At 62.2% G+C, this 46,126-nt stretch carries 40 protein-coding genes (1 of these 40 cut by a window edge); 15 read left to right on the top strand and 25 right to left on the bottom strand.

Annotated elements, in window-relative coordinates; genetic code table 11:
* Positions 1-119 precede the first annotated feature (119 nt).
* Genes ispE through Q0K06_RS02310 form a run of 5 tightly spaced genes read right to left on the bottom strand, consistent with a single transcriptional unit; the run spans position 120 to position 4,663 of the window.
* The gene (gene ispE / locus Q0K06_RS02330) at positions 120-980 is read right to left on the bottom strand and encodes a 4-(cytidine 5'-diphospho)-2-C-methyl-D-erythritol kinase (protein ID WP_294548039.1); all 861 of its coding nucleotides are present in this window, start codon (positions 978-980) and stop codon (positions 120-122) included.
* A 56-nt stretch (positions 981-1,036) separates the two neighbouring features.
* Positions 1,037-2,317: a DUF1015 domain-containing protein gene (locus Q0K06_RS02325; RefSeq protein WP_294548037.1), complete on the bottom strand. Its 1,281-nt coding sequence runs from the start codon at positions 2,315-2,317 to the stop codon at positions 1,037-1,039.
* Positions 2,318-2,352: 35 nt separating this feature from the next.
* Entirely contained in the window at positions 2,353-2,955 is a 603-nt protein-coding gene (gene thrH, locus Q0K06_RS02320; RefSeq protein WP_294548035.1) for a bifunctional phosphoserine phosphatase/homoserine phosphotransferase ThrH, read from the bottom strand.
* Between the two features lie 38 nt (positions 2,956-2,993).
* Positions 2,994-4,187 (bottom strand): aminotransferase class I/II-fold pyridoxal phosphate-dependent enzyme, encoded by a 1,194-nt coding sequence (locus Q0K06_RS02315; RefSeq protein WP_294548033.1) that lies wholly within the window; start codon positions 4,185-4,187, stop codon positions 2,994-2,996.
* Entirely contained in the window at positions 4,184-4,663 is a 480-nt protein-coding gene (locus tag Q0K06_RS02310; RefSeq protein ID WP_294518202.1) for an Lrp/AsnC family transcriptional regulator, read from the bottom strand. The genes Q0K06_RS02315 and Q0K06_RS02310 overlap by 4 nt, the downstream gene beginning before the upstream one ends.
* Before the next feature lie 462 nt (positions 4,664-5,125).
* Between Q0K06_RS02310 and Q0K06_RS02305 the strand changes: the two genes are divergently transcribed.
* The 9 genes from Q0K06_RS02305 (at position 5,126) to Q0K06_RS02265 (ending at position 14,156) form a co-directional block, all read left to right on the top strand.
* Entirely contained in the window at positions 5,126-5,455 is a 330-nt protein-coding gene (locus Q0K06_RS02305) for a hypothetical protein (RefSeq protein WP_294548031.1), read from the top strand.
* Between the two features lie 48 nt (positions 5,456-5,503).
* Positions 5,504-6,559 carry a V-type ATPase subunit gene (locus tag Q0K06_RS02300; protein WP_294548029.1) on the top strand — a complete coding sequence of 352 codons (1,056 nt, stop codon included), beginning with the start codon at positions 5,504-5,506 and terminating at the stop codon, positions 6,557-6,559.
* A gap of 33 nt (positions 6,560-6,592) precedes the next feature.
* Positions 6,593-8,560 (top strand): V-type ATPase 116kDa subunit family protein, encoded by a 1,968-nt coding sequence (locus Q0K06_RS02295; RefSeq protein ID WP_294548026.1) that lies wholly within the window; start codon positions 6,593-6,595, stop codon positions 8,558-8,560.
* Positions 8,561-8,645: 85 nt separating this feature from the next.
* Complete coding sequence (locus Q0K06_RS02290) at positions 8,646-9,077, top strand: ATP synthase subunit C (RefSeq protein WP_294548022.1); 432 nt, start codon at positions 8,646-8,648, stop codon at positions 9,075-9,077.
* Between the two features lie 197 nt (positions 9,078-9,274).
* Positions 9,275-9,583 carry a V-type ATP synthase subunit F gene (locus tag Q0K06_RS02285; protein ID WP_294548013.1) on the top strand — a complete coding sequence of 103 codons (309 nt, stop codon included), beginning with the start codon at positions 9,275-9,277 and terminating at the stop codon, positions 9,581-9,583.
* Between the two features lie 40 nt (positions 9,584-9,623).
* Positions 9,624-10,244 carry a hypothetical protein gene (locus Q0K06_RS02280; RefSeq protein WP_294548010.1) on the top strand — a complete coding sequence of 207 codons (621 nt, stop codon included), beginning with the start codon at positions 9,624-9,626 and terminating at the stop codon, positions 10,242-10,244.
* 48 nt (positions 10,245-10,292) lie between these two features.
* Positions 10,293-12,056, top strand: coding sequence for a V-type ATP synthase subunit A (locus tag Q0K06_RS02275; protein ID WP_294548007.1), 1,764 nt, complete (start codon positions 10,293-10,295; stop codon positions 12,054-12,056).
* 23 nt (positions 12,057-12,079) lie between these two features.
* Positions 12,080-13,507 carry a V-type ATP synthase subunit B gene (locus tag Q0K06_RS02270; RefSeq protein ID WP_294548005.1) on the top strand — a complete coding sequence of 476 codons (1,428 nt, stop codon included), beginning with the start codon at positions 12,080-12,082 and terminating at the stop codon, positions 13,505-13,507.
* A gap of 19 nt (positions 13,508-13,526) precedes the next feature.
* Positions 13,527-14,156 (top strand): V-type ATP synthase subunit D, encoded by a 630-nt coding sequence (locus tag Q0K06_RS02265; protein WP_294548002.1) that lies wholly within the window; start codon positions 13,527-13,529, stop codon positions 14,154-14,156.
* Positions 14,157-14,209: 53 nt separating this feature from the next.
* On the opposite strand, the gene Q0K06_RS02260 is transcribed toward Q0K06_RS02265, so the two are convergent.
* From Q0K06_RS02260 to metF, 6 genes are all read right to left on the bottom strand, one after another.
* Positions 14,210-14,386 carry a hypothetical protein gene (locus tag Q0K06_RS02260; protein WP_294547999.1) on the bottom strand — a complete coding sequence of 59 codons (177 nt, stop codon included), beginning with the start codon at positions 14,384-14,386 and terminating at the stop codon, positions 14,210-14,212.
* 35 nt (positions 14,387-14,421) lie between these two features.
* Positions 14,422-15,162, bottom strand: a complete 741-nt coding sequence (locus Q0K06_RS02255) for a hypothetical protein (RefSeq protein ID WP_294547996.1) — start codon at positions 15,160-15,162, stop codon at positions 14,422-14,424.
* A 168-nt stretch (positions 15,163-15,330) separates the two neighbouring features.
* Positions 15,331-15,897 carry a uracil-DNA glycosylase gene (locus Q0K06_RS02250; RefSeq protein WP_294547993.1) on the bottom strand — a complete coding sequence of 189 codons (567 nt, stop codon included), beginning with the start codon at positions 15,895-15,897 and terminating at the stop codon, positions 15,331-15,333.
* Positions 15,894-18,302, bottom strand: coding sequence for a homocysteine S-methyltransferase family protein (locus tag Q0K06_RS02245; RefSeq protein ID WP_294547990.1), 2,409 nt, complete (start codon positions 18,300-18,302; stop codon positions 15,894-15,896). The genes Q0K06_RS02250 and Q0K06_RS02245 overlap by 4 nt, the downstream gene beginning before the upstream one ends.
* A gap of 12 nt (positions 18,303-18,314) precedes the next feature.
* Entirely contained in the window at positions 18,315-18,965 is a 651-nt protein-coding gene (locus Q0K06_RS02240) for a vitamin B12 dependent-methionine synthase activation domain-containing protein (protein WP_294547988.1), read from the bottom strand.
* A complete protein-coding gene (gene metF, locus Q0K06_RS02235) occupies positions 18,962-19,822 on the bottom strand; it encodes a methylenetetrahydrofolate reductase [NAD(P)H] (RefSeq protein WP_294547984.1) in 861 nt (286 codons plus the stop codon). Before metF ends, Q0K06_RS02240 begins: the two co-directional genes overlap by 4 nt.
* Positions 19,823-20,325: 503 nt before the next feature.
* Here metF and aspS point away from each other — a divergent pair.
* From aspS to gatB, 4 genes are all read left to right on the top strand, one after another.
* The gene (gene aspS, locus Q0K06_RS02230) at positions 20,326-21,648 is read left to right on the top strand and encodes an aspartate--tRNA(Asn) ligase (protein ID WP_294547982.1); all 1,323 of its coding nucleotides are present in this window, start codon (positions 20,326-20,328) and stop codon (positions 21,646-21,648) included.
* 148 nt (positions 21,649-21,796) lie between these two features.
* A complete protein-coding gene (gene gatC / locus Q0K06_RS02225) occupies positions 21,797-22,084 on the top strand; it encodes an Asp-tRNA(Asn)/Glu-tRNA(Gln) amidotransferase subunit GatC (RefSeq protein WP_294547980.1) in 288 nt (95 codons plus the stop codon).
* A gap of 12 nt (positions 22,085-22,096) precedes the next feature.
* The gene (gene gatA, locus Q0K06_RS02220; RefSeq protein WP_294547978.1) at positions 22,097-23,563 is read left to right on the top strand and encodes an Asp-tRNA(Asn)/Glu-tRNA(Gln) amidotransferase subunit GatA; all 1,467 of its coding nucleotides are present in this window, start codon (positions 22,097-22,099) and stop codon (positions 23,561-23,563) included.
* Between the two features lies 1 nt (position 23,564).
* Positions 23,565-24,989 (top strand): Asp-tRNA(Asn)/Glu-tRNA(Gln) amidotransferase subunit GatB, encoded by a 1,425-nt coding sequence (gatB, locus tag Q0K06_RS02215; protein WP_294547976.1) that lies wholly within the window; start codon positions 23,565-23,567, stop codon positions 24,987-24,989.
* A gap of 51 nt (positions 24,990-25,040) precedes the next feature.
* Here the strand turns inward: gatB and Q0K06_RS02210 are convergent, their stop codons facing one another.
* Positions 25,041-26,525 (bottom strand): N-acetylmuramoyl-L-alanine amidase, encoded by a 1,485-nt coding sequence (locus tag Q0K06_RS02210; RefSeq protein WP_294547973.1) that lies wholly within the window; start codon positions 26,523-26,525, stop codon positions 25,041-25,043.
* A 318-nt stretch (positions 26,526-26,843) separates the two neighbouring features.
* On the opposite strand from Q0K06_RS02210, the gene Q0K06_RS02205 reads away from it, so the two are divergent.
* Positions 26,844-29,093, top strand: coding sequence for a hydratase (locus Q0K06_RS02205; protein WP_294547970.1), 2,250 nt, complete (start codon positions 26,844-26,846; stop codon positions 29,091-29,093).
* A 289-nt stretch (positions 29,094-29,382) separates the two neighbouring features.
* Here the strand turns inward: Q0K06_RS02205 and Q0K06_RS02200 are convergent, their stop codons facing one another.
* The 13 genes from Q0K06_RS02200 to Q0K06_RS02140 form a co-directional block, all read right to left on the bottom strand.
* Positions 29,383-30,666, bottom strand: a complete 1,284-nt coding sequence (locus Q0K06_RS02200) for an O-acetylhomoserine aminocarboxypropyltransferase/cysteine synthase family protein (protein ID WP_294547967.1) — start codon at positions 30,664-30,666, stop codon at positions 29,383-29,385.
* Between the two features lie 123 nt (positions 30,667-30,789).
* Complete coding sequence (locus Q0K06_RS02195) at positions 30,790-31,734, bottom strand: GerMN domain-containing protein (protein WP_294547964.1); 945 nt, start codon at positions 31,732-31,734, stop codon at positions 30,790-30,792.
* Positions 31,731-33,221 carry a HAMP domain-containing sensor histidine kinase gene (locus Q0K06_RS02190; RefSeq protein ID WP_294547961.1) on the bottom strand — a complete coding sequence of 497 codons (1,491 nt, stop codon included), beginning with the start codon at positions 33,219-33,221 and terminating at the stop codon, positions 31,731-31,733. The genes Q0K06_RS02195 and Q0K06_RS02190 overlap by 4 nt, the downstream gene beginning before the upstream one ends.
* 33 nt (positions 33,222-33,254) lie before the next feature.
* Positions 33,255-34,103, bottom strand: coding sequence for a metal ABC transporter permease (locus tag Q0K06_RS02185; protein WP_294547958.1), 849 nt, complete (start codon positions 34,101-34,103; stop codon positions 33,255-33,257).
* On the bottom strand, positions 34,103-34,873 hold the full coding sequence (locus Q0K06_RS02180; protein ID WP_294547955.1) for a metal ABC transporter ATP-binding protein: 771 nt from the start codon (positions 34,871-34,873) through the stop codon (positions 34,103-34,105). The genes Q0K06_RS02185 and Q0K06_RS02180 overlap by 1 nt, the downstream gene beginning before the upstream one ends.
* Positions 34,870-35,817, bottom strand: a complete 948-nt coding sequence (locus Q0K06_RS02175; RefSeq protein ID WP_294547952.1) for a metal ABC transporter substrate-binding protein — start codon at positions 35,815-35,817, stop codon at positions 34,870-34,872. Before Q0K06_RS02175 ends, Q0K06_RS02180 begins: the two co-directional genes overlap by 4 nt.
* A 105-nt stretch (positions 35,818-35,922) precedes the next feature.
* Positions 35,923-36,378, bottom strand: a complete 456-nt coding sequence (locus Q0K06_RS02170) for a MarR family transcriptional regulator (protein WP_294547949.1) — start codon at positions 36,376-36,378, stop codon at positions 35,923-35,925.
* A gap of 15 nt (positions 36,379-36,393) precedes the next feature.
* Positions 36,394-38,247 carry an ABC transporter ATP-binding protein gene (locus Q0K06_RS02165; RefSeq protein WP_294547946.1) on the bottom strand — a complete coding sequence of 618 codons (1,854 nt, stop codon included), beginning with the start codon at positions 38,245-38,247 and terminating at the stop codon, positions 36,394-36,396.
* Positions 38,247-39,983, bottom strand: a complete 1,737-nt coding sequence (locus Q0K06_RS02160; protein ID WP_294547943.1) for an ABC transporter ATP-binding protein — start codon at positions 39,981-39,983, stop codon at positions 38,247-38,249. The genes Q0K06_RS02165 and Q0K06_RS02160 overlap by 1 nt, the downstream gene beginning before the upstream one ends.
* A gap of 209 nt (positions 39,984-40,192) precedes the next feature.
* Positions 40,193-41,134, bottom strand: coding sequence for an ABC transporter permease (locus Q0K06_RS02155; RefSeq protein WP_294547940.1), 942 nt, complete (start codon positions 41,132-41,134; stop codon positions 40,193-40,195).
* Positions 41,134-42,288, bottom strand: coding sequence for an ABC transporter permease (locus Q0K06_RS02150; RefSeq protein ID WP_294547937.1), 1,155 nt, complete (start codon positions 42,286-42,288; stop codon positions 41,134-41,136). The genes Q0K06_RS02155 and Q0K06_RS02150 overlap by 1 nt, the downstream gene beginning before the upstream one ends.
* Positions 42,289-42,291: 3 nt before the next feature.
* Complete coding sequence (locus tag Q0K06_RS02145; RefSeq protein ID WP_294548043.1) at positions 42,292-43,797, bottom strand: ABC transporter ATP-binding protein; 1,506 nt, start codon at positions 43,795-43,797, stop codon at positions 42,292-42,294.
* A 243-nt stretch (positions 43,798-44,040) separates the two neighbouring features.
* The gene (locus Q0K06_RS02140) at positions 44,041-45,285 is read right to left on the bottom strand and encodes a BMP family ABC transporter substrate-binding protein (RefSeq protein ID WP_294547934.1); all 1,245 of its coding nucleotides are present in this window, start codon (positions 45,283-45,285) and stop codon (positions 44,041-44,043) included.
* Positions 45,286-45,750: 465 nt separating this feature from the next.
* Between Q0K06_RS02140 and infC the strand changes: the two genes are divergently transcribed.
* On the top strand, positions 45,751-46,126 hold the 5' portion of the coding sequence (infC, locus tag Q0K06_RS02135) for a translation initiation factor IF-3 (protein ID WP_294547931.1). The gene runs 188 nt beyond the window's last position; 376 of the gene's 564 nt are visible here — the first part of the coding sequence; it begins with the start codon at positions 45,751-45,753; its stop codon lies off the right edge, out of view.

Raw genomic sequence — 46,126 nt, 5'->3', positions numbered from 1 at the left:
ATCGGGGAGTCCTTTTTTTGTCCATAGCTATAAGCTCTTTATCCACTGGCAGAGCCAGTGGTTCTTTAAGCAACAGCAAAGCGGCCCGCTGTCTTGGACAGCGGGCCGCTTTTTGCCGTTTATATGACCTGGGTCAGGAAGGTATCCCGGTAGGATGCCGACAGTTCTTCCCAGGCAGTGTGGGCGGCGGCGGGATCGCGGAACAGGCCAAACACGGTGGGGCCGGTGCCGCTCATGCAGGCGCCCAGAGCGCCGAACTGGATGAGCGCATTGCGGATAGAGGCAATTTCAGCGGCCTTCCGCTCGGGAAGCACGTCCTCAAACACGTTGTAGAGCCGCCGGGCCACCCCCTCCAGATCCCTGTGCTCCAGGGCCTCCAGCATGCCCGCCGTGTCGGGGCGGCAGCGGAGCTTTACGCTGTCGATGCGGCCGAAGAGCTCAGGGGTGGACACCGGAAACGGCGGCTTGCACAGCACCGCATAGCACTCCGGCAGCGGGGGCAGCGGGGTGAGCCGCTCTCCCCTGCCCTCGGCCAGGGCGGTGCCGCCCAGGACGCAGTAGGGCACGTCGGACCCCACCCGCTGGCCAATCTCCGCCAGCCGGTCCGCCGGCAGATTGGCCCCCGTCATCTCATTCAGCGCCCGGAGCACCGCGGCGGCGTCGGTGCTGCCGCCGGCCATGCCGGCGCACACGGGGATGCGCTTTTCAATCCGCAGGGACAGCCCCCCCAGGTCCGTGCCGGTGGCCTCGCAGAACCGGAGTGCGGCGGCGGCGGCCAGATTCCGCTCATCAGTGGGAAGAAACTCCTTGTCCGTCTCTACCGTCAGCCCCCGGCCGGTGCCCGTCTCCAGAGTGATGGTATCATGGAGGGATACGGACTGCATCACCATCCGCAGCTCGTGGTATCCGTCCGGCCGGGCTCCCAGCACGTCCAGGGTCAGATTCAGCTTGGCAAAGGCGCTCACTTCCATTGTGGCCATACAGCTCTCCTCCGGCACAGGGCGCGGACGGCAGCCGCCCGCGCCCCATGTGCCTTTTATCTGATTTTCCGCGCTTCCAGATAGAAGCGCTTCTCATTTGCCTCTCCCATGGAGAAAGTCTTTCGGGGCAGCACACCGTCGTGCAGAATGATGGAAAACAGCCGTCTTTTGTCCAGAGCGGGCATCAGGAAGGCCAGATTTCCCGGCCGGGCGGCAAGCTCCCGGGCCACGTCGGCTCCATTGATGTAGTCCATGCGGCAGCGGTGGGCGATGACATAGTCGTCCAGAAAAGGCTGAAGGGTTCCCGCCGGCAGGCGGGAGGTGGGATGGGGCACCGTCACCACGCCGGCGCCGTCCCGGTGGACAAAGGACAGGGCGTGTCCCTCCCCCGGCCCCAGGTGGGCCCCGGGAAAGGCCGCCAGGAGCTGGCGGAGCACGTCATCCGGGTCCACGCCGAAGAGCACCCGGTGGATGGGGCGGAACTCCAGGGACTGGTCGTGGAGGTTGACCAGCTCGCACAGGGCATACCGGGCGGGCAGCGCAGCCCACCGCTCCGGGGGCGTGATCCGCTTCTGCCGCTCGTAGCACTCCTTGGCGGTGGCCAGAGAGTGGTTCCCGTCTCCCACAGCGAAGAGCAGCGGCGCGCCGCTGTCCCTGCCGTACCGCAGTCGGAAGGCGGCGGGGTCAGCCAGCGCACGGAGGGCGGAGGCCACGGCGGCCTTCTCCCTGTCTCCCAGCAGCCAGCCCTTCAGGTGTCCCCCCTGCTCCATCAGTTCAAAGTCGTACAGCACCTCCAGCTCGTCCCTGGCGGTGGTAAGCGGGTCCATAATGGTGCAGTCCGGGTCGTCGGCCAGCAGCATGGCATGGGGCAGCTCAATAGGCGCGTTTTTCCGTACCGCCACCCGAGGCGGAATACGGCTGAGCACAGTGCCCTCCGTCCCCCGAATCAGGGCGCCGGAGCCCGGCTCATAGTCGTACTGCTCCAGGTCCGCCATGCCCAGCAGCCCCCGGCGGGTCCGTCCGCCGGGCAGGGTCCGCTCCACGTAGATCATGGCGTCGGGCAGGGTGCGGAACCGTCCCTCCCGCAGGTAGCGGGTCATGGTGTTGTTCACGTCCATGATATCGGTCTCCACATCCGGGCCCTCCAGGCAGCTCTCAGGCAGGATGAGCCGCAGGGCGGAGGGGGCGGCGCCCACGTACTCCTCCACCCGCTGCCAGTACTCCGGCTGGGAGGTATACTGGTCGCATGGGGCCACCGCCCACTTGGAATATTCACAGTTCTGGGGCAGCAGAATGTCAGCCGGACCAAAGGGCAGTCCGTCAAAGCATCTCTCCATGTCTATCACTCACTTTCCGCCGGCGTTCCGGCTGGTCAGTTCATGGCGCTGCGGATGGCTGCAAGCAGATCGCCAAATTCCTCGCAGGCGGGAATCTGGGGATAGTCGGCCTTGATCTGCTCCGTGCTGCGGAACAGGAAGCCCGCCTTGCTGGCCTGGATCATGCCCAGGTCGTTGAAGCTGTCGCCCGAGGCGATGGTGTCGTAGCCGATGGACTGGAGAGCCTTGACCGTGGTCAGCTTGGACTGGGGGCAGCGCATTTTGAAGCCGGTGATCATGCCGTCGGGAGCCACCTCCAGGGTGTTGCAGAACAGGGTGGGCCAGCCCAGCTTCTTCATCAGCGGCTGGGCAAACTGCTCAAAGGTGTCGCTGAGGATGATCACCTGGGTGAAGCTGCGCAGCTCGTCCAGAAATTCCTTTGCCCCGGGCAGCGGGTCGATGGAGGCGATGGTCTCCTGAATCTCCTTCAGGCCCAGGCCGTGCTCCTTCAGCACGCCCAGCCGCCAGTTCATCAGCTTGTCGTAGTCGGGCTCGTCCCGGGTGGTGCGCTTGAGCTCAGGAATACCGCTGGCCTCGGCAAAGGCAATCCAGATCTCCGGCACCAGCACGCCCTCCATATCCAGGCAGGTAATGTACATCTCTGCGTCCCCTTTCTCTGGGCTGATAGATGCCGCGCTCAGTTCCCGGCGGCGCGGGCCTGCTTCTTGCGCAGGTTGGTGAGGAAGTTGTCCATGCGGGTCAGTGCCTCGGCGATGTCCTTCATGGAGGTGGCGTAGCAGCAGCGGATGAAGCCTTCGCCGCCGGGGCCGAAAGCGGTGCCCGAGATGACGGCCACCTTCTCCTCCATCAGGAACCGCTCACAGAAGTCGTCAGAGCTCAGCCCGGTGGAGCGGATATCAGGGAACACATAGAAGGCGCCCTTGGGCTCAAAGCAGGGCAGGCCGATGCGGCGCAGGCCCTCCACCAGGTAGCGGCGGCGGCCGTCGTACTCCTCCCGCATGCGCTCAATGTCCCGGTCGCCGTTGCGCATGGCCTCCACAGCGGCGTACTGGCTGACGGTGGGGGCGGACATGATGCCGAACTGGTGGAGCTTGAGCAGCTGCTTGATGATGTCCTTGGGGCCGCAGACGTAGCCCATGCGCCAGCCGGTCATGGCGTGGCTCTTGGAGAAGCCGTTGATAACGATGGTGCGCTCATACATATCGGGGATGTTGGCGATGGAGGTGTGGTGCATGCCGTAGGTCAGCTCGGAGTAGATCTCGTCGGAGATGACCATGATGTCGGTGCCCCGCAGCACCTCGGCAATGGCCTCCAGGTCGGACCGCTCCATCACCGCGCCGGTGGGGTTGTTGGGGTAGGGCAGCACCAGGGCCTTGGTCCTGGGGGTGATGGCCTTCTTCAGCAGCTCAGGCGTGAGGCGGAATTCATCCTCCGCCCGGGTTTCCAGCAGCACGGGGGTGCCCCCGGCCATGGTAGTCAGGGGCCCGTAGCACACAAAGGAGGGCACGGGGATGATGACCTCATCTCCCGGATTGACCAGGCAGCGCAGCGCCAGGTCAATGCCCTCGCTGCCGCCCACGGTCACCACAATTTGGCTGGCAAAGTCGTACTTCAGGTCAAAGCGGCGCTCCAGATAGGAGGCAATCTCCCGCCGGAGCTCGGCCAGGCCCGCGTTGGAGGTATAGCGGGTGCGTCCCTTCTCCAGGGAGTAGATTCCCGCGTCCCGAATGTGCCAGGGGGTGACGAAGTCGGGCTCGCCCACGCCCAGGGAGATGGCATCCTTCATCTCTTCCAGAATATCGAAGAACCGGCGGATGCCGGAGGGCTGGACCTCCTGAATCCGCTGGGACATGATCTGCTGGTAATTCATACGAAAATAAACTCCCTTTCTCCCGGCGCCTGCTTCTCAAAGATCAGGTGCTTCTCTTTGTATTTTTTCAGAATGAAGTGGGTGGCCGTGCTGGTAACCCCCTCCAGCGGGGCCAGACGGTCGCTGACAAAAGAGGCCACCTCCCGCAGGGTTCGGCCCGAGATAATCACAGTGAAGTCAAAGGCGCCGCTCATCAGGTACAGAGCCTCCACCTCATCATACTGATAGATGCGCTCGGCGATGCGGTCAAAGCCCTCTTCCCGCTGGGGGATGACCTTCACCTCGATGAGGGCGGTTACATCCTCCCGGTCCGTGGTGTTCCAGTCCACAATGGCCTGGTAGCCCAGGATGACCTTGTCCTCTTCATATTTCTTAATGGCGGCATCCACTTCCTCCACCGTCATATTTGCCATCGCGGCCAGCTGCTCATGGGTAAGGGTGCAGTCCTCTTCCAAGAGCTGGAGCAGCTTTGTCATGCAGATCTCCTCCTGTCGTTGTGTTTCGCCTGCCATCCGGCGGCGGGCACGGAGCCGTTCTCCGCTTAATATTCCTATTATAATGCGCCGGGAACAAAGCCGCAAGGGGCAGCAGCGCTTTTTCTTCTGCCGTTCCCCCCTGAAAGGATATGTTTTATCCTCTGCCGCTCCAAATCTTTATCCCGTGTTGAACCGCCCCTCCAGCCTGTGCTGTTGAGAGGCAAAACGCCCTTCCGCAGAGCTTTTTCACACATTTTCCAGCTTGTCCAACCATTTCTTTTCCCGCGTCTCCCTATTTGCCGAATGACAGAATACTTCGCGCTGCGGAGCTTAAAATTTTGTCTATTTTCCAGTGGAAATTCCTGATGCAAAGTGCTATGATGAGGTGTAATTGATGCATAGCTAATTATTTGCGCGTTTTCTGTACCACTTGGGAAACGCACCCGGAGGTGACAATACAGTATGGAAACGGAATACATTGAGCTGGTTAACAGAATCATTGCCGCAGAGCACACCGCCCAGGAGATTGCCCGCGAGGCCCAGGAAAAGCAGCAGTCTCTGGACTCCGACCTGAAGCGGGATATCTCCCAGATGCGGGAGGACTATTTCGCCCGCGCCAAGCACCGGATTGAAGCGGTGGAAAAAGCCGAGCGGAAGGGCGCTGAGGAGGATATTGCAAAGCTGGACAAGCGTCTCAAGGACGCCATGGACAAAGTGGAGCAGGCCTATCAGCAAAACAAAGACCAGTGGGTGGACACGCTCTTTCTCAGAATTGTGGGCGGCCAGTCCTGATGCGCCCGGCACCTCTATCCTATGGGCGCAGAAAGGAGTGGTCGTGACATGATCGACAGCTATATGCGATACGGTGCCCTTGCCGCCAAGGTAAAGGCGCTGTACGGCAAGCGCCTTCGTTTTTCTGACTTTGAGCACATGGCGGGTCTGTCCAGCGAGCAGAGCATCCTGGATTATCTCCGCGGTCAGCCCGGCTGGTCCGCTGCGGTATCCGCCGCTCTGTCCGCCATGAATTCCTCCGGCTACGTTGGCCGCATGGAGCTGGAGGATGCCCTTCGCCTTCAGATCTGGCGGGAGTACGAGGGACTTAACCACTTTGTCCCCCGTCCTGACAAGAATCTGGTGGCATTTCCCCTGCGGCAGGCGGAGCTGCTGGCCATCCTGGCCACCCTGCGCCGCCTCAAGTCCCACGGACGGGTCCGGGACGGCGTTCTCGCCATGCCCAACCTGCCCTTCAAGGTAAATCGGAAGGCTCTCATCGCCTGTAAGGACTACAACGGACTTCTCGCTGCGGTTCAGGGCAGCATCTATTACGAGCCTCTCCTCCACATCCGGCCTGACAACCCGGACGTGCTGCCCGATTACACCACCACGGAGGCTCTCCTCCGCTCCACCTACTTCTCCTATATCTACCGCATTATCTATAAGTCCTACACCGGCGAGACCAAGTCGCTGCTGCTGCGGGGCATGGGAGAACGGGTGGACCTGCTCAACATTATCCATATTCTCCGGCTTAAGGCCTACTTCCCCGGCGATGACCAGTACTACTCGGCCCTTTTCCCCATGAATTACAAGCTCAAGCCGGAGAAAATCAAGGCCATGTGCGACGCTTCCGACGTCTCTCAGGTATTCGCAGTACTGCAGGATACCCCTTATGCCGGGCGCTTTACCGCTCAGGACGTAGCCAGTGTGGAGGACTGCTACCGCCGTTCCTTCTATACCTTTAATAAACGGCAGCTGGTCTCCGGCCCGCCCTCCATCTACACTGCTGTTTCCTACCTGAATGTGAAGTCCACCGAACTGAAGGCTCTGGTGAACGTCATTGAGTCAGTCAAATATGGTGCCCATTACGATGAGGACTTCGCCCGTCTTGTAGGCGAATAGCCCCCCACCCGTAAAGTCTGAAAGAAAAGGGAGATGGTCTGTTTGTCAGTCATCCCGATGAAGTTACTCACCATTGCGGGACCCCTGGATCAGTTTGACACAGTGGTGCGTGAGTGCGTCATCAATCAGGAGTTCCACCCGGAAAACACCCTTCAGACCATGAAGGATGTCAAAGGGCTTCGTCCCTTTGAGCTGAATAACCCCTATACCACCCTCCTCCGCCGGGCCGAACAGGTGGCGGACGAGGCCGGTATCCCCCTGGAGTATGAGCCCTTTGAGTCCGCTCTGGGGGATGACCCCGCCAACTTTGCCGACTACTTCGACACCCTGGAGAAGCGAGTCAACGATCTGACCCAGAAGCGTGAGGACCTCCTTCAGGAGGCCAAGAACGACCGCAACCTGGTGCTCCAGCTGCAGAAGCTGAAGGGCGTCGCCGCCAACCTTGAGGACCTCTGGAACCTGGACTTCTCCCGGTTCCGGTTTGGTTACCTGCCCCGTGAGACCTACGACAGTTTCCAGCAGGCCCTCAACGAGGACGACAACATCCTCTTCTTCCCCACCAGCATTGAGTCCAAGCTGGTCTACGGCGTGTATTTCACCACCAAGGCCGCCCACGAAAAGGTGGACGCCCTCTTCAACTCCCTCCACTTTGTCCGGCTTCACATCGATGCCCACGCCCGCGGCTCCGCCGATCAGGCTATTATCGAGCTGACCGCCGAGGCAGAGGCCGCGGAGAAGGCCGCCGAGCAGGCCAAGCAGGACATCTTCGGCCTCAAGCCTGCCGAGCACGACCGGCTGCTGGCCGACTACTGCTACCTGCGCTACATGAACGACGCCTACGACATGCGCCGCTTCGCCGCCCACTCCCGCGAGACCTTTTACCTCATGGGCTGGGTGCCCAGCGACAAGCTTGAGGAGATTCAGACCAAGCTGAACAAGTTTGACCGGCTCTCCTGTGTGGTGGACAATGCGGGTGATCTGCCCGACATGACCCCTCCCACCAAACTGAAGAACTCCTTCCTGGGCCGGGTCTTCCAGCCCTTCCTGGAGATGTACGGTCTGCCCGCCTATAACGAGATTGACCCCTCCGTCTTTATGGCCATCACCTACTGCCTGTTCTTCGGCATTATGTTCGGTGACCTGGGCCAGGGGCTGTGTCTGGCTGTGATCGGCTTTGTGCTGGCCAAGTGGAAGAAGATGTGGCTGGGCAATATCATCACCTGCTGCGGCCTGTCCGGCGCCATATTCGGCTGCATTTACGGCAGCGTATTCGGCCTGGAAGAAATTCTCCCCGGCTTTAAGATTATGGAGGAGAGCGTTCTCTCCGGTATGGGCGAGGTCAGCAACGTTCTGCTGCTGCTGGTCATGTCCATTGTCCTGGGTGTGATTATGCTGGCCTTTGTCATGGTGCTCAACATCATCAACGGCATCCGCCAGCACAATTTCGAGAAGATTCTCTTCGGGCCCAACGGCGTGGCCGGCATGGTGTTCTACCTGGGCCTCATCGGCGCTGCCGTATCCACCCTGCTCTTCGGTGTGAACCTGTTCGTTCCCGCCTATGTCCTGCCCGTCATCGTGCTGCCCCTGGTGGTCATCCTCTTCAAGGAGCCTCTCTCCCTTATGCTGGAGGGCAATCCTGAGTGGAAGGAGATCAAAATCGGCGGTCTGATTGTCACCGGCTTCTTTGAGCTGTTTGAAACCTGCCTGTCCTTCCTCACCAACACCCTGTCCTTCATGCGTGTAGGCGCCTACGCCATCACCCACGTGGGATTGATGCTGGTGGTCCAAATGCTGGCCAACATGGCCGGCGGCCTGGCCAGCCCGGGCGGCATTATCGTCATGGTCCTGGGCAACCTGTTCGTCATGGGCTTTGAGGGCCTGCTGGTGGGCATTCAGGTGCTCCGTCTTGAGTTCTATGAGCTGTTCGGCCGCTTCTATGACGACGGCGGCGTGGCCTATGAGCCCAAGATCATCGACTACGCATCCCGCAGCGCGGCTTGAGCGCCGTTTTCGGGATAATCAGCATCTTTTATTCTGCCCAACGGGCTGAATATAGGTTCCAAGTGATTTTAGGAGGTCAATAACAATGAAATACGTGGTTCTTCTTCTGGCTACCTTTGCCGTTTTCTGCCCCCTGTTCCTGATTGGCGTGCGCAAGTACACCGGCAAGCGCGCCAAGAACGCCCTGATGGCCAATGTCTGTTCCTTCTTCGGCTGCCTGGTGCTGTGCACCGTGGTGGGTATCGGCGGCGCCGCCGGCGCTGCCGACGTGTCCGTTGAGGCCGCTACCGCCTCTGCCAACGGCATCATGATGGGCCTGAAGTACATCGGCGCCGCTCTGGCCGTGGGTCTGTCCGGCATCGGCGGCGGTATCGCCGTGGCTTCCTCCGCCTCCGCCGCTCTGGGCGCCATCTCCGAGAACGACAAGGCCTTTGGTAAGGCTCTGATCTTCGTCGGCCTGGCTGAAGGCGTCGCCCTGTACGGCCTGATTGTGGCCCTGCTCCTCCTGTTCACCTAATACGACAGGCGACTGTTCCCCCTGGCCGGCCCGTCCCGATGGGCGGCGCCGGCCAAAACCTCCCCTGCGCGGGAGCCGGCACAGTCTCTCTGGCCCGGCTTCCGCCGCTGTCTGCCCCCGGGCGGACAGCGGCGGGGTCCTCCATCCGCCGGAGGTTTTATTCCTGACTGCGCGCCGAAAGGCGCATGGAGGTCTATATGAAGTATTTTGTTATCACTGACAGCACCGATACCCAGGTGGGCCTGCGTCTGGCGGGTATCGAGGGCGTGGTGGTCCGGGAGGTTCCCGAGGCCCGCAAGGCCATTCAGGCCGCTGCGGAAGATCCTGACATCGCCGTCCTCCTGGTGACGGAGAACCTGGCGTCCAAGTGCTCCGACCTGCTGGAGCCCCTGAAAATGAGCTGCCATATCCCTCTGGTGGTAGAAATTCCGGACCGTCACAGCACCGGCCGTGCCTCCGACTCCATCACCCGTTATATCCGTGAGGCCATCGGGGTCAAACTTTGACCTGTGTCCTCCTCTTTGTAACCAAAGGAGGTTTTCTCTCATGTCTGAACTGAACAAAAAGCTGGACCACTTTACGTCCACGCTTCTGGCTGAGGCCACCGCTGAGACCGACCGGCTCCTCAGCGAAGTCAAGACCCAGCACGATAATTCCTACTCCGCCGCCGAGGACAAAATCCTGGCGGAGACTTACCATTATATCCGCACCGAGGTGTCCCGCATCCGCAGCGAGGAGGGCCGCAAGGTCTCCCGCCACATGCTGGACAACAAAAAGGCCCTCTATCTCCGCCGTGAGGCCATTGCAAAAGAGGTCTTTGAGGCGGTGCGGGACCGCATCGTCGCGTACAGCGCCACCCCCGAATACCGCAAGCGGCTGACCGAGGTGGCCTGCCAAGCCGTGGATACTCTGAAGCACGCCGATGACATTGTCATCCACCTGCGTGCCGAGGATATGGACCAGTCCGACGCCATTGCCGCCGCTCTGGGCAAGGTCAAAGTGACGTTTCAGGCCGACCCCGCCGTCCTGCTGGGCGGCCTGACCGCCGTGTCCCCCTCCCTGGGCCGCCGGGTGGACGCCACCTTCGGCACCGCCATGGCCGAGCTGAACGGACACTTTGCCGAGATTTTCGGCCTGTCCCTGTCCGACGATCTGACCGAGGAGTAAGACCGCGTCCCCGGTCCCTGATTACCTGTTTGTTGTGAGGATGATACTATGAGCCAATATGTTATCAAGGGCGTCAACGGCCCTGTTGTCACCGTCGTCGGCGGCCAGGGTCTGGCCATGATGGACATGGTGCACGTGGGTAATGAGGGTCTGATTGGCGAGGTCGTAGGCGTGAGCGGCGGCGTGACCACCGTGCAGGTCTACGAGGACACCGCCGGTCTGGCCCCCGGTCAGCCCGTCACTACCACCGGCGCGCCTATGTCCGTCAAGCTGGGCCCCGGACTGCTGAGCAATATCTTCGACGGCATTGCCCGCCCCCTGAACGTAATTCAGGAGAAGGCCGGCCCCTTCATTACCCGCGGCATCAACATCTCCGCCCTGGACGAGGAGAAGCTGTGGGACGCCACCGTCACCGTTAAGGTGGGCGACACCATCCGCCCCGGCACTCAGTACGCCTACTGCCAGGAGACCTCCCTCATCCAGCACCGCTGCCTGGCCCCCGCCGGCGTGGAGGGCAAGGTGACCCGTGCCCTCCCCAGCGGCAGCTACAACGTCAACCAGGTTCTGGTGGAGGTCACCGACCTGTACGGCAAGGTGCACAAGCTCTGCCTGTCTCAGGACTGCCGTATCCGCACCCCCCGGCCCATGGCCGAGCGTCTGCCCATTTCCCGCCCCCTGATCACCGGTCAGCGGATTATCGACACCCTCTTCCCCATCGGCAAGGGCGGCGCCGCCGCCATCCCCGGCCCCTTCGGCGCCGGAAAGACCATGACCCAGCACCAGCTGGCCAAGTGGTCTGACGCCGACATTATTGTCTATCTGGGCTGCGGCGAGCGCGGCAACGAGATGACCCAGGCCCTGGAGGAGTTCTCCGAGCTGCTGGACCCCAAGAGCCACCAGCCCCTGATGAACCGCACTATTCTGATTGCCAACACCTCCAACATGCCTGTGGCCGCCCGTGAGGCCTCCGTTTACACCGGCATGACCATCGCCGAGTACTACCGCGACATGGGCTACCATGTGGCCCTGATGGCCGACTCCACCTCCCGCTGGGCTGAGGCTCTGCGTGAGATCTCCGGCCGTCTGGAGGAGATGCCCGCCGAGGAAGGCTTCCCCGCTTATCTGGCCTCCCGTCTGGCCGAGTTCTACGAGCGCGCCGGCTATGTAAAGACCCTGGAGGGCAAGGAGGGCAGCGTCACCGTTATCGGCGCCGTCTCCCCCCAGGGCGGCGACTTTTCCGAGCCCGTCACCCAGAACACCAAGCGCTATGTCCGTACCTTCTGGGGCCTGGACCGCGCTCTGGCCTATGCCCGTCACTTCCCCTCCATCAACTGGCTGACCTCCTACTCGGAGTACACCACCGACCTGAAGCCCTGGTATGACGCCAACGTGGGCACCGACTTTGTCCCCTGCCGCAACAAGATCGCCAACCTCCTTCAGGAAGAGGCCTCGCTGATGGAGATCGTCAAGCTGATCGGCGCGGACGTGCTGCCCGAGGACCAGAAGCTGGTCATTGAGACCGCCAAGCTCATCCGCGTAGGCTTCCTGCAGCAGAACTCCTATAACGCCATCGATACTTACGTCCCCCTGGAGAAGCAGCTGAAGATGATGCAGGTCATTCTGCGCCTGTACAACGGCGCCAAGACCCTCATCGCCCGCTCCATCCCCCTCTCTCAGCTCAAGGCCACCGGCATTTTCGAAACCCTGGCCAAGATCAAGTACGAGGTCACCAACGACCAGATGGAGAAGTTCGCCGACTATGAGAAGCAGGTGGACGAAGCTCTGGACAAGGTGGACAAAGCCAACCGCTGAGATGAGATTTTTGAGGTGATTTTATGCGCATGGAATATATCGGCCTGTCCGAGCTGTCCGGTTCTCTGATTGCCCTTCAGGGCGTTGAGGACGTGGCCTACGACGAGATGGCCGAAATCACCCTGGAGAACGGCGAGCGCCGCTACGGCCGTGTCATCACGGTTGACGGCGACAAGGCCATCCTCCAGGTCTTTGAGGGCACCAAGGGTATCTCCCTGGAAAATGCCCGCACCCACTTTACCGGCAAGCCCATGGATATCGCCCTCTCCCATGAGATGCTGGGCCGTATCTTTGACGGCGCCGGCCGGCCCATTGACGGCCTGGGCGAGCTCTACCCCGAGCAGCGCCGGAACATCAACGGCTCTGCCATCAACCCGGTTTCCCGCCAGTATCCCCGTTCCTGTATCTACACTGGCATCTCCGCCATTGACGGCTGCTCTACGCTGATCCGGGGCCAGAAGCTGCCTATCTTCTCCGGCGCCGGTATGAAGCACAACGAGCTGGCGGCCCAGATCGTCCGCCAGGCCCGGGTCGCCGATCAGGACGGCGAGTTTGCCATCGTGTTCGCCGCCATGGGCGTCAAGAACGATACCGCCGAGTTCTTCCGCCGCAACTTTGAGGAGGCCGGCGCCCTCCAGCGGGTGGTCATGTTCATGAACCTGGCCTCCGACCCCATCATCGAGCGCATCCTGACCCCCCGCTGCGCCCTCACCGCCGCTGAGTATCTGGCCTTTGACCTTGGCTACCACGTGCTGGTCATCATGACCGATATGACCTCCTACTGCGAGGCTGTCCGTGAGTTCTCCTCCTCCAAGGGCGAGATTCCCTCCCGTAAGGGCTTCCCCTCCTACCTGTACTCCGACCTGGCTTCCCTTTACGAGCGTGCCGGCATGATCAAGGGCCGCCCCGGCTCCGTAACTCAGGTGCCCGTTCTGACCATGCCCAACGACGATATTACCCACCCCATCCCCGACCTGACCGGCTACATCACCGAGGGGCAGATCGTGCTGGACCGCGACATGGACCAGAAGGGCATCTATCCCCCCATCTCCATTCTGCCCTCCCTTTCCCGTCTGATGAAGGACGGCATTGGCAAGGGCTTCACCCGGGACGACCACCCCGATGTGTCCAATCAGCTCTTCGCCTCCTACTCCAAGGTGCAGGACGCCCGGAGCCTGGCCAGCGTCATCGGTGAGGATGAGCTGTCCGACATCGACAAGAAATACCTGGAGTTCGGCAAAGCCTTTGAGGCCCTGTTCATCAACCAGGACATGGGTGACAACCGGACTATTGATCAGACTCTGGACCTGGGCTGGAAGCTGCTGAGCATCCTGCCCAAGAGCGAGCTGGACCGTATGAGCAGCGCCACCATCGAGGCCCACTATGTGGAGGGCGCTTACAAGACCATTCTGAACCCCGAATCCGCTGGCGGAGACGGGAAGCTCAACTAATCTGAGAGGAGGCCCGTAAATGGCTGCTGTCCTACCAACCAAAGGCAACCTGATGGCCACCAAGCGCTCCCGGGCCCTGGCTCAGACGGGCTATGAGCTGATGGACCGGAAGCGGAACATCCTCATCCGGGAGATGATGTCCCTGATGGAGACCGCCAAACAGGTCCAGGACCAGATTGACACCGTCTTTACGGAGGCCTACGCCTCCCTTCAGACCGCCAACATCAAGCTGGGCATCTGCGACCGTATCGCCGAGGCCGTGGACGTGGACGAAAGTCTGGAGGTGCAGTACCGCTCGGTTATGGGCGTGGAGCTGCCCCATATCCCCGACCGGTCCGCCCCGGTCCGGCCGGAGTACGGCTTTGCCTCCACCAGCTCTGAACTGGACGAGTGCTACCTCAAGTTCCACCAGGTAAAGGAGCTGGTGCGCCAGCTGGCGGAGGTGGAGACCTCCATCTACCGCCTGGCCAACGCCATCAAGAAAACACAGAAGCGGGCCAACGCCCTGAAGAACATCGTCATTCCCGGCTTCAACAGCACCATCCGCTTCATCACCGAAGCGCTGGAAGAGAAGGAGCGGGAGGAGTTCACCCGCCTGAAGGTCATCAAGTCCTTCCAGGCCAAGAAGCGCGCCCGTACAAGCGCCTGATAAAAATCCGCCCGCTGTCCAGGGACAGCGGGCGGATTTTGTTCTTTTTCACTTCATTTCTCTTCCTCACGGGACCAGTCTGAAATCATATGCAGCTCTCCTGAGTCCAGGTCCATTGCCATGTGGTCGTCCATCCGCATCAGCAGGTCCCCATCGGAATCAATTGCCATGCGGTCTGAGATGGCGTATGCAAAGTCCCCGTCGTCATAGTCAAAGAAATGCTTTTCCATGGAATACCATTCTCCTTTCTCTTGCGTCTCCGCTGTCAAAGCATGATGCGGAATCCGCTTTGAAGCTGCTGCCATGAACATACGCTCTGCAGTCTTATCTGCTGATTTAGCTGATTACACACATTGTTTACGGCCTCAATATAGCAGACAAAGGACGGAAGGTTCACATACGTATTTCCCGGACAGACAGTATGGCTGCTGCGGCGCAGGTATTCGTTTTTGATTTTCAGATACTCCTCGCGCAGCTGCATCCATTTTCCGTGTTCCTTAATGTAGTCTTCCTTTTTCCTGAGTCCCGCTGAGTTCCGTACAATATTCCAGTAATACCGATCGTAAGCGGCGATCCCTGTTTTTTCATGGATCAGCCTGTGGTAGCAGTCCGCTTCATCCCGTCTTGTGATACACACATCAATGGAAAATTCCGTTTTGTTCCCTCTCGTAAAATATATCCTTGGGCTTGCCAGGCAGGAGGTGGAGTCCTGGCAGTCACCGAATCTATGTTCATTCAGCACCTCATTGAACGCCTTTCTGACGCCCTCCTTGAGTTCCCGGCCGTTATTGATGTCCTGGTATCTGAGAATTTCCAGATTGTAGTCCAAATCCACCGGCTCGTCAGCGTTCTGCAAGATGATATTGCTCCTGCCGCTGCCCACCAGCTTGGGAATTGCCCCAATGTCATACTCGACCTTCAAGCGATGGCACAGGCTCTGCATGATTTCTCCCGCCATGCCCCGCATTCTGTGCTCAAATTCCCTGTCGTCCAAATAGTGGTACATATACCTTCTCCTTTCTTTTCCCCAACCGACCATTCAGACTTGGAATCTAAATCATTGTATTGTATCCGTGCTGGATATGATTGTCAATCCTTTTCCAGGATTTATTTGCTTATATAGAAAAAATTCTCCTGCTGTCCCAAGGGACAGCAGGAGAATTTTTCTTATCACTCAATAGGTTCTGGTGCATATTTCCTTGATTTTAGCCTGGAGAGACTTCAGGTCCTCAAAGGCGGCGGGACGCCAGCCCGGGTTGCGCAGGAGGGCCGCCGGGTGGTACATGGCGGTCATGTGCACGCCCGCCTTCTCCACCCACTGGCCGTGCTCCCTGGTGATTTTGAAGTCCTCTTTGATCAGCTTCATGGCGGCGATCCGGCCCAGACAGACGATAATCCTGGGCCGGATGACAGCCACCTGGTTGCGCAGATAGCCGATGCAGGCCTCCTGCTCCACGTTGAGGGGGTCCCGGTTCTGAGGGGGACGGCATTTGACCATGTTGGTGATATAGATTTTGCTCCGGTCCAGGTCGATGATCTCCAGCATGTCGTCCAGCAGCTTGCCCGCCCGTCCCACAAAGGCCTCTCCCTTCAGGTCCTCCTGCTCGCCGGGACCTTCGCCGATGAACATGACCTCGGCGTTGGGGTTGCCTGAGCCGAACACCACGTTGTTCCGGGTCTCGGCAAGGGCGCACTTCCGGCAGGCCATACACTCGGCCCTGAGGGCTTCCCAGTTCTTCATGCCTTCTCCTCCCCATTCTCTGTTCCGTATACTTCCCTGGCGTAGCGGACGGTGGCCATGGCGTCCCTGGCGTAGCAGTCGGCGCCGATGCTGCCGGCATACTCCTCTGTGAGCACCGCGCCGCCCACCACCACCCTGACGCCGCTGCCGCTCTCCCGCAGGGCCTTGATGGTCTCCTCCATACTGACCACCGTGGTGGTCATAAGGGCGCTCAAACCCACCAGCCGGATATCAGGGGCAGCGGCCGCCGCCACAATCTTCTCCGGGGCCACGTCCTTGCCCAGGTCCACCACCTCAAAGCCGTAGTTCTCCAGCAGGACCTTGACGATGTTCTTGCCGATATCGTGGATGTCCCCCTTGACGGTGGCCAGCACCACCTTGCCCTGCTTCTCCTGGGGCTCACTGGCCATGGCGGCTTTGACCACCTCGAAGGCGGCCTTTGCCGCCTCGGCGCTCATAAGCAGCTGGGGCAGGAAGAGGATCTTTTTCTCAAAGTCCTGGCCCACCCTGTCCAGAGCGGGGATGAGGGCGCTGTTGACCAGCTCCAGGGGCTGTGCGCCCTTGTCCAGCGCCCCACGGGCGGCCTGGGCCGCGCCCTCCTGCATGCCCCGCATCACACACTCCTCCAGAGACAGCTCCGTCCCGGAAGCGGGGGCGGCAGGAGCGGCAGTCTGACCGCTGTACGCCCCGATATAGCCGCTGCACTGGCTGTCCAGCCCGGCCAGGGCGCAGTAGGACCGCCAGGCCCCCATCATGCCCTCGGCCAGAGGGTTGATGATGGCGCAGGACAGCCCGGCCTCCAGGGCCATGGCGAAGAAATTGGCGTTGATGATGTCCCGCCGGGGCAGACCGAAGGACACGTTGGACACGCCCAGGATGGTGTGGCCGCCCAGCTCGTCCCGCACCCGCCGGAGGGTCTCCAGGGTGACCACAGCCGCCTTGGGCTCAGAGGAGACAGTGAGTGTCAGGCCGTCGATCACGATGTCCTCCGGGGGGATGCCGTACTCAGCGGCGGTGCTGTAAATCTTCCGGGCCACCGCCAGGCGGCCCTCGGCGGTGTCGGGGATGCCGCCCTCGTCCAGGGCAAGGCCCACCACCACGCCGCCGTACCTGCGCACCAGGGGGAACACCGCCGCCATGCTCTCCGCCTTGCCGCTGACCGAGTTGATCATGGGCTTGCCGTTGTAGCGGCGCATGGCGCGGGCCATGGCCTCGGTGTCAGAGGTGTCAATCTGCAGGGGCAGGGAGATGACGCTCTGGAGGGCGCACACCGCCTCCTCCAGCATGGCGGGCTCGTCAATCTCGGGCAGGCCCACGTTTACGTCCAGAATGTGGGCCCCCGCCTCCTCCTGGGCAAAGCCTTCATTCAGAATATACTCCAGGTCGTGGCTGCGCAGGGCCTCCTTGAAGCGCTTCTTGCCGGTGGGGTTGATGCGCTCACCGATGATGACGGGCATAGGGCCAATCTCCACCGCCTGGGAGAAGGAGGACACCACGGTCCGCCCCTTACGCTGCGGCGGGGTGACGGGAATGTCCCGGCAGGCGGCGGTAAGGGCGCGGATATGGTCGGGGGTGGTGCCGCAGCAGCCGCCCAGGCCCCACACGCCCAGCTTGGCGATGCGCTCCATGACAGCGGCGAACCGCTCCGGGTCCACGTCGAACACAGTCCTGTCCCCCTCCCGCCGGGGCAGGCCGGCATTGGGGTTGACCACCACGGGCACAGAGGACAGCCTCACCAGCTCCTCAGCCAGAGGGAGCATCTGCTCCGGGCCCATGCCGCAGTTGACGCCCAGGGCGTCCACCCGCAGGCCCTCCAGCAGGGCCACGGTGGAGGCGATGGTGCCGCCGGTGAGCATCTTGCCGTTCTCGTCGTACACCGTGGTCACCACCACGGGCAGGTCGCTGTTCTCCTTGGCCGCCAGCACAGCCGCCTTGGCCTCGTAGCCGTCGCTCATGGTCTCGATGAGCACCAGGTCGGCACCTGCCGCAGCGCCCACCCGGACCACCCGGGCAAACAGCGCTACCGCGTCCTCAAAGTCCAGGTCCCCCATGGGCCGCAGCAGCCGCCCGGTGGGGCCCAGATCCAGAGCGATGTAGGCGTCGGCCTCCCGGCCCGTCTCCGCTCTGGCCTTCTTGGCATTGTCCATAGCGGCCCGGACAATCTCGTCCAGATCCCACTCCCCGCCGTCGGGGAACTTCAGGGCGTTGGCCCCAAAGGTGTTGGTGCAGATGACGTGGCTTCCCGCCTCCAGATAGGCCTTGTGCACGGCCTGAATCCGCTCGGGGTAGCGCAGGTTCCAGGTCTCGGGCAGCTCGCCCCCCTTCAGGCCCTGGGCCTGAAGCAAGGTGCCGGTGCCGCCGTCAAAAAAGAGGCGCTCACGCCCCAGTTTCTCCAAAAAACTCATAGGTTCCTCCTGTTATCTGCGAAAGGCGCAGTCGGTCTTGCCGCAGGCCTCGCAGCCCTGCCGGTGACAGGGCGCCGCCTGGCGGGACATGCCGATCACCGCGGTGACCGACTTCATGGGGGCCAGCAGCATCTGCTCCGTCACCGTCAGTCCGATTCTGGCCGGGGTCTGGAGCAAAGCTGTGATATCCCGCTGGTGGGCGATGGAGAAGTCCCCGTAGCCGGGGCTGAACCGGGGCCGGAGATACCAGCCCTCCTCCTCCGCTTTGACGCGCAGCTCCTCACAGGCCTCGTCGCAGCACACCTCGATGAGGGAGGCCGCCGCGGCCTGGAGGATCACCGCCTCGCTCATCCGCACGGCGGCGGCTCTCGCGATGAGCCGGTCGGCCTCCACCCCCAGGGTGGCGGCGAAGAAAATCACCCGCTCGCAGCCCTTCAGGTTGCGGGACAGGCTCTTGCTCTCCACCCGGACCTCCCCCAGCTCCAACGTCCCGTCGGGCAGGCGGGTGAGGGGGAATTCCCGGCTCACCCACCGGGGGGTGACCGCCTGCTCCAGCCGCCGGGCGCAGGCACGGATGGTCTGCTCCATGGCGCTGTCCGGGGGTGTGTCCCTCCGGTAGCCCAGGTACCGGCAGATCTCGCCGTAGTCCGCCTCCAGGATCACTTCAGGACCTCCGACAGGCTCTCCTGAATGCCAGCGGCAATCTCCGGCTTGTTCATGGAGTAGATGTGAATGTGGTTGACGCCGTTGGCGATGAGGTCGATGATCTGTCCGGCGGCGTAGGCCACGCCGGCCTGGCGCATGGCGGCAGGGTTGTCTCCGAATTTGTCCACAATGGCCTTGAATTTTTCGGGCAGATAGGTGCCGGACAGCTTGCAGATGCGGGCAATCTGCTTGCCGTTGGTCACCGGCATGATGCCCGCCACCACGGGGACGGTGATTCCCTTCTCCCGGATGCGGTAGAGGAAATTGTAGAGGATGTTGTTGTCAAAGAACATCTGGGTGGTGAGGAACTCACAGCCCGCCTCCACCTTGGCCTTCAGATAGTCGATGTCGCTGGCCTTGTTGGGGGACTCGGGGTGGCCCTCGGGGTAGCAGGCGCCGCCCACACAGAAGTCGCCGCTGGCCTTGATCTCCCGCACCAGCTCGGCGGCGTGGTGGTAGTCATGGGCCGGAGCGCCCCCTTCCGGGATGTCTCCCCGCAGGGCCAGCACATTGCTGATGCCGCTCGCCTTCAGCTTGCTCAGCACCTGCTGGACGCGCTCCCGGGTGGAGGAGGCGCAGGTCAGGTGGGCCAGAGGCTCCACGCCGTACTTGTCCCGGATGCCCGCGGCAATGCCCACGGTGTAGTCGCTGGTGCCGCCGCCGGCTCCGTAGGTCACGCTCATGAAGTCGGGCTTGAGGGCCGCAATCTCCTGCGTGGCCTTTGCCACAGACTCGTAGGAGTCGCTGGTCTTGGGCGGGAATACCTCGAAGGACAGGGTGACCTTGTCCTGGCTGAGAATGTCAATAATTTTCATGGCTGGGTTCTCTCCTTTGGGTGTGCTCAGCGCCAGGGGGCCGGACAGCCCCTGCGGCAGCTGATTCAATTCTGTTCATTATAGCACATTCCATCGGCAAAGATCACCTTTTTTCTTTCATGGAAAAATATTGAAGAAAAATAACCGTTGACAAATGTCCTTCTGCGGGCGTATAATGCCTCCAACATCACAAAGGCAACGAGAAAGACCGCCCCTCGGGCATCCGACAGAGAACGCGGGCCACCGACTGAGAGCCCGCCCCGGAGAGAAGAGACGGCGCAACACTTTTGAGCCGGCGTGCCGAGCCTCCAGCCGGAGGGGTAGGTTCGCCCGTCCCCCTCCGCGTTAAGGAGTATAAGAGGTCGCGTCAATGAGGACGCCGCAACTTTGGGTGGTACCGCGGAACAGGTATGTTTCGCCCCGAAACTGCTTTGGCAGTCTCGGGGCTTTTTTCGTTTTTTGTGGTGGAATTTTTTTACTCTTTCAAAAGGATGTGAACGGTCATGATCACAGCGACAGCTCTTACCCCAGTCAAGCAGCCCGCCATAGACGACATTATCGGAGGTGCCCTGGCCAATCAGGCCGTCTCCGTCCGTGGTATGGTCCATGCCCTGCGGGACATGGGCGGCCTCACCTTCCTGCTCCTGCGCAAGGGAGACGGGGTGCTCCAGTGCGTGTGCCCGCCGGAGGTGGAGCTGGACGGCGTCACCGAGGAGTGCGCCGTGGAGGTGCTGGGCACGGTGCGCCCGGAGGAGCGGGCTCCCGGCGGGGCTGAGCTGGCCGCGGCTGCGGTGCGGGTGCTCTCCCGTCCTGCCGCACCAACGCCGGTGCCTGTCTCCAAGTGGAAGCTGAACCTGACCCTGGATTCCCGGCTCTCCCTCCGCCCTGTGGTGCTGCGCAGCCTGCGGGAGCGCAGTGTATTCCGCATCCAGGCAGGCATCTGCCGGGCCTTCCGTGAGTACCTCCAGAGCCAAGACTTTACCGAAATCCACACCCCCAAGATTGTCCACGCCGGGGCGGAAGGCGGCAGCAACATCTTCCGGCTGGACTACTTCGGCCGCAAGGCCTTCCTCACCCAGTCCCCCCAGTTCTACAAGCAGACCATGGTGCCCGTCTTTGAGCGGGTGTTCGAGGTGGGCCCCGTGTTCCGGGCGGAGAAGCACAGCACCACCCGCCACCTGAACGAGTACACCTCCATGGATTTTGAGATGGGGTATATCGACAGCTTCTACGACATCATCGCCGTGGAGACCGGCTTCCTCCAGTACTGCTTCCGCCTGCTGAGCGAGGAGTACGCCGGCGACCTGGCCCGGCTGGGTGTTACCCTCCCGGAAATGAAGGATATCCCCTGCGTCCGGTTTGACGAGGCCAAACGGCTGGCGGCGGAGAGGTACGGCTACGCCATCCGCAACCCCTACGACCTGGAGCCCGAGGAGGAGCACGCCATCGGCCGGTACGCCAGGGAGGTATGGGGCAGCGACCTGGTCTTTGTCACCCACTACCCGGCCAAAAAGCGGCCCTTCTACGCCATGGACGACCCGGAGGACCCCAAGTACACCCTGTCCTTTGACCTGCTGTTCCGGGGCATGGAGGTGACCACCGGCGGCCAGCGCATTCACGACTACGACCAGCAGGTGGCCAAGATGGAGCGGCTTGGCATGGACCCCAAAGAGTTCGAGTCCTACCTCATGCTCCACAAGTACGGCGCGCCCCCCCACGGCGGCCTGGGCATCGGCCTGGAGCGGCTGACCATGCAGCTGTGCGGCCTGGACAATGTGCGCCTGGCCACCCTCTTCCCCCGGGACCGCACCCGGCTGGAACCTTAAAGGGCGCATCGATTTTCTGCGGAAAATCTCTGCCGCGCTGCGGCAGGATATGCGCCCTCCAGGGGGAACCAGTTCCCCCTAGATACGCACCTGCGGCGCGATACCCCCTCCGCTCTCCGAGGGGATTGGACGAAAGGATGCTGCTGTTATGAAAATTACCGAAGAGCTGGTGGACTACGTCTCCACCCTGTCCCGGCTCCGCCTCCCCCAGGAGGAGAAGGCCAAAATGGCCGGTGAGCTGGAACAGATCGTCACCTATATGGACACCCTCAACACCCTGGACACCGACGGCGTGGAGCCCATGAGCCACACCTTCCCCCTGAAAAACGTGCTCCGTGCTGACGAGGTGGTCCCCTCGGCAGACCGGGAGGTTCTGCTGTCCGGCGCGCCGGACAGAGACGAGGAGACCTTCCGGGTGCCCAAGGCTGTGGAATAAGGAGGGTTTACTGTGAAAGAACTGCTGGAACTGAGCGCCCTGGAGCTGGGCGCGGCCATCAGGGCTGGGGACGTGTCCATCGCTGAGGCCACCCAGACCGCCCTGGACGCGATGGCGGAGCGGGAGCCCTCCCTCAACTGCTTTATCACCGCCGCCGGTGAGCAGGCCATGGCCCGCGCCCAGGCCCTCCAGGCCGGGGTGAAAGAGGCAAAAAGCCCCCTGTACGGCGTGCCCATGGCCATCAAGGACAACATCTGCACCAAGGGCGTCAAGACCTGCTGCGCCTCCAAAATCCTGGGGGACTTCGCGCCACCCTACGATGCCGCCGTGACAGAGCGGATGGCAGAGGCCGGAGCCGTCTCCCTGGGCAAGCTGAACATGGACGAGTTCGCCATGGGCTCCACCACCGAGACCTCCTTCTACGGCCCCACCCGCAACCCCTGGGACACTTCCCGGGTGCCCGGCGGCTCCTCCGGCGGCGCGGCAGCTGCTGTGGCCGCCCGGGCGTGCTGGTTCGCCCTGGGCTCCGACACCGGCGGCTCCATCCGCCAGCCCGCCTCCTTCTGCGGCGTCACCGGCATCAAGCCCACCTACGGCTCGGTCAGCCGGTACGGCCTCATCGCCTACGCCTCCTCTCTGGACCAGATTGGCCCCCTGGCCCGCACCGCCGCCGACTGCGCCGCCGTGCTGGACGCCATCCAGGGCAGGGACAGGCGGGATGCCACCTCCCTGGACGTGCCCGCGGGGAGCCTGCTCTCCAGGCTGACCGGGGACATCCGGGGCATGAAGATCGGCCTGCCCAGCCAGTGTTTTGGCGAAGGTCTGGAGCCCCAGGTGGCCGATGCCGTCAAGGCCACTGCCGCCGTGCTGGAGGCAAGAGGGGCCAGAGTGGAGACCTTCTCCTTCCCCCTGATGAAATATATGGTGCCTACCTATTATATTATTGCCTGCGCCGAGGCCAGCAGCAACCTGTCCCGGTATGACGGCGTGAAGTACGGCTGGCGTGCGCCCGAGTACGAGGACCTGACCGACCTCTACTGCCGCACCCGCACCGAGGGCTTCGGCTCCGAGGTGAAGCGGCGCATTCTGCTGGGCACCTTTGTCCTCTCCTCCGGCTACTACGACGCCTACTACAAAAAAGCCCTCCAGGTCAAGGCCCTCATCAAGGAGGCCTTTGACAGGGCCTTTGAGCAGTACGACCTGCTGCTCACCCCTGTCTCCCCCACCACCGCCCCTAAACTGGGTGAGAGCCTCAGCGAAGCGCTGAAGATGTATCTGAGCGACATCTACACCGTGCCCGCCAATCTGGCGGGTCTGCCTGCCCTGTCCATGCCCTGCGGCTTTGACGGCGGCGTACCTATCGGCGCCCAGCTCATCGGCCCGGCCCTGGGTGAGGCGGCCGTTCTCAACGCCGCCCACGCCTTCCAGCTGGACACCGATTACCACAGACGTTCCCCCTATGGGAAGGAGGTCAAATAATATGACCTGGGAAACCGTCATCGGTCTGGAGACCCATGTGGAGCTCTCCACAGCCACCAAAATCTTCTGCTCCTGCACCACTGCCTTCGGCGGCGCGCCCAACACCCACTGCTGCCCGGTGTGCACCGGCATGCCGGGCGCCCTGCCCGTGCTCAACGAGAAGGTGCTGGAGTTCGCCGTCAAGGCCGGGCTGGCCCTGGGGTGTGAGATCACCAAGAAGAGCCGCTTTGACCGGAAGAACTACTTCTACCCCGACCTGCCCAAGGCCTATCAGATCTCCCAGCTCTACCTGCCCATCGCCCGGAACGGCAGGGTGGACATCGGCGGCGGCAAGACGGTGGGTATTCACGAGCTGCACATGGAGGAGGACGCGGGCAAGCTGGTCCACGACCCCTGGACCGACCAGACCTGCTGCGACTATAACCGCTGCGGCGTACCCCTCATCGAGATTGTCACCGAGCCCGACTTCCGCACCGCCGAGGAGGTCATCGCCTACCTGGAGCAGCTGCGCTCCACCCTCCAGTACCTGGGCGTGTCCGACTGCAAGATGCAGGAGGGCTCCCTCCGGTGCGACGTGAACCTGTCGGTACGCCCCGCAGGCTCCACGGAGCTGGGCACCCGCACTGAGATGAAGAACCTCAACTCCTTCAAGGCCATTTCCCGGGCCATCCAGTATGAGAGCCGGCGGCAGATTGAGCTGCTGGAGGAGGGCAAGCGGGTGGTTCAGGAGACCCGCCGCTGGGATGAGAACAAGGACGCCACCTACGCCATGCGCTCCAAAGAGAACGCCCAGGACTACCGCTACTTCCCCGACCCCGACCTGCCCCCGGTGGAGCTGTCCCAGGAGTACCTGTACCGCCTGCTCGCCGCCCAGCCCGAGATGGCCCCGGCCAGAATGGAGCGGTATCAGCGCCAGTTCGGCCTGCCCGCCTACGACACCGAGATGATCACCTCCCAGAAGGCGCTGTCCGACTTCTTTGAGGCAGTGGTTGACCTGGGCGCCCCTGCCAAACAGGCGTCCAACTGGATTATGGGCGAGGTGTTGCGCGCCCTGTCCGCCCGGGGCATGGAGGCGGCGGATATGCCCCTCTCCCCCGCCACTCTGGCCCGTCTCATCGCCCTGGTGGCGGAGGGTAGGCTCAACCGCAACACCGCCGTCACCGTGTTTGAGGCAGTGTTCGACAGCGACGGCGACGTGGATGCCTATGTGGCGGAGCACGGACTGGAGCAGATTCAGGACGGCAGCCTGGTGGAGGCCGCTGTGGACAAGGCCTTTGCCGACAACCCCAAGTCGGTGGCCGACTACCGCGCCGGCAAGGAGAAGGCCTTCGGCTTCCTGGTGGGCCAGGTCATGCGCCAGCTCAAGGGCAAGGCCGACCCCAAGGCCGTCAATGAGGCCGTCCGCCGGAAGCTGACAGAACAGTAACGGCACAAAAAGCACCGCCGGACAGCTGTCCGGCGGTGCTTTTTGATGATATCACCCCAGCGTGTTCAGGTAATTGATGATACCCTGGGCAATGCCCTGGGCCAGCTTGTCCTGATAGGAGCTGGTGTTGAGCTTCATCAGCTCGTCGTGGTTGGTCATGAAGCCGGTCTCCACCAGCACAGCGCACATGTCGGTCTCCCGCAGGACCACAAAGTCTGCCGAGGCAATGCTCCGGTCCTTAGCGCCGGTGGCCTGGCAGGCGGGCGTCTGGATGGCCTGGGCCAGCCGCCTGCCCCGCCCGCTGGAGGGGTGGTAGTAGGTGATAAGGCCGTTGACCGAGGGGTCGTCAAAGGCGTTGGCGTGAATGGAGACAAAGATATCCGCGTCCACGCTGTTGGCGATATCCGCCCGCTCGTAGAGGCCCACATAGACGTCGGTGGACCGGGTCATCACCACGTTGTACCCCGCCGCCTTCAGAAGAGCCTCCAGCTTCAGGGAGATGGGCAGGGTCAGGTCCTTCTCCAGGATGCCCTCGTACGCCGCGCCGCTGCTGGTGCCGCCGTGGCCCGGGTCAATGACAATGGTCCGCCGGGCGGGATCGATGGGGTTGGAGGGATTCACCGGGTCAGTGGGCTTCTCCGCCGGGGTATCCGGCACAACCGGCTCGTCCTCCGGGGCCCGGAATGCGGTGATGAGGATGCCGTCGTCCTGCTGCTCTACAGTCAGGTTCTTCTCCCGGCTGACTCCGTCGGCCAGAATCAGCTCCACCCGGACTACATGGTCATAGCCATCATACAGATCCGTCCCATGCTGAGCGTAGCGGACTGTATCAATAAAGTCGTTGTCCACTGCAATGGTGCCGGGGAAGCCCGCCGACAGCTCCGCGCCCAGAATGTCCAGCGTCACCCTGTTGCCGCTGTCTGTGATGCGGTACTCCAGCTTCTGGTCCATTCCGATAAACACGGTCTGCATATCGTAGTTGGCCTGGATGCGGGTGATGTAGGCTGCATCATTCTCCCCGCTGACGATTTTGGCGGTAAAGGTCTCCTGTTCCCAGTCCACCTGGGCCCCCAGCCGTTCGGACACAAACCGCAGCGGCACCATGGTCCGCTCCACGCCCTGGCACTTCACCACGCAGGCGGGCACGCCGTCAGGCAGAGGCGCCACCTGGCCGTTGACCACCGCATTAGCCGCGCCCAGAGTGAGGACAATGGTGTCCGTCCCCTTGCGGAGAATCACCTGGTTGCTGCCCTGGGGCCAAAGCACCGTTGCGCCCAGCGCCTCGGCCACTGTGCGGATGGGCACCATGGTGCGACTGCCCAGCGCCAGGCCGGGCACATCTCCTGTCAGGTCGAGAACCGTCCCGTCCAGGCTGATGTTTATCTTTTCCGCCTGCTGGGGTTCGTAGCGCCCTGTGGCTTCGTTATGTACCTCAATATTCAGCAGCCCGTTGGGTCCCGCCGCCTGCACCGGCAGGAAGGACACCAGCAGGGCCAGCATCAGCAGAAATACAGCCGCTCTCTTTGTCTGTCTCATGGGGGAACTCCTTTTATCCTTTGTAAGCCTCACTCACGGGGCCTCAGCCGCCCCGGCAAACGTTCCCTAATATTCTACCGAATCCCCCTCTCTCCGTCAATGGATTTGGGCCAAAAAGGTTAACATAAATTTTTACAATTTTTTATGCGTCCCGGCGGTGTAATGGGAAATCTGCATTTTCCCACCCCTTCCGCTTGCACTTTCCCCGCCGCTTTGGTATGATAATATTTATCAAATCAGCGAACTGATGTCCCACAAGGTCTCGGTTCCCCGAGCGCAAAATGATTTCAAAATCCACAAGATATTGGAGGTACGTCCATGAGCATCAAAATGACTCTCTCCGGCGTCTACTATCGGGACGGCGGCTTCCTCTCTGAGGCCGAGGGTGCGGCCGCAGGTCTGCCTGCGCCCCAGCTGGCCAAGTCCGGCACCATGGCTTACAGCATCCTCAAGGCCCACAACACCGCCGGCAACATGGCTGAGCTGAAGCTGAAATTCGACGCCATGGCCTCCCATGATATTACCTACGTGGGCATCATCCAGACCGCCCGTGCCTCGGGCATGAAAGAGTTCCCCCTGCCCTATGTGCTCACCAACTGCCACAACTCCCTGTGCGCCGTGGGCGGCACCATCAACGAGGATGACCACGTGTTTGGTCTCTCCGCCGCCAAGAAGTACGGCGGCGAGTTCGTCCCCGCCCACCAGGCCGTCATCCACTCCTACATGCGGGAGCGGTACGCCGCCCCCGGCCGGATGATTCTGGGCTCCGACTCCCACACCCGCTACGGCGCCTACGGCTGCATGGCCATCGGTGAGGGCGGCCCTGAGCTGGCCCGCCAGCTGCTGTGCAAGACCTACGACATCGCCTACCCCAAGGTCATCGCCATCCACCTCACCGGCGCGCCCCGCCCCGGCGTGGGTCCTCAGGACGTGGCCCTGGCCCTTATCGGCGCCACCTTCAAGATTGGCGCGGTGAAGAACGCGGTGATGGAGTTCTTCGGCCCCGGCGTGAAGAATCTGTCCATGGACTACCGCTCCGGCATCGACGTGATGACCACCGAGACCGCCTGCCTGTCCTCCGTGTGGAGCACCGACGACACCGTGAAGGAGCACCTGGCCGTGCTGGGCCGGGGCGACTCCTACCAGGCCCAGGCCCCCGCCGACGGCGCCTGGTACGACGGCCTCATCGAAGTGGATCTGTCTGCCGTGGAGCCCATGATCGCCCTGCCCTTCCACCCCTCCAACGCCTTCACCATCCGGGAGTTCAAGTCCAACATGGCCGACCTGCTCCACCAGGTTGAGGAGGACGCGGTGCGCCAACTGGAGCTGAAGAACGGCGCTCCCTCCCTTACCAAGAAGATTCAGAACGGCCAGTTCCACGTGGACCAGGGCGTCATCGCCGGCTGCTCCGGCGGCACCTATCAGAACCTGGTCCGGGCCGCCCAGATCCTCAAGGGTCACACCATCGGCTCCGATGCCTTCTGGCTCTCCTGCTACCCCGGCTCCATGCCCATCAACCTGGAGCTGACCAAGCAGGGTTACATTGCCGACCTGATGGCCGCCGGTGCGTCCATCCGCTCCTGCTTCTGCGGCCCCTGCTTCGGCGCGGGCGACGTGCCCGCCAATGGCGCCTTCTCCATCCGCCACTCTACCCGCAACTTCCCCAACCGGGAGGGCTCCAAGCCCGCAGACGGCCAGGTGGCCTATGTGGCCCTGATGGACGCCCGCTCCATCGCGGCCACCGCCCTCAACGGCGGCGTGCTCACCGCCGCCACCGAGCTGCCCGACGTCCCTGCCGACGCCGCCAACGAGCCCTATCACTACGACGACTCGGCCTATAAGGCCCGGGTGTACTTCGGCGTGGGCCACCCCCACCCCGAGACCGAGCTGGTCTTTGGCCCCAACATCGCCGACTGGCCCGAGCAGATCCCCATGCCGGAGAATCTGCTCCTCACCGCCGCTGCCGCCATCTACGATCCGGTGACCACCACCGACGAGCTCATCCCCTCCGGCGAGACCTCCTCCTACCGCTCCAACCCCATCAAGCTCTCCCAGTTCGCTCTGAGCCGCAAGGACCCCCAGTACGTTCCCCGCGCCAAGGCGGTCCAGGAGGTAGAGCTGCTGCGGCGCAAGGACCCGGAGAACCCCGCCGTTGTGGAGGCCCTGGGCGGTCGGGACGGCCGCACCACCGGCCTGGGCACCTTTGTCATGGCCCTCAAGCCCGGCGACGGCTCCGCCCGTGAGCAGGCCGCCTCCTGCCAGCGTGTGCTGGGCGGCTGCGCCAACCTGGCCGCTGAGTACGCCACCAAGCGCTACCGCTCCAATGTGGTCAACTGGGGTATGCTGCCCTTTGTGGCCGACGGCGTGAAGGACTGGAACATCCAGCCCGGGGACCAGCTGTGGCTGCCCGGCATCCGGAAGGCGCTGGAGTCCATGGACGAGACCGTGGAAGCCACCCTCATCCAGAACGGCCAGGAGCGCACCGTCACCCTCCGCCTGCCCGGCATGACCCGCGAGGAGCGGGATATCGTGCTGGCCGGCTGTCTCATCAACTACTACGCCAAGTAAGAGATCCCGCTCCTCGCCGCCGCCCCTGCGGCGTCCCAAGCGTTTTTCCTGCGGAAAAACCTTGATGCCGGGCGGATTTACTCCGCCCGTGCAAATCCAATCTCGCCCGGGGCGCCCCGCAGGACCTGTCCTGCGGGGCGTACGGGATATCGTGCCGGCCGGCTGCCTCATTAACGACTGCGCCAAGTGATAAAACAGCAATGCCCTTTTTTCAGGCCGCAATAGAACCGCCCCAGCGGGTCCGGACAATCCGGTTCCGCTGGGGCGGCTTCTCTTTGCAGACTTTGTCTTACACGCCGGCCAGGGCCTTCTTCACGTCGGCCAGGATGTCGGCGGGGTCCTCAATACCCACGGACAGGCGCACCAGGTCGGGAGACACACCGGCGGCGGCCAGCTCGGCATCGTTCATCTGCCGGTGGGTGGTGGAGGCGGGGTGGAGCACGCAGGTCTTGGCGTCGGCCACATGGGTGGCAATGGAGGCCAGTTCCAGCCCGGCCATGAACTTGGAGGCTGCCGCACGGCCGCCCTTCACGCCGAAGGACACCACGCCGCAGGTGCCATTGGGCATGTACTTGGCGGCCATGGCGTGGTACTGGTCCCCCTCCAGACCGGGGTACTTGACCCAGGCCACCTTCTCATGGCCCTGGAGATACTGGGCCACGGCCAGAGCGTTGGAGCAGTGCTGCTTCATCCGCAGAGGCAGGGTCTCAAGGCCGATGTTCAGGTAGTAGCAGTTCTGGGGAGAGGGGATGGAGCCCAGGTCCCGCATGAGCTGGACGGTGGCCTTGGTGATGTAGGCGCCGGCCAGGCCGAAGCGCTCGGTGTAGGTCACGCCGTGGTAGCTCTCGTCGGGGGTGGTCAGGCCGGGGAACTTGTCGGAGTGGGCATTCCAGTCGAACTTGCCGGAGTCCACAATGGCGCCGCCCACCGCGTTGGCGTGGCCGTCCATGTACTTGGTGGTGGAGTGGGTGACGATATCAGCGCCCCACTCGAAGGGACGGCAGTTCACAGGGGTGGGGAAGGTGTTGTCCACGATGAGGGGCACGCCGTGGGCGTGGGCCGCCTTGGCGAACTTCTCGATGTCCAGCACAGTGAGGGCGGGGTTGGCGATGGTCTCGCCGAACACGGCCTTGGTGTTGGGCCGGAAAGCGGCCTCCAGCTCAGCCTCAGAGCAGTCCGGGTCCACAAAGGTGAACTCAATGCCCATCCGCTTCATGGTGACGGCGAAGAGGTTGAAGGTGCCGCCGTAGATGGCGGAGGAGGCCACCACATGGTCGCCGCAGGAGGCGATGTTGAACACGGCATAGAAGTTGGCCGCCTGGCCGGAGGAGGTGAGCATGGCCGCCGTGCCGCCCTCCAGGGCGCAGATTTTGGCCGCCACGTGGTCATTGGTGGGGTTCTGGAGGCGGGTGTAGAAATAGCCGCTGGCCTCCAGGTCAAAGAGGGCGCCCATCTGCTCGCCGGTAGCGTACCGGAAGGTGGTGGACTGGACAATGGGAATATTCCGGGGCTCCCCGTTTCCGGGGCGGTAGCCGGCGTGGATGCAGTTGGTGCTCATACGGTAGTCACTCATGGTCATGCTCTCCTTTTTCTTGGGTAAGCCGTCTGTCCGGCGGCAGGCCTGGTCCCAGGCCCTGAACTGGTCAAATTTCTCTTTTTATGGCAAGTAATATCCTACACGCCAGGTGGGACGCTGTCAAGACTCCAGCAGCGTCCAGTCCGGCTCCAGGGGCACGGAGGCGGGCACACCGCCAATGGACTCCACACTCCGGCCTTCGGAGAGAAGCTGCACCGCGTCAATGGACAGCTCCTCCTGCATGCACAGGGTGTTGACAATGGAGTACAGCAGCAGCCGGGCCGCCTGCTCCTCCTCCGGCACGCCGGCCAGGAACTCGGGCGACAGGTTCACCGTGCACACACCGCCCTCCACCAGAATGCTCCGCAGCTTGGTGCCCTCGGGCATCAGACTGGTCAGCTCCGGATAGCCGGGCCCCTCCAGCAGGGCGGTGAACACCGCGCTGGCCAGGGTCTCACTCTCGTTCTGCACCACGTCCCGGTACTCCACGCCCAGGCCGCCGCCTTCAGCCCTGGGGAAGCACAGGCCCACCGATACGGTAAGCGTCCCCTTCCCCGTCCCGGGCAGCAGCACGTCGTCCTTCCCCATGGTGCGCATGGTCTGGTAGGGCAGGGGCTCCCCCTCCACGGTGATGTATACCTCTTCCACCCCCTCCAGCTGGCAGAGGGTGAGGGTGAGGCAGGAATTGGCCACGGTCAAATCCACGCCGGACAGGCCGCCGTACTGCTCGGACAGGTCCAGCCGCAGCTGTCCCTCCTCCTGCTGGCAGGAGAGCAGCCGGGTACCGGAGGGCGCGGGCGAGGCCAGCCCGGCCGTCTCAGGCTGGGAGAGCACCAGCTCCGCCAGGGCGGAGGCGGTGTCCTCGCCGGAGGGGATGCGGTACTCCCAGTCCACCACCTGCACCGTGGACTGCTCCCCGGTCACCGCGTAGTAGACCCGATAGGCGCCCTCGGGAGGCGATTCCTCGCCGCCCTCCAGCAGGGCGCAGGCAGAGAGGAGCAGCAGCCCGGTCAGAACCAGCAGCAGTCCGCCGCTCCGGTATTGGCGCAAATCACACCGTCTCACAGCTTGCTCCCCCCTTCCGGCCCGCAGAGCGGAAACACAACCTCAAAGCAGGTGCCCGGGTCCGGGTCGCGGCGGCGGACGGTGACGCTGCCGCCGTGCTGCCGGGCGGTGTCCCGCACGATGGACAGCCCCAGGCCGGTGCCGCCCGCCTCTCGGGAGCGGGCCTTGTCCACCCGGTAAAACCGGTCGAACACCTTGGGCAGATCCTCCTTCGGGATGCCTACGCCGGTGTCCTCCACCCGGAGCATTACACTTCCGCCCCGGACAAACAGCTTCACGGTCACGGTACCCTGGGGCAGATTGTACTTGATGGCGTTTTCCATCAGGTTAAAGGCAATCTGATAGATATCGTCCTGGGTGGCCCGGACAAAACAGCCCTCATCCAGCTGGCAGAGCAGAGCCACGTCCACCGCCTTGGCCAGGGGGGAGAGCATATGCTCCACCTTCTCCACCACGTACTTCACGTCCACCGGCTCGGTGTGGACCGGGGCGGCGTTGTCCATGCGGGTGAGGGTGAGGAGCTTTTCGGTGATACGGGTGAGCCGCTCGGCCTCCTCGCCGATGTCGCTGACAAACTCCTTGCTGGTCTCCGGGTCGATGTGGTCGGACTGGAGAATGGAGTCGGTGAGCAGGCGGATGGAGGCCAGCGGGGTTTTCAGCTCGTGGGAGGCGTCGGACACGAAGCGGCGCCGCACCTCCTCGGTGGTCTGGAGGCGGCCGGTGAGCTGGTCGAACTCGTCTGCCAGCAGGGCCAGCTCGTCGTGGCCCCCCAGCTGGACCCGGTGGCTGTACTCGCCCTCCCGCACAATGCGGATGGCCTTGAGCAGGGTGCCCATCCGCCGGGTGAGCGCCCGGGAGAACACCACACTCAGCAGCAGGGCCACCAGGCAGATGACCGCCGAGATTCTGCCCAGATTCCGCTGGACGCCGGAGAGCAGAGCCCCCTGGTCGGCATCGTACTCATAAAGGCACACCGCGCCGATGATGGACCCCCGGTAGACCACCGGCGCGGCCGCCCGGTTGCGGAACACGCCGTCCCGGTACTGGCAGGTGAACACGTCGTAGCCCTGGCCCTTGAGGGCCGTGACCACCTCGCCTATCAGGGCGTACCGGCCGATGGTGGCGCCGGTGTCCCCGGTGTCATAGATAATCATGCCCGAGGCGTCGGTCACCAGAATGCGGATGCGGGCCAGGTCCACGTTGTCCTGAAGCCGCAGCTCCTGAAAGACGCCGTCTGCGCCGTCATAGGTCATGGTCCGCAGGCTGGACAGGGCGGACGAAATCAGGGATGCCTGGCTCTGGAGGGCGGTCTGCTTGGAGGTCTCCACCAGTTCCCGTGAGGCCAGGAGAGGATAGGTATTGAGCAGCACCAGCACCGACGCGATGACTGCAATATAGGTCAGGGCAAATTTTGTCTGGAGGGAGCTCCAGAGGTGGACCTTCCGGGGCGCGGAACGCTCAGGGTGCTTTTCCTTTTTTCGGTTCAAGTCCTCCGCCTCCTCTCGTCTCCGGCGGTGATGTCAGGCCCGGCGGCCCCGCAGCAGGAAGGTGACGGCAAAGAAGGCCGCCAGATACAGCGTAATGGACGCGCCGGCAGAGGTGCCCGCATAGTAGGAGGTCATCAGCCCGGCGATGCCGGCCACAATGGCCCCCAGGATGGAAAACAGGTGGTACTGCCGCATATTGCGGGCCAGGTTCCGGGCCGCTGCGGCGGGGAGCACCAGCAGGGAGTTGATGACCAGCAGGCCCACCCAGGTCATGGACACGGTGACCACCACGGCAATGGCCGCGGAGAACACCGCCTCCTGCCAGAACACCCTGATGCCCCGGCTGTCCGCCAGAGCGGGATGGATGGAGGAGAGCATCAGCTGGTTGAAGGACATCAGCCACAGCACAATCACCAGCAGCAAAATCAGAGCCAGCAGGCCAATCTTGCCCGGCTCCACGCTGAGAATGTCGCCGATAAGCAGGTTGTTGAACTTGGTAAAGCTCTTGCCCCCCAGGGTGGCCAGGAAGATGCCCAGGGCCACCGCCGTGGAGGAAAAGACGCCGATAACCGTGTCGCTGGCCATGTGGGTCCGGTGGCGCACCAGAGTGAAGAGCAGGGAGAAGGCGATGGCAAAGACCACCGCGCACCACATGGGGTCCACAAAGCCGAAGATGGCGCCGATGGCCATGCCGGTAAAGGCGGAGTGGCCCAGGGCGTCGGAGAAGAAGGACATCCGGTTGGTGACCACCATGGTGGACAGCAGTCCGAACAGGGGCGAGATGACCAGCACCGCCAGCAGGGCGTTCTTCATGAAGTAGAGCCCGTCGGGCCCGGCCCAGTCAAAGGGCAGGACGGACACAATCTGATACCACAGCTCCATTACGTCCCCGCCCCCTTTCCCAGGTCCAGGTGAAACACGGATTTGAACTCATCGGAGGAGAGGACCTCTCCGGGGGCGCCCACCTTCAGCACCGTGGACTTGAGGAGAATCACCTGGTCGGCGTACTCCTCCAGGGTGGCGAAGTCGTGGGTGGACAGCAGAATGGACAGGTCGTACTGATTGCAGATCTCGTCCAGCATGTCCAGCAGCTGCCGCTCGCCGTCGATGTCCACGCCGGAGAGGGGCTCATCCAGAATCAGGATGTGTGGCAGGGGCTCCAGAGCCATGGCCATGAGCACACGCTGGAGCTCGCCGCCCGACAGGGCGCCCATGCGCTTGTCGATAAGGTCGGCCCCGTGGACCCGCTCCAGGCAGGAGAGCACCCGCCTGCGCAGGCTTTTGGGCGTGGGCAGAAACACCGGCCAGGAGGAGATGGCGGCAGAGAAGAAGTCGAACACGCTCACCGGGTCCCCCCGGTCAAAGGCGGGGGACTGGGGCACGTAGCCGATAAGGGGTCGGGTGTGCTTTCCCCCCGCCTTCTGAAACTCGATGGTGCCGCTGTGGGGAATCTGGCCCAGCACCGCCTTGAACAGGGAGCTCTTTCCCGCGCCGTTGGGGCCGATGAGGGCCACAATCTGGCCGCAGTGGAGGTGGAAGCTCACGTCCCGAAGGATGTCCGCTCCCCCCATGTCCACCCCCAGGTGCTCCACCCGGAGGCAGCAGGCGCCTGCACAGCCGGCGCCCTGGATTTCATGCTTTGGTTTTCTCATTCATAGGCCTCCAGGATTGCGTTGACATTCTGCTCCAGCCCGGCCCGGTAGGGGTCGGCGCTGTCCGCGGGCACCGCCTCGGCGCTCATCAGCATGGTCAGCTGCTCCACCCTGACCCCTGTCTCCCGGGACACCGCGTTGGCGGTGGCGTCGGAGCCGTTGGCCTCGGTAAAGATGGCGGGCAGCCGGTATTCCTCAATCAGATCCACAATTTCCACCAGCTCCTTGGCGCTGGCCTCGCTGCCCGCCTCCTCCTCAATGGCCTTGACCACCGTCAGGCCCATGGCGTCGGCAAAGTAGCCGAAGCCCTCGTGGAAGGTGATGAGCTCCCTGGGCTCCAGGCCGGAGAGTCTGTCCCGCAGCTCATCCTTCAGAGCGGTCAGCTCGGCGGCGTAGGCCGCGGCGTTGTCCGCGTACAGCTGGGCGTTGTCCGGGTCGGCCTGGGACAGGGCGGCGGCGATGTTCTCCACCATTACGGCGGCCCGGGCCGGGTCCATCCAGATGTGGGGGTCGTACTCGCCGTGGTCGTGTCCGTCGTGGTCCTCCCCGCCGTCGTGCTCTGCGTGCTCCTCAGCGCTCTCGCCGTAGTGGAGGAGGGACACGCCCTCCGAGCAGTCCACTGTGGGCACGCCGCTGGACTCAATGGCAGCGGACATGGCGTCCTCCAGGCCCACGCCGTTGAGCAGCAGCAAATCTGCGCCCTGGATAGCCTTCATATCGTTGACGCTCAGGGTGTAGTCGTGGAGACAGCTCATGGGCTGGTTGATGACAGCCTGGGTCTCCACCCCTTCCGCGCCCTCAATTACCCGGCTGGTGAAGAGATAAATGGGGTAGGTCATGGCCGCCACAGTCAGGGTGTTGTCCTCCTCCGCCGGGGCGGAGGCCGGGCCGCAGCCGGACAGCAGCAGTGCCAGGCTCAGGAACAGGGGGATGAGTTTCTTCATAAAATACCTCGCCAATAAAATACCTGCCGGACCGCGCTTTTCCGCAAGTCCGGCAGGCTTTATTATACCGCTGTTTGCACATTTTGTAAAATAGTTTCCTACTTGTCAGGTGGATTTTCCCCCGAACAAGGTCTCGCACTGTTCCAGATTGGCCTTCAGGCGCCCCAGGTCTGCCTGAATCCGGTCCAGCTCCTCCCCGGCAAATCCCTGGCAGAGCAGTTCGTCCACCTTATCGAAGCCCCGCTGTACCTGTACGGCCTTCTCCCGTCCGGCATCAGTCAGCCGGACCAGATAGGAGCGGCGGCTGCCCGGATTCTCCACCCGGCGGATAAGTCCCGTCTCCTCCAGCCGGTCCAGGGCCCGGGAGAGAGTGGCTGCGTCCAGGGTGCAGGCGTCGGCCAGTTCCCGCTGTGTCAGGCCGTCCCCCTGAAGAAGGCGGGCGAGAATCCGCGGCTGCCCCTGGCCCAGGGTGAGCCCCAGGCCGGAAAACCAGGGCTGGAGCAGCCTCCGGCGGTCCAGCTCCAGCTGGAACAGCACCGCCCGAAGTTCATGCTTTTCCATTGGCCTTTTCCCCCTTTATTCCAGCTCGAACTGGCCGGTGTAGAGCTGATAATACCGCCCCTTCTGGGCCAACAGCCCCTCATGACTGCCCCGCTCGATGATCCGTCCCTGCTCCAGCACCAGGATGGCCTGGGCATTTCGGACGGTGGAGAGCCGGTGGGCAATGACGAACACGGTGCGCCCCTCCATGAGTTGGTCCATGCCCTGCTCGATGAGCTGCTCAGTGCGGGTATCCACCGAACTGGTGGCCTCATCCAGCACCAGCACCGGCGGCTGGGCCACGGCAGCCCGGGCGATGGTGAGCAGCTGGCGCTGGCCCTGGGACAGGTTGGCGCCGTCAGAGGTGAGCATGGTATCGTACCCGTCGGGCAGGCGGCGGATGAAGGAGTCGGCGTTGGCCAGCCTGGCCGCCTCCTTCACCTCCTCGTCGGTGGCGTCCAGCCTGCCGTACCTGATGTTCTCCAGAATGGTGCCGGTGAAGAGGTGGGCGTCCTGAATGACCATGGCCATAGAGCGCCGCAGATCGTCCTTGCGGATGTCCCGCAGGTCGATGCCGTCGTAGGTAATGGTGCCCTCGCTGAGCTCATAGAACCGGTTGATCAGGTTGATGATGGTGGTCTTGCCCGCTCCGGTGGAGCCCACAAAGGCGATCTTCTGTCCTGGCTTGGCGAAGAGATCAATGCCGTGGAGGATCGTCTTTTTGCTGTTGTAACCGAACACCACGTTGTGGAACCGCACGTCTCCCCGGAGGGGCACCAGTTTGGCGGTACCATCAGTCTGGGGCACCCGCCAGGCGTAGATTCCGGCGGAGTCCTCGGTGAAGGTTCCGTCCCTGTTCTCCCGGGCGCGGCACAGGGTTACCTTGCCCTCGTCCACCTCGGGCTGCTCCTCCATCATCTCAAAAATCCGTTCCGCGCCGGACAGGGCAGCCATGATAAAGTTGACCTGCTGGGTAAACTGGTTCATGGGCATAGCGCTCTGCCGGACGTACACCAGATAGGCCGACAGACTGCCCAGATCCATCAGGCCGGACAGGACGAACATGCCTCCCACGCAGGCGGACACGGCGTAGTTGAAATAGGACAGGCTCACCACTGTGGGCACGGTCATGCCCGCGTAGTTGACGGCCTTGGTGGCCGCCTTCCGCAGGTCCTCGTTCTTGCGGCAGAAGGTCTCAAAGTCCTGGGGCTCATGGTTGAACACCTTCTCCACCTTCTGGCCGGACACCATCTCCTCAATGAAGCCGTTCAGGTCGCCCAGCCGGGCCTGCTGCTCGTTGTAATACCGGCGGCTGCGCTTGCCGTTCCACCGGATAAACAGGGCCATGGCCGCCAGAAAGGCCACCACGATAAGGGACAGCCAAACATTGAGCACCAGCAGCATGGTAATCGTGCCCACCACCATGATAGCGCTCTGAATCAGCATGGCAAAGGAGTTGTTGAGCATGTTGGTGAGGGTATCCACGTCGTTGGTAAAACGGCTCATGAGCTCGCCGTGGGTGTGGGTGTCAAAGTACCGCAGGGGCAGGGTCTGGACATGCGCAAACAGATCGGAGCGGATCTCCGCCACCACCTGCTGGGCAGTGTGAGCCATGAGCTGGTTGTATCCCCAGGTGGCGGCGGCCCCCGACAGGTACATCAGCCCCATGAGCAGCAGCATCACCATCAGGCCCTGCACGTCCCCGGGCAGCACATACTGGTTGATGACCGGCTTGAGCAGATAGGTACCAAAGATATTGGCGCCGCTTCCGATAAATACCATTACGGCAACGGCAACAAGGGCCAGCTTGTGCCGTCCCAGGTAGCGCACGAGCTGGAGCACGGTCTTTTTGGTGTCCTTGGGCCCCCGGCCTCTTATCATTGCAGCCATTATTCCAGCGCTCCTTTCTGTTGAGACTGATAGAGCCCCTGGTAGAAGGGGTTGGAGGCCATCAGGCTCTCATGGGTGCCTACGGCGCTGATCTTCCCGTCCTCCAGGATGAGGATTTGGTCTGCCTCCTGGACAGAGGTCACCCGCTGGGCGATGATAATCTTGGTGGCGCCGGGCAGGCCCTGGGAGAGGCCCTGGCGGATTTTGGCCTCAGTGGCTGTGTCCACAGCGGAGGTGGAGTCATCCAAAATGAGCACCCTGGGCTTTTTCAAAATGGCCCGGGCGATGCACAGCCGCTGCTTCTGCCCGCCGGACACGTTGACTCCGCCCTGACCCAGTTCTGTGTCATACCCATTCTGGAGCCTGTCGATAAACTCGTCTACGCAGGCGATGCGGCAGGCCTCGTCAATTTCCCCGTCGGTGGCGTGTTCGTTGCCCCAGCGGAGGTTGTCCTTCACCGTGCCGGAGAAGAGGGTGTTCTTCTGGAGCACCATGGCGATGGCGTCCCTCAGGTGCTCCAGGGGGTACTCCTTCACGTTCCTGCCATCCACATATACCGCGCCGCCGGTGACATCATACAGCCGGGGGATGAGCTGGACCAGGGTGGACTTGGCCGATCCGGTCTGGCCCAGAATGCCCACCGTCTGCCCCGCCTTGATGTGGAAGGACACATGGTCCAGCACATTCTCCCCCGCCCCCGCCCGGTAGCGGAAGGACACGTCGTCAAACACAATATCGCCCCGCTCAACCCTGGCGTTTGGATCGGTGACGCCAGGGGTCTCGGTGATATCGATTTTCTCGTCCATAACCTCCAGAATCCGGCGGCAGGAGGCCAGAGACCGGGTGAGCATGAGGAACACGGACGAGAGCATCATCAGAGAGTTGAGCACCTGGAGCACATAGCTGAGAAAACCGGTCAGGTCGCCCACCTCCATGCCCCCCACCATGGTCAGCTGCCCGCCGAACCAGAGGATGGCCAGGATGGTGCCGTACATAATGAGCTGCATGGCAGGCATGTTCAGGGCCGCCAGCCGGAAGGCGTGCTCAGAGGTGTCCCGCAGGTTCTTGTTGACCTCCTCGAACTTCTCCACCTCGTACTCCCCACGGACGCAGGCCTTCACCACCCGGATGGCGGTCAGGTTCTCCTGGATAATCCGGTTGACCTGGTCCAGAGCGCCCTGCATCTTGCCGTACATGGGCCGCACCCGCTTGATAATCTGCCACAGCAGGATAGCCAGCAGGGGCGCCGCCACAAGGAACACCACCGCAAGCCTGGGGCTCATGGTAAAGGACAATCCCAGGGCCATAATCATCATAATGGGAGATCGGACAGCAGGCCGCAGGCCGGTGGCTACTGCGTTCTGCACGGCGGTCACGTCGCTGGTAAGCCGTGTAACCAGGGAAGAGGTCTGGAACCGGTCCGTATTTGCAAAGGAAAAAGCCTGAATTTTGCGGTACTCCTCCTTCCGCAGCTCTGCGCCCAAGCCCTGTCCGCAAACGGCGGAAAAACGGGCGCTGCCCGCGCCGAACATCAGCGCCAGCAGGGCGCAGACTGCCATCATGACGCCCCGGGCGAAAATGTACGCAGTATCCCCATTTTTGACGCCTACATCTACAATGTCCGCCATCAGGAAGGGGATGATCAGCTCAAAGGCCGCCTCCACCGCAATGCAGAGTATTGCCAGTATGGTGTGTTTCCGGTAGGGCTTCAGATAGGAAAAAATCCGCAGAAGCACGTGCCGTCGCCTCCTCAGTTGCAGTTCTTATTGTTGTGCGCGCAACTATTGTATGCGCATCACATATGGATGTCAACCTTTCGCAGGCGGATTTCTTAAAACAGCGCTCCGCCCTCCACGCAGGCCGCCCCATGCGGGGCCGGCCAAAGAGGACCGCCGCCCGGATGGGCAGCGGTCCTCTTTGGAAGGCAGCTCTTATAACAGGAAGGTCAGCGTTGTCCCTTGTCGTAGGGGATACCCTCAGCCTTGGGCGCCCGGGACTTGCCGGAGGTGAAGGCCAGGATGACCAGAGAGATGATATAGGGCAGCATGTTGTACACACCGCTGGGCAGATTGAGGGCAGCCAGGAAGTCGAAGCCGGTGTACACGTTGCCCAGGGCGCGGAACAGGCCGAACACCAGAGCGGCCAGGGCAATGCGGGTGGGTTTCCACTGGCCGAAGATCATAACGGCCAGAGCCAGGAAGCCGAAGCCGGCCACGCCGTTTTCAAACTTCCACTCGCTGACGCCGGCAGTGATATAGACGATGCCGCCCAGGCCGCCCAGCACGCCGGAGATGAGCACGCCGGCATAGCGCATCTTGTACACATTGATGCCCACGGAGTCGGCCGCCTGGGGGTGCTCGCCGCAGGCGCAAAGCCGCAGGCCAAAGCGAGTCTTGTACAGGGTTACATAGGCCAGTACCAGAGCAATGACAGCCAGGAGCATGAACCAGTTGAACTCAAACCCGGCGATATTGACGATAAAGGCCTTCTTGGGCTCAATATACTGGATGGTGGAGGAGACGTTGTTCACGTTCTCCGCAGTATTCATGGCCTTGACGAACACAGTGGCGGCGGCGGTGCCCAGCAGGTTCATAGCTGTGCCCACCAGGGTCTGGTCCGCCTTGAAGTTGATGGCGGCCACGGCCAGCAGCAGGGAGTACACCAGGCCCAGGCCCATGGCGGCCACCACCACGGCCAGAATGATCACCGGCGCAGGGGTGCCGGCAGGCAGGAACTTCATCATCAGCGCGCCGCCCAGGGCGCCCATAACCATGATGCCCTCCAGGCCGATGTTGATAACGCCGGAGTGCTCCGAGAAGCAGCCGCCCAGCGCCACCAGGATCAGGACGGAGGCAAAAATCAGCGTATACTGAATGAGCAGTACCATTACTTGTCCCCTCCTTCCCCGTTTTCAGCGGCCCGCTTGGCCGCCAGAGCCTTGGCCTCCGCCTTGCGGTCGGCCCGCTTGTCCATGAAGCTCTTGAAGAACAGCACGAAGCCGCACAGATAGATGATCAGGGCGGAGATAAAATCGGCAATCTGAGCGGAGTACATGGTCTTGTCCACATAGGCGCCGCCGTTGGTGATATGCTGGATAAAGTAGGAGGAGAAAATGGCGCCGATGGGGTTCAGGCCACCCAGGAAGGCGGCGGCGATGCCGTTGAAGCCCATGGCAGGCACCGCGGAGGCGGTGGTCTGCCACTGCTCGAAGCCGGTGAGGTAGAACATACCCGCGCCCATGGCAGCCAGTCCGCCGGCGATCACCATGGTCAGGATAATGTTCCGCTTCTCCTTCATGCCGCAGTACTTGGCGGCAAATTTGTTGAAGCCGGTGGCCTTCAGCTCATAGCCGAACATGGTCTTTTCCAGCACCACCCACACCACGATGGAGATAATCACTGCCAGGGGGATGGCGATGGTCACATACTGGTTGTTGCTGAAGAACTGCCCCAGACCCAGGCTGGGCAGAATAGCGTCCTTATTAGTGCTGGCCAGAGTCAGGGTGTAGGGGCTGGCGACCTCCTTCACGCCGGCCAGCAGCATGTTGACCGCATAGAGGCTGATCCAGTTGAGCATGATGCAGGAGATAACCTCGTTGACGTTGCAGTAGGCCTTCAGGGCGCCGGAGATGCCGCCCAGAACGCAGCCGGCAACAATGGCGGCGATGAGGCACACATACCAGGGCATCCCCAGGGCCAGGGCGCAATAGAGACTGGCGCCCGCGCCCACCACATACTGTCCGGCGGCGCCGATGTTGAACAGGCCCACCTTATAAGCAAACAGGATGGACAGGGAGCACATAATCAGGGGCACGGTCTTGACCAGGGTGTTGCCCAGATACTTCAGCCGCGCCGCGGCGCTGGGATAGTAGAGGAAGTTCTCCACAATGGTCTTGATGGCTTCCGTCGCGCCGGCAGGATTGATAATAAGCAGGACGATATAGCCCACCAGCAGTCCAATCAGGATGCACAGCAGCGAGGCGGTCAGCGACTGAACGCCTTTGTTCTTCCAGATGGAACCGGACTTTTTTCCTTGCTTCATCCTTTATTTCCCCTCCCTCTTGGCGCCCGACATATACAGGCCCATTTCTTCCACCGTAGTGGTCTTGGGGTCCAGTTCGCCCACGATCTCGCCCTCATACATGACCAGAATCCGGTCGCTGAGGGACATGACCTCATCCAGCTCCAGGCTGACCAGAAGGACAGCCTTGCCGGCGTCCCGCTGGGCCACGATCTGGCTGTGGATGTGCTCGATGGCGCCCACGTCCAGGCCGCGGGTGGGCTGAACGGCGATGAGCAAATCGGGATTTTTGTCGATCTCACGGGCCACGATGGCCTTCTGCTGGTTGCCGCCGGACATGCTGCGGGCGATGGTGACAGGCCCCTGTCCGGAACGGATATCGTATTCCTCAATAAGCCGCTCGGCGTAGTCCCGGATGGCCTTCCGCTTCATGAAGCCCGCCTGAACAAACTCCGGCTCAAAGTACCGCTGGAGCACCATGTTGTCCTCCAGAGTATAGTCCAGCACCAGGCCGTACTTGTGCCGGTCCTCGGGGATATGGCTGATGCCGGAGACCGACCTTTTGCGGATGGGGGCATGGGTGATGTCCTGCCCCTTAAGGGTGATGGCGCCGGACACAACAGGCTCGATGCCGGTCAGGCCGTACACCAGCTCGCTCTGGCCGTTGCCGTCAATGCCGGCGATACAGACAATTTCCCCTGCCCGCACCTGGAAGGATACGTTCTTCACAGCATTATTCTTGTGGATCTTGGATGCTACGGTCAGGTCCTTCACATCCAGCACCACATCGCCGGGCTTGGCGGGCTCCTTGTGGACCACGAATTCCACATCACGGCCCACCATCATCTTGGACAGCTCCTCCTTGGTGGTGTGGGCCACGTCCACGGTGCCGATGTACCTGCCCTTGCGCAGGACGGTACAGCGGTCGGCCACTGCCATAATCTCATTGAGCTTGTGGGTGATGAACAGGATGCTCTTTCCCTCCGCCCGCAGGCCCCGCATGATCTCCATCAGCTCTTCAATCTCCTGAGGGGTGAGCACCGCGGTGGGCTCGTCGAAGATGAGGATTTCGTTGTCCCGGTAGAGCATTTTCAGGATCTCGGTGCGCTGCTGCATGCCAACAGTGATGTCCTCCACCATGGCGTCCGGGTCCACCTTCAGCCCGTACTTCTCGCTGAGGGCCACCACTTTTTTCCTGGCTGCGTCCTTCTTCAGAAAGGGCCCCTTGGTGGGCTCCACGCCCAGGATGATGTTGTCCAGAACGGAGAACACCTCCACCAGCTTGAAGTGCTGGTGCACCATGCCGATGCCCAGGTCATTGGCGTCGTTGGGGTTCTTGATGGAGACCACCTTGCCGTCCTTTTTGATGGTGCCCTCCTCCGGCTGATAAAGCCCGAAGAGCACGCTCATCAGGGTGGACTTGCCCGCGCCGTTCTCGCCCAGAAGGGCGTGGATTTCTCCTTTTTTTAACTGAAGCGTAATGTTGTCGTTTGCGATGATGCCGGGAAACTTCTTGGTGATGTTCAGCATTTCAATAGCATATGCTTGTTCCAAGCCGACGACCTCCCCCTCATATATAGTTCCGCGCCGGCCCTCTGCCGGAGGGCAAAGCCGCCTTGCGCTTAATTGACATTACCATTATACAATATCCATCGGTTTCTTCCAAGGAAATTTGACGGATTTTCTGGAAAAATTCGCAACCCCTTTGTGCACAGTGGCCTGCTTAAAAAAAGAGGGCGGGACCTGGCCCGCCCTCTTTTCAGGATCTGTTTCTTACTTGATGTTGCCGTAGCTGTTGACGGTGATGGTGGTAGCATTGGCCGCAGGCTCCATGGTCACGTCGTTGGAGACGGTGATCTCGCCGTCGAACATGGCCTTCACCAGGGCCTTGTAGTCATCCTGGGTAAAGCCGTCGCCCCACTGAGTGGAGTCCATGGGCAGCTGGACATAGTTGGCGGTGGGATCGTCGCCGGACACCAGGCCCAGGGTCTCGATCTTGCCGCCGTAGTTGGCGAAGTTGCCGTTGACAACCTCATCCAGCAGGTGCTGGGTGGTGTTGGCCAGGCCCTTCATGGCGGAGGTGACGGTCATGCCCTCGCCGTACTTGTCGATGATGGCAGCCTGATCCACGTCAACGCCGATGACCTTGCCGCCGGCCTTGGCAGCGGCCTCGGCAGCGGAGGTATAGATGCCGCCGCCGCTGGCGAACACAACCTCAACGCCCAGGGACTGATACCAGTTGTCCATGTAAGCGGTGATGTCGGCGTCGCCGAAGAACTGGTTGCCGTAGACATACTCCAGGGTGACGGAAGCGCCGGTCTCAGCAGCGGCGGCGTCAGCGCCCTGGATGTAGCCGTAGCCGTAACGCTGGACAGCGGGCACGGCCATGCCGCCCAGGAAGCCCAGGTGGGTGTAGCCCAGCTTCACAGCGGCGTAGCCGGCCATGTAGCCGCACAGCTCCTCCTGGTACACGGCGCAGTACACATTGGAGGGAACCACGTAGGGATCAGCGGGAGGATTGCCGTTCTCGTCCAGAGGATTCAGATCGGTCTCGCCCACGTCCAGGGCGATGAAGGTGGTCTCGGGGTACGTGTCGGCGGTCTCCTTGATGGCCTCGGCGAAAGCGTAACCGGGCATCACGATGACGTTGTAGCCGTCGGCCACAGCGGCGTCGATCATGGCCACGCGCTCGGGGGTGGAGTCGCCGTTGGGCTTATAGTACTCAAAGGGGATGCCGGCGGGATCGCAGTAGGCCTTGCAGGCCTCATAGGTGGTCTGGTTGAAGGACTGGTCGGTGATGTCGCCGTAGTCGGTGATCATAGCCACCTTGATGTCGGTGGCGGTAGGCGTGTCGCCGCCGGGCTCGGTAGCCGGGGTCTGGCTGTCCTCAACAGGCTGGCTGCCGGAGGGCGCGGGAGTGTTGGTGTCTCCGCCGGCCGGCTGGTTGCCGCAGGCGGCCAGTGCAAAGACCATCGCCAGGGACAGAATGAGAGCCAGGAGCTTACGAGACTTCTTCAATGTGATCTACCTTCCTTTCAAGAAACAGATGGCCCAGTTTGGCAACAGACGCTTTCTCCGTTCCTCCCTGGGCTTACAGGCCTATTATACCGCACTCCTTTACAAAGAGCAATCGCCATTTGACTATTTAATCCGAATTTTTTACAAGTTCCATGTAATATTCCATTGTCACGACAGACATTTTAAACAAATAGACCAGTGCTTTTCCCTCTTTTGACCATTTTTCCCGCAACTGCCCTGACAAATATTTTTTTATCAGTTTTTGCTTGACCTGGGCGGAATTATATGATATAGTATCTCAGCACAATAAAGCAGGAACGGTACCGCCGTCCTCACCTCCAGCCAAAGGCAAAGAGGTCAACATGGTTCAGCGCGCGCTGCTCTTCGGGATGCGGCGGGTGCTGTTGTGTTGGACGCGGGTACCGGTTGGTAGCCGCTTTTTTGCGGTTTCAGCCAGGTGCAGGCTTGGCTTGCTTAACGAATTGGAGGTGCTTTCCTATCAGCAAACAGGGTCATCAGCTTAACGAGGAGATTCGGGACAGGGAGGTCCGCCTGGTGGGCGCCGACGGCGCACAGCTGGGCATCATGTCCGCCAGAGACGCTCTGGAGAAGGCCATGGAGCAGGGTCTGGACCTGGTCAAAATCTCTCCCACCGCGGTTCCCCCGGTCTGCAAGCTCATGGACTACGGCAAGTTCAAGTTCGAGCAGCAGAAGCGGGAGAAGGAGGCGCGGAAGAACCAGCGCGTGGTGGAAATTAAGGAAGTGCGCATGTCTCCCGGCATTGACGTCAACGACTTCAATGTGAAGGTCCGCAATGCACAGAAGTTCCTGGCCGACGGCG

The organism is uncultured Pseudoflavonifractor sp. (assembly GCF_944387805.1).
Lineage (GTDB): Bacteria > Bacillota > Clostridia > Oscillospirales > Oscillospiraceae > Pseudoflavonifractor.
This window is presented reverse-complemented; position numbering and strand designations above follow the sequence as displayed.

What these genes read in the sequence shown, in the direction of transcription:
- ispE (WP_294548039.1), bottom strand. Translation starts at nt 980, where the DNA reads ATGGCCACAATGGAAGTGAGCGCCTTTGCCAAGCTGAATCTGACCCTG.
- Q0K06_RS02325 (WP_294548037.1), bottom strand. Translation starts at nt 2,317, where the DNA reads ATGGAGAGATGCTTTGACGGACTGCCCTTTGGTCCGGCTGACATTCTG.
- thrH (WP_294548035.1), bottom strand. Translation starts at nt 2,955, where the DNA reads ATGTACATTACCTGCCTGGATATGGAGGGCGTGCTGGTGCCGGAGATC.
- Q0K06_RS02315 (WP_294548033.1), bottom strand. Translation starts at nt 4,187, where the DNA reads ATGAATTACCAGCAGATCATGTCCCAGCGGATTCAGGAGGTCCAGCCC.
- Q0K06_RS02310 (WP_294518202.1), bottom strand. Translation starts at nt 4,663, where the DNA reads ATGACAAAGCTGCTCCAGCTCTTGGAAGAGGACTGCACCCTTACCCAT.
- Q0K06_RS02305 (WP_294548031.1), top strand. Translation starts at nt 5,126, where the DNA reads ATGGAAACGGAATACATTGAGCTGGTTAACAGAATCATTGCCGCAGAG.
- Q0K06_RS02300 (WP_294548029.1), top strand. Translation starts at nt 5,504, where the DNA reads ATGATCGACAGCTATATGCGATACGGTGCCCTTGCCGCCAAGGTAAAG.
- Q0K06_RS02295 (WP_294548026.1), top strand. Translation starts at nt 6,593, where the DNA reads ATGGTCTGTTTGTCAGTCATCCCGATGAAGTTACTCACCATTGCGGGA.
- Q0K06_RS02290 (WP_294548022.1), top strand. Translation starts at nt 8,646, where the DNA reads ATGAAATACGTGGTTCTTCTTCTGGCTACCTTTGCCGTTTTCTGCCCC.
- Q0K06_RS02285 (WP_294548013.1), top strand. Translation starts at nt 9,275, where the DNA reads ATGAAGTATTTTGTTATCACTGACAGCACCGATACCCAGGTGGGCCTG.
- Q0K06_RS02280 (WP_294548010.1), top strand. Translation starts at nt 9,624, where the DNA reads ATGTCTGAACTGAACAAAAAGCTGGACCACTTTACGTCCACGCTTCTG.
- Q0K06_RS02275 (WP_294548007.1), top strand. Translation starts at nt 10,293, where the DNA reads ATGAGCCAATATGTTATCAAGGGCGTCAACGGCCCTGTTGTCACCGTC.
- Q0K06_RS02270 (WP_294548005.1), top strand. Translation starts at nt 12,080, where the DNA reads ATGCGCATGGAATATATCGGCCTGTCCGAGCTGTCCGGTTCTCTGATT.
- Q0K06_RS02265 (WP_294548002.1), top strand. Translation starts at nt 13,527, where the DNA reads ATGGCTGCTGTCCTACCAACCAAAGGCAACCTGATGGCCACCAAGCGC.
- Q0K06_RS02260 (WP_294547999.1), bottom strand. Translation starts at nt 14,386, where the DNA reads ATGGAAAAGCATTTCTTTGACTATGACGACGGGGACTTTGCATACGCC.
- Q0K06_RS02255 (WP_294547996.1), bottom strand. Translation starts at nt 15,162, where the DNA reads ATGTACCACTATTTGGACGACAGGGAATTTGAGCACAGAATGCGGGGC.
- Q0K06_RS02250 (WP_294547993.1), bottom strand. Translation starts at nt 15,897, where the DNA reads ATGAAGAACTGGGAAGCCCTCAGGGCCGAGTGTATGGCCTGCCGGAAG.
- Q0K06_RS02245 (WP_294547990.1), bottom strand. Translation starts at nt 18,302, where the DNA reads ATGAGTTTTTTGGAGAAACTGGGGCGTGAGCGCCTCTTTTTTGACGGC.
- metF (WP_294547984.1), bottom strand. Translation starts at nt 19,822, where the DNA reads ATGAAAATTATTGACATTCTCAGCCAGGACAAGGTCACCCTGTCCTTC.
- aspS (WP_294547982.1), top strand. Translation starts at nt 20,326, where the DNA reads ATGATCACAGCGACAGCTCTTACCCCAGTCAAGCAGCCCGCCATAGAC.
- gatC (WP_294547980.1), top strand. Translation starts at nt 21,797, where the DNA reads ATGAAAATTACCGAAGAGCTGGTGGACTACGTCTCCACCCTGTCCCGG.
- gatB (WP_294547976.1), top strand. Translation starts at nt 23,565, where the DNA reads ATGACCTGGGAAACCGTCATCGGTCTGGAGACCCATGTGGAGCTCTCC.
- Q0K06_RS02210 (WP_294547973.1), bottom strand. Translation starts at nt 26,525, where the DNA reads ATGAGACAGACAAAGAGAGCGGCTGTATTTCTGCTGATGCTGGCCCTG.
- Q0K06_RS02205 (WP_294547970.1), top strand. Translation starts at nt 26,844, where the DNA reads ATGAGCATCAAAATGACTCTCTCCGGCGTCTACTATCGGGACGGCGGC.
- Q0K06_RS02200 (WP_294547967.1), bottom strand. Translation starts at nt 30,666, where the DNA reads ATGAGTGACTACCGTATGAGCACCAACTGCATCCACGCCGGCTACCGC.
- Q0K06_RS02185 (WP_294547958.1), bottom strand. Translation starts at nt 34,103, where the DNA reads ATGGAGCTGTGGTATCAGATTGTGTCCGTCCTGCCCTTTGACTGGGCC.
- Q0K06_RS02180 (WP_294547955.1), bottom strand. Translation starts at nt 34,873, where the DNA reads ATGAGAAAACCAAAGCATGAAATCCAGGGCGCCGGCTGTGCAGGCGCC.
- Q0K06_RS02175 (WP_294547952.1), bottom strand. Translation starts at nt 35,817, where the DNA reads ATGAAGAAACTCATCCCCCTGTTCCTGAGCCTGGCACTGCTGCTGTCC.
- Q0K06_RS02170 (WP_294547949.1), bottom strand. Translation starts at nt 36,378, where the DNA reads ATGGAAAAGCATGAACTTCGGGCGGTGCTGTTCCAGCTGGAGCTGGAC.
- Q0K06_RS02165 (WP_294547946.1), bottom strand. Translation starts at nt 38,247, where the DNA reads ATGGCTGCAATGATAAGAGGCCGGGGGCCCAAGGACACCAAAAAGACC.
- Q0K06_RS02155 (WP_294547940.1), bottom strand. Translation starts at nt 41,134, where the DNA reads ATGGTACTGCTCATTCAGTATACGCTGATTTTTGCCTCCGTCCTGATC.
- Q0K06_RS02150 (WP_294547937.1), bottom strand. Translation starts at nt 42,288, where the DNA reads ATGAAGCAAGGAAAAAAGTCCGGTTCCATCTGGAAGAACAAAGGCGTT.
- Q0K06_RS02145 (WP_294548043.1), bottom strand. Translation starts at nt 43,797, where the DNA reads ATGCTGAACATCACCAAGAAGTTTCCCGGCATCATCGCAAACGACAAC.